The sequence below is a fragment of the Actinomadura napierensis genome, from assembly GCF_039529375.1.
GTDB classification, from domain to species: Bacteria; Actinomycetota; Actinomycetes; order Streptosporangiales; family Streptosporangiaceae; genus Spirillospora; species Spirillospora napierensis.
Genome location: NZ_BAAAMR010000018.1, coordinates 1 through 57,389, shown reverse-complemented (window position 1 = coordinate 57,389; position 57,389 = coordinate 1). Strand labels below are relative to the sequence as shown.

Sequence of the window (57,389 nt, the reverse complement as noted above, 5' to 3'; positions counted from 1 at the left end):
GATGTCGAGCTCGCGGTAGATCAGCACACCGTGCTCGGCGAGCAGCTCCTGGCAACGGTCCGCGGCTTCCCGGTCCACCAGCTGGTCGCCGGAGGCGCCAGTGATCTCCATGCCGAACGGGCTGAGCGGGGTGAACGCAGCGGTCATCGCACCTCCAAGGTTGTTGTACGACCGTATAAGAATGCATGCTGCCGTTCAAGAGAGCAAGACTCTCGTCAGACGCCGGCCGGGCCCGGGCCGCCATGGACGTAGAGGGTCTGGCCCGAACAGAAGCTGGAGGCGTCGGAGGCGAAGAACAGGACGCCGTAGCCGATCTCGTCGGGTTCGCCGAGGCGTCCGGAACCGTTGGTCATCGCGATGGCCTCGGGGTCGAGGCCGTGCCGCTCCGCCTCGTCCAGCAGCGTCGCCGCCCGGACGGCTCCCACGGCGATGGCGTTCACGCGGACGCCCTTGCGCGTCCAGGCCGCCGCCAGGGAGCCGGTGAGGTTGTTCATCCCCGCTTTCGCCGCGCCGTACGGCGCTGCTTGCGGCATGGCGAGCAGGCTTGCGCCTGACGAGATGTTCACGATCGCGCCCTTGCCCTGGGCGAGCATGGGCTCGGCGGCGGCACGGGACAGGAAGAACACGCTGCCGAGGTTGAGCGCCATGACGTGGCGCCATTCCTCGTCGGTCCATTTCATCGGCGACTTGGTCTGCGCGCCCCCGGCGTTGTTGACGAGGATGTCGAGGCGGCCCATCTCGTGGAGGGTGGTGTCGACGAGCCGCCGGCACTGGCCGGGGTCGCTGACGTCGGTCGGAACGGCGAGGGCGCGCCTCCCCAGCGCCCGGATCTCCTTCGCGGTGGATTTCAACGGTTCCGGACGGCGCGCCGCCAGCACGACGTCGGCACCGTGCTCGGCGAGCACCAGCGCCGTGCCACGGCCGATTCCGGTGCCGCCGCCGGTGATGACGGCCACCCGGCCGTCCAGGGAGAACCGGTCGCTCATGTCACTGCACCTCCGTTGACCCCGATGACCTGGCCGGTGACGTAACCGGCCTCGTCCGAGCACAGGAACGCGCACATCGCGGCGATGTCGTCGCCGGTGCCGAGCCGCCGCGCCGGGATCATCCGGGCCAGCACGTCGGAGCCCGGCAGCAGCTTGGACTCCTGAGCGGCGCGCAGCAGCGGCGTGTCGACCGTGAACGGCGGGATCGTGTTCGCGGTGATGCCCTTCGCGGCGTATTCGAGTGCGACCGTCTTCGTCAGGGCGATCACGCCGCCCTTGGACGCCGCGTAGTGCGCCTGGCGCAGCGAGCCGGTCTGGCCCGCGGCCGACGAGATCGTGACGATCCGGCCCCAGCCCCCGGCCGTCATGTCGGGGATCGCCGACTGCAGGCAGTTGAAGGTCCCGGTGAGGTTCACGGCGATCGTGCGGGCCCAGTCGCCGGCACCGACCTGCTCGAAGGGCAGGAACCCGGAGACGGCCGCGCTGGTGACCAGGATCCCGATCGGCCCCAGCCCGGCGCGCACCTCGTCGAAGGCCTTGTCGACCGCGGCCCGGTCCGCCACGTCGACCTGCACCGCGACCGCCCGGCGCTTCTTCGCGCGCAGTTCGCCGGCCAGGCGTTCGGCGGCGTCTCCGTCGAGGTCGAGGACGGCGACGTGCCGGTCCTGGCGGGCGAGGTGCTCGCAGATCGCCAGGCCCAGCCCGGAGGCGCCGCCGGTCACCACCGCTACACGACTCAAATCGTTCCTCCGTTTCGACGGCTGGCCCTTTCCGAGCCGAAACACCTGTGCTATACGGATGTATAGCAAGTGACTATACGACCGTACAACACCGGCCCGAGGAGAAACAGTGAGCGACGACGGCCTGTACTACGACCCCTATGACGTCGACATCGACCGCGACCCGTACCCCACCTACCGGCGGCTGCGGGACGAGGCGCCGCTGTACTACAACGAACGCTACGACTTCTGGGGGCTGAGCCGCTTCGCCGACGTCGACGCGGCCCTGAGGGACGTCAAGCGGCTCAGTTCGGCCAAGGGCGACATCCTCGAAGTCGTCAAGGCCGATCCGGTCATGCCGTCCGGGGTGTTCATCCACGAGGACCCGCCGCAGCACACCGTCCACCGCGCCCTGGTCTCGCGGGCTTTCACACCGCGGCGGATGAGAATGGTGGAAGAGAAGGTGCGCGCATTCTGCGTCGCGTGCCTGGAGCCGTTCACCGGCTCCGACGGATTCGACTTCGTGACCGATCTCGGGGACGAGCTGCCCATGCGGGCCATCGGCATGCTGGTCGGCATCCCCGACGTCGAGCAGCCGAAAGTCCGCGACCACGCCCAGCGCAACCTGCGCAACGAACCCGGCAGGCCGCTGCCGATCAACAAGGAGCAGTACTTCGACGGCGGCATGTACGCCGAGTACGTGGCGTGGCGGGAGAAGAACCCCTCCGACGACCTCATCACCGAGCTGCTCGGCGTCGAGTTCGAGGACGTCGACGGCACGGTCCGCCGGCTGACCAGGGACGAGATCGTGACCTTCCTGACGGTGATCGCCGGCGCCGGGGTGGAGACCACCGGACGGCTGTTCGGCTGGATGGGCAAGGTCCTGGCCGAACACCCCGACCAGCGCCGGGAACTCACCGCCGACAGGTCACTGATCTCGAACGCGATCGAGGAGCTGCTGCGCTACGAACCTCCCGGGCCGCACGTCGCGCGCTACGTCGCCGAGGACGTCGAGTACCACGGCACCAAGGTCCCGGCCGGTTCCGCGATGCTGCTCATGGTCGCCTCGGCCAACCACGACGAGCAGCGCTTCGACGACCCCGACCGCTACGACATCCACCGCAACATCGGCACTTACGTCACGTTCGGGCACGGCGCGCACTACTGCCTGGGGGCGGCGCTGGCCCGTATGGAAGGACGCGTCGCCCTCGACGAGGTGCTGAACCGCTTCCCCGACTGGGAGATCGACATGGCCGGCGCCCGCCGGTCGCCCACCACGACGGTGCGGGGCTGGGACTCGATGCCCGCGATCATCGACCAGAGGTGACCGCCGCGCTGCGGGCGCGCTCAGTCGCGCCCGCCCTCCGGCTCCACCGAGTCGAGGAACTCCTCGAACTCCTTCACCACCTCGGCGTGCGCGGACGCGATGCCGACGCCCTCCTCCAGCCGGATCAGCTTCGGGATGCCGGTCACCAGGAACAGCAGCGTCCCCTGTGACAGGGGCCCGAGGGTGACGGGCCGGTCGCGGATCGCCTCGTCGAGCGCGTCGACCTGGAGCCGCCGCACCCGCTCGGTCCACTCGGTGATCTCCGCGCGGATCGATTTGCGGTGGTTGCCCAGGGCGAGGAACTCGGTGGTGAGCGCCGCCGCGGACTCGTCGCGGCTGTAGTCCCACAGGACGTGCAGCGGCTGGTCGGCGCGGGTGCGCAGCGCCTCGGCCAGCTTCTCCAGGTTCTGCTGCGATCGCCGCCGGATGGCCGCGACGAACACCTCGTCCAGGGTCGGGAAGTAGTACTGGACCAGGCCGGGAGTGACCTCCGCCTTGGCCGCGATGGCGCGGTAGCTGACGCTGGCGTAGCCCGCCTCCAACATCAACCGTTCGACGCAGTTGAGTATGAGATCCCGCGTCTTGGATGTCTCGGTGCCCACGCGCCGGGGGGATGCCATGCACGACCTCGCTCTCACGCTGCACGGGCATTGTTGCAGACCGGCAGGTCACGTCCGGTGAGCGGGCGAGTAAGGCGACGGGCGCAGGTTCCTGAACGACCTGCGCCCGCGGCCGGGGAAACGCTCAGCGCGTGGGGGCCGCGCCCCACGTCGCGGGGGAGTGGAAGGCCTCCAGCTTCTTCTCCGGCGGGACGATGCGGTGGCTGCGGGACTGGATGGACACGTCGTGTCCCTCCGCGGCCTTGCGCAGTGCGCCGACGGTGGCCTGTTCGCGTGGGATGTGGGTGAAGGGGTCGAAGTTGTACCAGCGCATGGCGTTCTGGTGGGTCATTTTGTTGATCTCGTTGTCGGGGACCTGGCAGCGTTCCAGGACGGTGTGGAGTTCTTCGGGGGCGCCGGGCCACATGGAGTCGCTGTGGGGGTAGTCGGCTTCCCAGCAGATGTTGTCGATGCCGATGTCGTGGCGCAGCCGCACCCCGAGGGGGTCGCTGATGAAGCAGGTCAGGAAGTGCTCGCGGAACACCTCGCTGGGCAGTTTGCCGCCGAAGTCCTGCAGCGTCCAGGTGGCGTGCATCTCAAAGGTCCGGTCGACCCGCTCCATGAAGTAGGGGATCCAGCCGGTGCCGCCCTCCGACAGTGCGATCTTGATGTCGGGGTACTGCTTGATCACCCGTGACCACAGCAGGTCGGCGGCGGCCTGCACGATGTTCATCGGCTGCAGGGTGATCATGACGTCGGGTGGGGAGTCGACCGCCGGGATCGACAACCGGCCCGACGAGCCGATGTGGACGTTGAGGATGGTGCCGGTGTCGACCAGTGCCTGCCACAGCGGGTCCCAGTGGTCGCTGTGGAAGCTGGGGTAGCCCATCGCGGCCGGGTTCTCGCTGAAGGTCAGCGAGTGGCAGCCCTTTCCGGCGACCCGGCGGACCTCCTGGGCGCACAGCTGCGGGTCCCAGATCACCGGCAGCGCCATCGGGATGAACCGGCCCGGATGCGCCGCGCACCACTCATCGATGTGCCAGTCGTTGTAGGCCCGCACCAGCGCCAGGGAGAAGTCGGAGTCCTCGGTGGCGAACAACCGCGCCGCGAACCCCGGGAACGACGGGAAGTTCATCGACGCCAGGATCCCGCCGGCGTTCATGTCCTTGACCCGCTCGTTCACGTCATAACAACCCGGCCGGATCTCATCCAGACCCTGCGGCTCCAGGCCGTACTCCTCCTTCGGCCGCCCCGCCACCGCGTTCAACGCGACGTTCGGGATGACGGTCTCGCGGAACTTCCACATGTCGCTGCCATCGTCCTGGTGGACCAGCCGAGGGGCCTCGTCCTGGTACTTCTTCGGCAGGTGGTTCACGAACATGTCAGGCGGTTCGACGATGTGGTCGTCGACGCTGATGAGGATCATCTCGTCGCGGTCCATGGCGCCTCCCTTTCCTCGGCAGGTCACGGCGCGCCGGGCCGCCATGGCTCGCACGGCCGTCCCCTGATCGCGATCGGAGCCCTGGTCTCACTAGAGAGAATCAGCCTCTTATGCAAAAATCAAGGCCCAATATTATACGTATGTACAGGATTCCTCGGCGCGTTTATCCTTCCAACCTGAGAACGATCATCTCCCAAGCAGAGAGGACGATGCGCATGGGGAAGGTCGCGTTCACCACGGGTGCGGCCCGCGGGCGGGGACCCAGCCACGCGCTACGGCCGGCGCAGGGGGACACCGACATCACCGCGGCCGACCCGCGCAAGGACACCACGTCTGAACCGGACGGCGAGGAGAAGATCCACGTGAGCGCGAAGATCCCTAACGACGACGACCGCAGGAAGAACGGGTACCACTTCGACAGGCACGCGCCCGAGTACCGGCAGCGGTTCGAGGCGATCACCCAGGAGCTGCACAGCCGCTGCCCCATCGCCTGGTCGGACACCTACGGCGGGCACTGGGTGGCCGCCGGCAACCGCGAGGTGTTCGAACTGGCCGCACGGTCGGTCGAGTACCTGTCCAACGACCACGACGTCCGCAACGAACGGCGCGGCTACAAGGGGATCACCATCCCCACCTCCGAGTTCGCGTCTCAGGGCGGGTTCCTGGAGATGGACCCGCCCGAGCAGCGCCACTACCGGCAGGCCCTCAACCCCTACCTGTCCCCGGCGGCGGTCCAACGCTGGATTCCCCTGATCGACGAGGTCGTCCGCGCCTGCATCGACGAGAAGATCGAGGACGGCAGGATCGACTTCGTCGAGGACCTGGCCAACGTGGTCCCCGCCGTGTTCACGCTGGCCATGATGGGGATCCCGCTCAAGAAGTGGGCCCTGTACAACGAGCCCGCCCACGCGTCCATCTACACCCCGCCGGACTCACCCGCGATGCATCGGGTCCTGGAGATGCTCATCGAGATGCACCAGGATCTGCTCGCCACGCTCGCGGACATCCGCAGCAATCCACGCCCCGGACTGGTGGACGCACTCATCAACGCCGACATCAACGGCAAGAACCCGCCCGACGACGAACTCGTCGGCGTGCTCACCCTGCTCATCGGCGGCGGCTTCGACACGACCACCGCTTTGACGGCCCACGCACTGGAATGGCTCTCGGAGAACCCGGCCGAACGGCAGCGCCTGCACCGCGAACGGGACACGCTGCTGGACTCGGCGACCGAAGAGTTCCTCCGCTTCTACACCCCCGCCCCCGGGGACGGGCGCACGATCTCCGCCGACTGCGAGGTCGCCGGCACCCGCTTCAAAGAAGGAGAGCGCCTGTGGCTGTCCTGGGCCATGGCGAACCGTGACCCGGCGGCGTTCCCGGACCCCGACGCGATCCACCTGGCGCGCACGGGCAACAGGCACGCCAGCTTCGGCCTCGGCATCCACCGCTGCATCGGCTCCAACGTCGCCCGCACGGTCTTCAAGCGGATGCTCACGCAGGTGCTCGACCGGATGCCCGACTTCGTCTGCGAACCCGAGGGCGCGGTGCACTACGAGACGATCGGCATCATCAACGGCATGCGCAACCTCCCGGCGACCTTCACCCCCGGCCCCAGACTCGGCCCAGGGCTCGACGAAACCCTCGACACCCTGCAGCGCGCCTGCGACGAACAACGCCTGGCCGAACCCGTCACCAAACGCAAAGCAAAGGCACAACTGTGACCTAGACGGAGGTGAAGGGGCTCGCACACGAATGCCGCGACCCCGGCGATAGCACCCGCGGCGACGATCGAGGCCCGGGCTCCACAGAGCGAGACCAGGAACCCGCACCGCGACGCCGACAAGCAACCCGAGCCTTCCGCAGGCCAGGACGCAACCCGAACCCGCGGAGGCGTGAGTCCCAGCCAGCAGAAGGCAAGCGGCACCGAGGGAGCACGAGCGCCCCGCACCCGGCCACGGCCAGGCGAGGCCCACCGAGCACCGGCAGCACCGCCCGGACCGATGCCGTCATCAGAGGAGTGCACAGCGAGGCCAGCGACAACACGATAAGCAACACCGGCCGCGAGCGCGCCGGAGATGAAGGCCCCACCACACTGGCCGCCGAGACCGCACTGACCATCATGACCGCGAGGCCGCTCATACCCTCCTTGAACCGGACGACGATCGACGTGGTCAGCAGCCGGCGAGCGAGGGACGGCGGAGCAGTCGGCGATAAGCGGCTACGAGCCCGGCCGATCACTCACCGCGCGATGGCCGGGCCGGGCCGCCGACGCGGGTGATGCGTCCACTGCCGGTTCGGCGGGCGGTGACGGCCGTCCGCGACGACGGAAATGTCGGCATCCAGGTTGCTGAACTCCTCGGACCAGACGCCGGCGGCCGTCGCGAGGCGGGTGGGCATGACGTCGGTGCGGACGCGGGCTCGCGAAGCTCCCAGCGTTACGTACTCGTGGTGGACGCCGTCCAGCGTGTCACCGCTGGGACGGTGAGCCGGTTGGGTTGAATGGGCCGGTGTCTATGACTACTCGCAGTGACGACCGTCGCGGATATCTGGCCGACCTCGCCGAGGGAGTCGAGCGGTTCTTGGAGCCGCGTCGCGCCGACTGCCCGTGGTGCGGAGGGCGTGCGCTGGTCACACGGCTGGTCTCGCCCGACATCGTGCAGGTCAAACCGGGAAGCTTCACTTTGGAGGAATGTCGCACCTGCGGACATATCTTCCAGAACCCTCGGCTCACTGCTGAGGGGTTGGAGTTCTATTACCGGGACATGTATGACGGTCTCGGCGAGAAGGACACCGAACGGGTCTTCAGATTCACCAGCAAGATCTACCGGCGCCGTGCCCGCATGGTGCGCCGGCACGCCAGCCCACGGACCTGGCTGGATATCGGTACGGGTTACGGCCACTTCTGCCGCACCGCCCGCACGATCCTGCCCGACACCCGGTTCGACGGCCTGGACCTGGGCGCCGGTGTGCTGAAGGCGCAGCGGCGTGGCTGGATCACCCACGCCTATCAGGGATTGTTCCCCGAGTTGGCCGACCGGCTGCCCGACCCCTACGACGTGGTCAGCATGCACCACTACCTGGAACACACGGTGGATCCGCGCCGCGAGATCGCCACCGCGGCGGCGGTGCTGCGCCCGGGCGGCCTCCTGATAATCGAGGTCCCCGATCCCGGCAGCATCATGGGCAGGTTGCTGGGCCGGTACTGGGTGCCCTGGTTCCAACCCCAGCACCTGCACCTCATGCCGCTGGACAATCTCACCGCCGCCCTGACCGATGCCGGTTTCCAGGTCGTGGCGGTCGAACGGCAGAAGGCTGATATCGGCCATGACTTCGTGCTCGCGGCGCTGGTGGCGATCAACCTCCTGGGGCCTCGTCCTCGCCGCCCCTGGAAAGACGGACCGGTCACGCCGGTCGACCGTGCCCGCTTCACCGTGGCCATGGCGTTGATGCCCGCCGCACTGCTGACCGGTTTCGTCCTCGATCTGACCGTCCGCCCGCTGCTCCCGCGCCGTAGCAACGCCTACCGGGTGCTGGCGGCAGCACCGCGGCGCGGCCGGCCTTGATGGCCGGCGGTTCCTCTGCGGCATCCAGGCGGGGTCGTTTACGTTTTCGTTGAGCGAGAGAGGCCGGCGTTATCGCGATGACGGGCGGACAGACCCGCCAGCATCAGGCGAAGGCTCTGCTCGTGGTTGAGCTAGGCGGCTGTTTGGAGTGGCGTCGTCCGCGGCCTCGTCAAGCCGGTCTCGATCGTTGAGGATTTGATGGATCTGGTGCGTGGTGTCCATCCCGCCGGAGATCGTCCCGGATCTGCAAGCACACCTGGACGAGTTCGCCGAGGACGGTCCGGACGGCCGGGTGTTCGTCGGTCCCCGTGGCGGCCCGCTGCGGCGCTCGGGCTTCCGGCGCATCTGGAACAAGGTGCGGGCCGACGTTGGTCTTCCTGATCTGCACTTCCACGACCTTCGCCACGTCGGCAACACCCTGGCGGCCACCACGGGCGCGAGCCTCAAAGAGCTGATGTCCCGCCGAAGAGATCTTGAGAAACAGTAAGGCCCAGGTGGGGAAACAGGGTTCCTGCCTGGGCCTTCTCAGTGGGAGCGGGCGACGGGAATCGAACCCGCGTAGCCAGTTTGGAAGACTGGGGCTCTACCATTGAGCTACGCCCGCGAGATGGAGGGTGGCGGGGCCCTCGATCGCCAACCGTAGCGTACAGGGTGGCCACGGGCGAACGGGTTCGCGGGGCGGTCCGCGGGCGGAATGCCGGGTCGGGCGAGGCGGACGGGCCTGATCGGCACTAGACTTCACGGGTCGTCGGGAACGGCGGCGGTCGCGGGCTGTAGCGCAGTTTGGTAGCGCACTGGCTTTGGGTGCCAGGGGTCGTGGGTTCGAATCCCGCCAGCCCGACCGGAGGGCGTAGCGCGGTCATGCCGCGCGGGTGCCGGTGTTGGGTTCGTCCACCGTTCGTGTGCGGTCCGCCTGGGCGGCTTCGGCGGGGTGGCGCGTGGTCAGGAGGATCGCCGTGCCCGTGTCGGCGAGGGCGCGGAGGGTGGTCCAGATGCGGTGGACCGTTCCAGTGTCCAAGCCGGCCACCGGGTCGTCCAGGAGCAGCACGTCCGAGCGGTTCAGCAGGGCGAGTGTCAGGTCGAGGACGCGGCGTTCGCCCGCGTCCAGGCGTTCGAACGGGGTCGAGGAGCGGGCGGTGAGGCCGGTCCGGCGCAGGGCGTCGTCCCTGGTCAGCGGGTCGAAGGTCCAGCGGCACCAGGCGTCGACGATCTGGGCGACGGTGAGGCCGGGGAACAGGCCGCCTTCCCGCCAGACGCCGCCGAGGCGCAGGCCGTCGCGGTCGGTGTAGGGGTCGAGCCCCTTGACGCGGACGGTGCCGGACAGCGGGCGGCGCAGGCCGGCCGCCGCTTCGAGGAGCGCGGTGTTGCCGGAGCCGGCCCGGCCGAGCAGGGCGTGGATCTCCCCTGCGGCGACCGTGAAGGACTGGGCGGTGGACGGGCCGTCGGGGACGCGGAGCCCGGTGGCCTCGATCACTGCTCTCATGCTGCTCCTCCCAAGATCACTTGTCGTTGATTCAACGGGGAAGCCGCCCGTGTTTGCTTCCTGAGCTGGGGTTACGTTCGTGGTCTGTAAGAACTTCCAGCCGGAGGGGGAAGCATGAAAGCGGTGCAGTACCGCGAGGTGGGCGGGGCGCCGGAGGTGGTGACCGTGCCGGATCCCGAACCGGGGCCGGGGCAGGTGCTGCTGAAGGTCACCGCGGCGGGCGTGTGCCATTCCGACATCGCGGTCATGAGCTGGCCGGCGGACCAGCTGGCGTTCCCGCTGCCGCTGACGCTCGGGCACGAGGGCGCCGGGACGGTGGAGGCCGTCGGCGAGGGCGTCGAGGGGATGACGCTCGGCGAGCCGGTCGCGGTGTACGGGCCGTGGGGGTGCGGGGTGTGCGTGATGTGCGCGCAGGGCAAGGAGAACTACTGCCTGCGCGCGGACGAGCTGGGCATCCGGCCGCCGGGCCTGGGCGCGCCGGGGGCGATCGCCGAGTACCTGCTGGTCGACGATCCGCGGCACCTGGTGCCGCTAGGCGGTCTCGATCCGGTGCGCAACGTTCCGCTGACGGACGCGGGGCTGACGCCGTACCACGCGATCAAGGGGTCGCTGCCGAAGCTGGTGCCGGGCAGCGCCGCGGTGGTGATCGGGACGGGCGGCCTCGGGCACGTGGCGATCCAGGTGCTGCGGGCGCTGAGCCCGGCGCGGGTGATCGCGCTGGACGTGTCGGAGGACAAGCTGGAGCTGGCCAGGACGGTCGGCGCTCACGAGACGGTGCTGTCGGACGAGCGGGCGACCGCGCGGGTGCGGGAGCTGACCGGGGGCCTCGGGGCCCAGGCGGTGTTCGACTTCGTCGGGGTGGGGCCGACGGTGGCGACGGCGACCGGGGTCGCGGCGGTGGAGGCGGACGTGGTGATCGTCGGGATCGGCGGCGGCGTCGCGCAGGTGGGGTTCGGGATCTTCCCGTACGACGCGTCCGTCCGGGCGCCGTACTGGGGGAGCCGCGCCGAGCTGGTCGAGGTGCTGGAGCTGGCGCGGGCGGGGGTCGTGGACGTGCACGTCGAGACGTACTCGATCGACGAGGCGCCGGAGGCGTACGAGCGGCTGCACGCGGGCCGGGTCAACGGCCGCGCGGTGATCCTGCCGAACGGGTGAACCCCGGCGCACCGGCGGGGACGGACGCCGGTGCGCCGGTGATCCTCAGAGGGTCCGGGCGTGCGCCGCCGCGACCGCGATCGCCTCGGCCCGGCGCTCCGGGCGGCGGTGCCCCGCGTTCGCGACGGCGCCCTTGCCGCCCGCGCCGCCACCGACCTCGCGCGCCGCGTCGGTGAGCAGGTCGCGTGCCCGGACGCCGGTCCGGGGCCCCACCGCCGCGACGAGCTGCGCCTTCCCGCCGGAAGCGGTGCCGAGGACGGCCAGTCCGCGGCCGTCGCCGGAGGAGGCGATCGCCGACGCGAGGGCGCGCAGGTCCGCGGCGGGCATCGCGTTGACCTGCCGCGCGACGAGCCAGCCGGCGGGCACCGGCTCGGCCTGCGACGCCAGGGTCCGCGCCCGCGCGTCGAGGTCGGCGCGGCGCAGCGTGTCCAGCTCCCGCTGCGTGTCGGCGAGCAGGTCGAGGCGCTGCCGCAGCCGGTCGGGCGCCTGGTCGGGGCGGACGTTCAGCAGCGCGGCGAGCTCGGCCAGCAGTGCCCGTTCGTGGTCGAAGTGCCGCAGGGCGTCCGGGCCGGTGAGCGCCTCGATGCGCCGCAGTCCGGTGCCGATGGACGACTCGCCGACGATGTGCACCGGCCCCGCCTGGGACCCGTGCCCGACGTGGGTGCCGCCGCACAGCTCGCGGGACGCGTCGCCGATGTCCACGATGCGGACGTCCTCGCCGTACTTCTCGCCGAACAGCGCGAGCGCGCCCGCCGCCTCGGCGCCGGCGCGGGACGTCTCCCACACGCGGACCTCGGGGTCGTCCGCCAGGTACTCGTTGACGAGCGTCTGGACGGTCCCGATCTCCGGCACGGCGGAGAAGTGCGCGAAGTCGAACCGCAGGCGGCCGGGCTCGACGCGGGATCCGCGCTGGGCCGCGTGGTCGCCGAGGACGCGGCGGAGCATCGCGTGCAGGACGTGCGTGGCGCTGTGGGACCGCGCGGTCGCGGCGCGCCGGTCCGCGTCCACGACCGCCTCCGCCTCGTCACCGGGGCGGACCTCGCCGTCCACCATCCGGACGGTGTGCACGTGCAGGCCGTCGATGCCGGAGCGGGTGTCAAGGACCTGTAGGACGGCACCCGGCGTCCGGATCGTGCCGGTGTCGCCGACCTGGCCGCCGCCCTCCGCGTAGAACGGGCTGCGGTCGAGGATCACCTCCAGTTCGTCGCCTTCGCTCGCGACGGGGACGAGGCCGGTGCCGTCGAGGAGCGCGACCACCCGCGTGTCCGCGGTGGTGGAGGAGTAGCCGACGAACGCGGTCCGGCCGTGTTCGCCGACGACGCGCCGGTAGAGGTCCTGCCGCGCGACGGCATCGCCCTTCCGGTCCCGGCCCGCCTGCTGCGCCCGGCGCCGCTGGTCCTCTAGCAGTTCGGCGAACGCGTCCTCGTCGACGGTCAGCCCCGCAGACCGCGCCGCGTCGAGCGTCAGGTCGATGGGGAAGCCGTAGGTGTCGTGCAGTTCGAACGCGGTCTGCCCGGAAAGGGTGGAGTCCGCCCGGGAGATCGCCGATTCCAGCAGCCGGGTGCCCTGCCGCAGCGTCCGCTCGAACCCGTCCTCCTCCGCCGTGACGACCCGCTCGATCAGCTCGGACTGCCGCTCCAGCTCCGGCCACGCCGTGCCGAGGTTGCCGATGACGCTGCCGGTCAGGGACGCCAGGACGGGATCGTCGATGCTGAGCCGGCGCGCATGCCGGATCGCGCGGCGCATGAGGCGGCGCAGCACGTAGCCGTGCCCGTCGCGTGCGGGCAGGACGCCGTCCGCGATGAGGAACGCGATGGACCGCGCGTGCTCGGTGACGATGCGGAACGACATGGACTCCTCGCTGCCGTCGCGTCCGGGGTATGCGCGTCCCGCGAGTTCCTGGACGAGCCGGAGCGTCGGTGACAGCAGATCGGTCTCGCACACGGTGTCCACGTCCTGCAGGACCGCCGCGAGCCGGTCGAGACCGAGGCCGGTGTCGATGTTCTTCGCGGGCAGCTCGCCGACGATCGGGTAATCGCCCTTACCGGTCCCTTCGCCGCGCACATTCTGCATGAACACGAGATTCCAGAGTTCCTGGTAGCGCTCGCCGTCCACCGCGGGCCCGCCCTCGCGCCCGAACGCCGGGCCGCGGTCGTAGTGCAGTTCGGAGGACGGCCCGCAGGGGCCCGGAACGCCCATCGACCAGTAGTTGTCCGCCATTCCGAGCCGCTGAATGCGCTCGGACGGGACGCCGAGCCGGCGCCAGAGGTCCTCCGCCTCCGCGTCGTCGAGGTAGACGGTGACCCAGAGGCGTTCGGGGTCGAGGCCGTAATGGCGGGTGAACAGCTCCCATGCCCAGGCGACGGCCTCCGCCTTGAAGTAGTCGCCGAACGAGAAGTTGCCGAGCATCTCGAAGAACGTCGAATGCCGGGTCGTCCGGCCCACGTTCTCGATGTCGGACGTCCGCGCGCATTTCTGCACGGACATCGCGCGCGGGTGCTCGGGCGCCGTGTCGCCGAGGAAGTACGGCTTGAACTGGTTCATGCCCGCGTTCGTCAGCAGCAGCGTCGGATCCGAGGGGATCAGCGAACTGGACGGGACGGTGCGGTGGTCGCGTTCCCGGAAGAAGTCCAGGAAGGTGGAACGGATGTCAGGAGAGCGCATGGGACGGCCTCACGAGGTCGATGGGATGACGGCGCACACCGCCGAGCCGGGCCGGGCACGACTGCTCGTTCCCCAGCTCGGCGCGGCTAGCTCGCCGCCCCACCTCGTGAAAGACCATCGGACGATTTCCCGTTCGCGAATACCTGTGCTGCAACGCTACTCGACGCAACAGCGCCGCCGCACGCGAGATTCCACCGCGCCGCGGCGGGCTCTACTGCGCGAGAAACCTCATTCAGGGGACGGGTCGGTCGTGCGGGCGTCGTAGGCGGCGCGGGCGGTGTCGATCTCGGCGAGGTGGGACTCGGCCCAGCCGATGAGGCTGATCGCCGCTTCCAGGAGGGTCGCGCCCATGGGGGTGAGCGCGTAGTCGACGCGGGGCGGCACCACCGGGTACACGGTGCGGGTGACGATGCCGTCGCGCTCCAGGCCGCGCAGCGTGACGGTCAGCATGCGCTGGCTGATGCCCTCGATCTCGCGCTTGAGCTCGGTGAACCGGAGGGTCCGCTCGCCGAGCAGCGCGATCACCTGGAGCGACCACTTGTCGCCGATGCGGTCGAGGATCTCGCGGCCCCGGCAGCCGGCCACGGTGTGCTCGGGGAAGTTCATGGTTCTCTCCAGGTGACCGAGGCAGGAAACAGTGCCTTCTTGTGCCGTTGGCGCGGAAGTCCGCACCATGGAGACGGTTCCGAAAGAGAACCGCCTTACTGTGCATAACCAAGGAGACACGATGACCGCGGAACTTGTCGAGATCCCCGGCTACGTCGCCGGCACCTGGACGATCGACCCCCTCCACTCCGGCGTCGGGTTCACGGTCCGGCACCTGATGGTGAGCAAGGTGCGGGGCCGCTTCGGGGCGTTCGAGGGGACGGTCGTGACCGGCGACGACCCGCTGCGGTCGGAGGTCAACGCGACGATCGACGTGTCGTCCGTCGACACCGGCAACGCGCAGCGCGACGAGCACGTCCGGTCCGCCGACTTCCTCGACGTCGAGAAGTACCCGCGGATGACGTTCCGCTCCACCGGGGTGCGCGCCGCCGGCGACGGGTTCGTGCTGGACGGCGAGCTGTCCCTGCACGGCGTCACCAAGCCGGTCTCGCTGGACCTGGTGGTCGAGGGGTTCGGCCCGGACGTGTTCCGGCAGGACGACCCGTTCAAGGGCGCCCGCGCCGGGTTCACCGCGACCGGCGAGATCAGCCGGCTGGAGTTCGGCGTCGGGGACGACGCCACCGTGCCGGGCGGCAAGCTGGGCCTCGGCGACAAGATCGAGATCGTCCTGGAGATCGAAGCGGTGCTGCGGACGGAGTAACCCGCTGTTAACCGCCTGTTCCCGGCCGGTTCCGCCGCGGCGCGTGCCCGGCGTCCCATGATCGGAGGGGACAGGACGGAGGGGCGCGGATGCCGAACGGGACGTCCGAGGCCCGCACGCGGCGGGCCCCGGACGAGGCCGCCCCGGCTCCGGCGGACCGGCGGGCGGCGCCGTGGCTCGTCGGCGGGCTGACCGCGGTGATCACGGCGGTGACGACGTCGCTGGACGCGCTCGACCTGCCCGCCCCGGCGCAGATCGCCCTGACCGGCGGCGTCGCGCTGCTGGCCGGGGTCGCGGCGTGGGGCGCGCAGCAGGCGCAGGGGCCGGCGGGGCGCGACGCGCCGGAGCCGGTCGCGGGCGGGGTGGTGCCGGCGCAGCTGCCGCCGGTGATCGCGCACTTCACCGGGCGGGACGCGTCGCTGGCCGAGCTGCGCCGCGCCGTCGCCGCGGGGTCCGGGTCGCCGGCGTCGCCGCTGGTCGTGTCGGTGCACGGCCCGGCGGGCGTCGGGAAGTCGGCGCTCGCGGCGCGGTTCGCGCACGAGATCGCCGACGCGTATCCGGACGGCGCGCTGTACTTCGACCTGCGCGGCGCGGCCGGGGCGCGGGTCCGCCCGGAGGACGTGCTGCCGGCGTTCCTGCAGGCGCTGGGCGTGCGGCTGGCGACCGACCCCGGCGGGCTGCCCGAGCTGCAGAAGCTGTGGTGGACGTGGACGCGCGGGCGGCGGCTGCTGGTGCTGCTCGACAACGCCCGCGACGCCGGGCAGGTGCGGGCGCTGCTGCCGCCGGGCGGCGGCTGCGCGGTGCTGGTCACCTCGCGGCAGCCGCTCGGCCTGCTCAACGACGTGGACCGGCGGCTGCGCGAGTTCACCGCGGAGCACGCGGTGGAACTGCTCGGCCGCCTCGCCGGGCGGGACCGGATCCGCGCGGACCCGGACGCCGCGGCCGAGATCGCCGAGCTGTGCGGCCGGCTGCCGCTGGCGATCGGCATCTGCGGCGGCCGGCTCGCCGCCCGCGAGACCTGGACGCCGCGGGTGCTGGCCGACCGGCTGCGCGACGAGCGGCGCCGGCTGGGCGAGCTGGAGCACGGCATCGACCACGGCGTCCGGGCGAGCCTGGCGCTCAGCTACGACGACTGCAGCCCGACGCAGCGGCGGCTGCTGCGCACCCTCGGCGTCCAGGCGGCTCCGGACGTGCAGGCGTGGACGGCGGGCGCGCTGCTCGGGCTGTCGGACCTGGAGGGCGAGGACCTGCTGGAGGCCCTCGTGGACGCGCAGCTCGCCGAGTGCTCCGGGACGGACGCGACGGGCCGGATGCGCTACCGGCTGCACGACCTCGTCCGGCTGTACGCGCAGGAGCGGGCCGAGCGGGAGGACGCCGAGGAGGAGCGGGACGCGGCCGTCGAGCGCGTCCTGGACGGCTACCGGGAGCGCGCGGAACGGGTCGCGGCGAACCGGTGGCCGCAGGACTGGCACCGCGGGTCGGGGCAGGTGCCCGATCTGGAGTTCTCGGCGGTCGACTGGCTGACCAGCGAGCGTCCGGCGCTGCTCGCGCTGCTCGGGCAGGGCGCCGAGCGCGAGATGTGGACGCTGGTGTGGCGGCTGGGCCGGGCGGCCTGCTCGCTGTTCCACTCGCTGCGCGTGTTCTGGCCGGAGTGGAAGGCGGCGGCCGAACTCACCCACACGGCCGCCCGCCACCTGGACGACCGTTCGCTCGGCATCGCGCTGCTGGAGCGTTCGGCGGTGCGCGGGAACCAGGGCCGGGTGGACCTGGCCTACGAGGACGCCTCCGAAGCGCTCCGCATCTTCACCGGCAACCGGGAGATGTGGTGGCGGGCGCGCGCGCTGAGGTCCACCGGCATGTGCCTCAGGGACGCGGGCAACCTGGACGAGGGCCAGCGCTATCTCATCGAGGCCGTCGACGCGTTCGAGGCGGAGGGCGATGCGTGGTGGCAGGCCCGCACCCGCCGCAACCTCGCCGAACTGCGGCTCGCGCAGCGCCGCTACGAGGAGGCCCGCCACCTGCTGGAGACCGCGCTCGAGGTCTTCCAGCGCAACGGCAACCGCTACTCGGAGGCGCAGACGCTGCGCGCGCTCGGCGAGGTGCTGGCGTCCGAGGCCCGCGCGTTGCGCGCGTCCGGCGACGGCCAGGCCGCCGAGGTCAAGTACAGCCTGGCAGCGCCCGCGCTGGAGCGCGCCGCGGAGGCGTTCCGGCTGCGCGGCGAGCAGTGGGAGGAGGCGCGGTGCCTGCGCGCCGCCGGGGAGGTCGGCGATCCCCGCAACGGGCTGCGGGAGCTGACGTTCGTCCGGAACGCGGGCCGCATGCTGGCCGACCTCGGCGACGTCTGGGGCGTCGCGCGCACCCGCGTGTCGGAGGCGAACGCGCTCGCGCGGCTCGGCCGGCACCGGGAGGCCGCCGACATCGTCCGGCTGGCGGTCGCGGAGTTCGACGGGCTCGGCGACCGCTGGTGGCAGGCGCGCGGGCGCCGCACGCTCGCCGAGATCCTGCTGGACGCGGGCGACCGCGAGGCGGCGCGGCGGCCCGCCCGCGAGGCCCTCGACCTGTACCGCAGCCTCGGCAACGCGGCGGGGGAGAGCCGGGCCCGCGCCGTCCTCGCCCGCACCGAGCCGCCGGAGGACTAGCGCGGGAAGTCCGGGAGACTGGGGCCGTGGAGTTGCGGCAGCTCAGGTATTTCGTCGCGGTCGCGGAGGAGGCGAACCTCACCCGCGCCGCCGAGCGGCTCGGCCTGCGCCCGCCGTCGCTCAGCCAGCAGATCCGCGGGCTCGAACGGGAGCTGGGCGCCGCGCTGTTCGACCGCACCGCCGCCGGGATGGAGCTGACGCCCGCGGGCGCGGCGCTGCTGCCGGAGGCGCGGGCGGTGCTGGAGGCCGCCGGCCGTGGCGCGCGGGCCGTGGCGGCCGCGTCGTCGGCGACGGTCGCCCTGGCCGTCGGCGTGCCACCCGGCGTCCCGCCCGACCTGCCCGGACGCATCGGCGCGGCGGCGCGCGACGCCCGCGCCCGCCCCGTGTTCGAGGACGCCGCGACCGACCTCCAGCTCGCCGCGCTCCGCCGCCGCGCGCTGGACCTCGCCGTGGTGACGCTGCCCGCCGACCTCTCCGGACTGGCGTCGGAGACCGTCCACGACGAGCCGCTCGGCGTCCTGATGGCGGACGGGCACCGGCTCGCGCGCCGGGACGCGATCGCGTGGCCGGACCTGGACGGCGAGCGGCTGCTGTGGTTCGACCGCGCCCTCGCGTCCGGGTACCACGACGCGGTGCTGGACGCCTGCCGCGCCGGAGGCTGGGAACCGGAGACCCGCGTCTCGACGGCTCGGCGCGCGGTCGCCCGGGCCGAGCTGGCGTCCGGAGAGCCGGTCGTCGCGCTGCGCCCCGCGTGGGCGGCGGAGCCGGGGCTGGCGTGGCGGCCGATCGCGGGGACCGCGCCCCGCCTGAGGTTCGCGCTCGCCTGGCACCGTGATCCCGGTCACCCGGCCGCCGAGGCGGTCGCCCGCCGTCTGCGGCGTTAGGCGCGTCCTCACCCGTCATAGGCGGCGCCTCGTGGACGGGCCCGCGCGGCACGGCGTTCACTGCCTGCATGTTCTTGCTGCTGCTGCACTACGACGACGGCGTCCTCGGCGAGCTGGACGCGCTGATCCCCGAGCACTACGAGTACGTCGACCGGCACATGAAGGCCGGGACCTTCCTGCTGACCGCCCGCCGCGACCCGCGCGTCGGCGGGGTGATCCTCGCGGACGGGACCGACCGCGCCCGGATCGAGGGGATCACCGCCGAGGACCCGTTCCTGCGCACCGGCCGGGTCCACTACGAGATCATCGCGATCGAGCCCACCCGGTCGGCGCTCGCCGGCATCACGGTCTGAGCAGGCACGGTTCGAGCAGGCAGGTCTAGAGCAGGCTGGGCAGCTCGTCCAGCGTGGTGATGCGGGGGACGTCCAGGCCGTCCGGGGCGGGCCCGCCGGAGCGGTCCAGCCACACGCCGACCAGCCCGGCCGACGCCGCGCCCCGCGCGTCGACGTCCAGCCGGTCGCCGACGTAGACGACCTCGCCGGGCGCCAGCCCGAGCCCGGTGCAGGCGAGGCGGAAGATCTCCGGGTCCGGTTTGGCGGTGCCGGTCTCGCCGGAGGTCACCAGGTACGGCAGCCGGTCCGCCAGCCCGATCCGCTCGATCTTGGCGCGCTGCTGCTCCGCGTCCCCGTTGGTGATCACGCCGAGCCGCAGGCCGCGCTCCGCCAGCGCCGTCACCGGGCCGGGCGCGTCGGGGTACGGGCGCCACGCGGCCTCGTACCGGGCCAGGTAACCGGTGATCCACGCGTCGGCGCGCTCCTCGTCCCAGTCGCCGAGCCCGAGCTCCCGGGCGAGCGGGACGATCCGGGCGCGCCGCTGCTCGGCGAACGTCAGCTCGCCGGCCAGGTACCGGTCGACCGACGCGTCGATCAGCTCCAGCCAGCGCCGGACGAGCCGCTCCGGATCCTCGTCCGGGAACGAGGCGGAGATCGCCTCGGCCGCGGCGCCGGCGTGGTCGAGCAGCGTCCCGTCCAGGTCGAACAGGACCGCCTCAACGGCGCCGCGGGTCAAGAGAAGCGCCCCGCCTCGGCGAGGACACGGGCGGTCTGCACGACCGACTCCCGGCGGCGCGCCAGGGCCGCCGCCTCGTCGTCCTCGTCCAGGACGAGCCGGCACAGCTGCGGGACGGCGAAGTTCCACGCGACCAGGCCGAGGATGGTGAACATCCGGTCCTGCGCCGCCCGGACGGCCTCCTCTTCGGGCAGCCCCGCGCCGACCCCGGCGGCCCGGAACTCGCGGACCCTCTCCCGGTAGGACGCGCGGCGCTCGGGTTCGCCCTGCACCTCGCCGCGCGTCTCCAGCGCCTCCCACAGCAGCAGGCGGATCTGCTCGGGGTTCTGCCCGTACCAGTCGAACAGCAGGCCCACCCCCTCGGCGAAGTCGAAGGGAGAGATGTCGGCGCCCCGGCAGATCTCGTCGACCTTGCACCGCACGACCTCGCCGAACAGCTTCTCCTTGCCGCCGAAGTACAGGTAGATCGCCTGCTTGTTGGCGCGGGCCTGCCGGGCGATGCGGTCGATGCGGGCGCCGGCCAGCCCGTGCGCGGTGAACTCGGCGACGGCGGCGTCGAAGATCCGCCGCCGGGTGGCCTCCGCGTCGTACGTCATGCCCGAATTAAACCATCCGGTTGACATTGTCGCCTCCCGTGGGTCAAGGTAAACCAACCAGATGTTTTATTTGAGGAGAACGCGATGACCACCACCGAGGCGCCGATTCCGGTCCGCTCGCCGCTGCCGCAGGGACTCGCCGGGCAGACCGCCGTCATTCTCGGCGGCAGCTCCGGCATCGGCCTGGCCGCCGGCGCGATGCTGGCCTCGCTCGGCGCGCGGGTCGTGCTGAACGGGCGGGACGAGGCCCGGCTGGACGCCGCCGTCGAGCGCGCCCGCGCCGCGGGGCCGGACGGCGACGTCCGGGGCGTCGCGGGCGACGTCGCCGACGACGACGCGATCGAGGAGGTCTTCAAGCGCGCCGGCACCGTCGACCACGTCCTGGTGACCGCCGGCGGTCTCGGCGGCGCCGGGCCGATCACCGAGGTCACCCGGGACGCCGCGCGCGGGGCGTTCGAGGCGAGGCTGTGGTCGGTGCTGTCCACCGTGCGGACGGCGGTGCCCGCGATGGCCGCGGGCGGATCGTTCACCCTGACCTCCGGCGGCCTGGTGACCCGGCCGCGTCCCGGCCTGGCGGTGCCGGTCGGGGTGGTCGGCGGGATCGAGACGCTCACCAAGGCCCTGGCCGTCGAGCTGGCGCCGCGCCGGCTGCGCGTGAACACCGTCCGCTACGGGATGGTCGACACGCCGCTGGCCCGCGGGGGCATCGGGGCCGGCGCCGACGAGGCCGGCGACCGGGCCTTCGCGGAGGCGGGACTGCAGGCGCCGCTCGGCCGCTGGGGGACCGCCGACGAGGCCGCGTCCGCCGTGCTCTTCCTCATGGCCAACCCGTACATGACGGGGGAGATCCTCACCATGGACGGCGGCCAGACCCTCTGAGCAACCGGCTCCCGGCGAATTCGGATGCCGCCTCGAAGCGGTTTTGCGACCATCCGGGTGTGGACTTCTCCGGAGATTTCGAGACGCACCTGACCGCCCGCCCCGCGGCCGCCGAGCGGCTCGCGGGGTGGGCGGCGGCGCACGGACTGAAGTTCACCCACATCGTCCTGGCGCGCGGCCGGGTGGCCTCGCAGCCGATGCTGACGCTGCGCACCCGCGGCACGCTGGACGACGCCCTCGCCGACGCCGTCCGCACCACCGCCGACCTGCGCGCGGACGGGTTCGAGGTGGTGCGGGCGAAGGTCGAGGCGGCGCCGTGGAACGCGGGCGTCCCCGCCGGCGACGCCGGCGCGCTAGGCCCCGCGTACTACTTCGAGCACCACCTCAAGCTGCTGCTGGAGCCCAGGTTCGACGCAGGCGCGCTGGCCGAGGCCGCGCGCCCGCACGCCGCGCACGTGTCGCGCAACGCCCGCCGCGTCCGCGCCGACGGGCGGCAGGAGCGGTTCGTCACCCAGCGCTGCCGGTGCGTGGGCTCCCGGACCGCGGGCCGCCGCCTGGACGCGCTGGCCGGCGACCTGCGGCGGCGCGGCCACGAGATCGTCTCGGTGGAGCGGGAGTTCGTCGTGCACGACGGCGCCCCGTCCCTGGACGACGGCTGGATCGAGGAGGAGACGCGATGACGGCGCGACCGCCGCTCCTGGGCATGGAGCCGCACGAGCCGACGTTCGATGAGCTGGCGCACGAGGGCGCGCTCGACCACGTCCTCACGGCGATCGCCTGCTCCAGGTGGGGCGGGCACCTCGTGCTGCGCGGCAGCGCGCTGATGCGCGCCTGGTACGGCGACGACGCGCGACGCCCGCACGACCTCGACTTCGTCGTCGATTCGCAAGAGTGGAAGGACGACGAGAACCAGACCGACGACGTCTTCGAGGACCTCTTCCTCACCGTCGACGCCGTCCCCCGGACCGGCCTGATGGACGGCCTGCGGTTCGTCCCCAGCCGGAGCGAGCGGATCGCCGCCTACGGCCCGTGGGAGACGATGGTCCGCGACCGGGCGGACAGCCACTGGGGCTACCGGCTGACGCTGCCCTGGCACTGCGACGGCGCGAGCGGGGAGGTCCAGGTCGACTTCGCCTTCGACGAACGTCTGCACGTCCCGCCGCGCCGTACCGCCATCCCCCGCCCGTCGGGAGAGGCGCCGCTGTTCGTGAAGGCCGTCCTGCCGGAGCAGGCGCTGTGCTGGAAGCTCTACTGGCTGTGGATCGACTCGCACCCGCAGGGCAAGGACCTGTACGACGCGTGGCTGCTCCGGAACGCGAAACCGTCCCCGCGGCTGCTGGACAAGACGTCCGACATCGACGACATGGGTGCGCTGCTCTGCGCGTCGTGGATCTCGGCCGACAAGGTCGAGTGGGACGAGTTCCGTGCGGAGTACCCGATGGTCCGCGGTTCGGCGGAGGACTACGCGACGGCCGTCCTGGACGAGGTGCTCCGGCCGGCGTTCGGCCCGCCGGAGCCGCCCCGGCCGGCTGCGGGGTGAGCGCGTGGTGGGGCCCCTGACCGGCGTCCGGTTTCGGTCAGGGGCCCCATCGGGCTCGGCCGCGCTTCACGGGACGCTGGGAGGGTGCGCCCCGGGGAGCCGCGTCAGCCGAGGCCGTTCCTGATGGCGGCGATCAGCTCGCCGCCCGTGGTGTCGCCGCTCAGCTCCCAGAAGAAGGCGCCGCCGAGGCCCTGGCCCTTGGCGTAGGCCATCTTCCCGCCGATGGTGGACGGGGTGTCGTAGCTCCACCATTCGCTGCCGCACTTGGCGTAGGCGGTGCCCGCGACGGTCCCGGTCGCCGGGCACTTGCTCTTGAGGACCTTGTAGTCCTCGATGCCGGCCTCGTAGGTGCCCGGTGCGGCGCCGGTCGCGGTGCCGCCCGGTTCGGACTGGGTGACGCCCGTCCAGCCCCGTCCGTAGAAGCCGATGCCGATCAGCAGCTTGCCCGCCGGCACGCCCTTGGCCTTGAGCTTGGCGATGGTGTCGCTGGTGTTGAAGCCCGCGTGCGGGATGCCGGGGTAGGACGTCAGCGGCGAGTGCGGTGCCGTCGGGCCCTGGGCGTCCCAGGCGCCGAAGTAGTCGTAGGTCATCGGGTTGAACCAGTCGACGTACTGGGCGGCGCCCGCGTAGTCCGTCACGTCCATCTTGCCGCCGTCGCTGGCGTCGGCGGTGATCGCGGCGGTCACGAGGTTGCTCGACCCGAACTTCGCGCGCAGCGCCCCCATCAGCTTCTTGAACGCGTCGGGGCCGCTGGTGTCGCAGGAGAGCCCGCAGGCGTTCGGGTACTCCCAGTCGATGTCGATGCCGTCGAACACGTCCGCCCAGCGCGGGTCCTTGACCAGGTTGTAGCAGGAGTCGGCGAACGCGGCGGGGTTCGCGGCGGCCTGCCCGAAGCCGCCGGACCAGGTCCAGCCGCCGAACGACCAGAGGATCTTCAGGTTCGGGTACTTCTTCTTCAGCTTGCGCAGCTGGTTGAAGCTCCCGGCCACGGGCTGGTCCCAGGTGTCGGCGACGCCGTCGACGCTGTTCGCGGCGGTGTAGGTCTGCTGGTAGTCGGCGTAGGCGTCGCCGATGGCGCACTGGCCGTTGGTGACGTTGCCGAACGCGTAGTTGAGGTGGGTGAGCTTGGCGGCGGACCCGCTGGTGTCGACGTTCTTGACGTAGTAGGCCCGCTGGTAGACGCCCCAGTCGGTGAAGTAGCCGACGACCTTGTTCCCGCCGCCGCCCGGGTTGCCGCCGCCGCTCTCGTCGGTGGTGACCGACACCGCGCCGGACGCTGCGGAGGCGTTGCCTGCGGCGTCGTGCGCCTTGACGGTGAAGCTGTAGGCGGTCTTGGCGGACAGGCCGGAAACGGTCGCGCTCGTGCCGGTGACCGTGGCCGCCTTGGCGGTGCCGTTGTAGACGTCGTAGCCGGTGACGCCGACGTTGTCGGTTGACGCGTTCCACGCCAGCGAGACGCTGGTGGCGGTCTTGGACGTCGAGCGCAGGTTCGAGGGAGCCGTGGGAGCCTCGGTGTCCTTCTGCGGCGTGCCGGAGCCGTCGCAGGCGGCGCCGTTGACCGTGCAGCCGGTGAGCCAGCCGGAGCCGGTGCCGTCGAAGCCGAAACTCGTGGTCGCCCCGGCGGCGACCGTCCCGTTCCAGCTCGAGTTGGTGAAGGTGTAGTGGTTGCCGGAGACGGTCTTCGCCGCGTTCCACACCGAGGTGATGGACGTGCCGGACGGCAGGTCGGCCTCGACCTTCCAGGCGCTGATCGCGGCGCCCGTCCCGTTGCTGATCGTGCAGTTGCCCTCGAAGCCGGTGCCCCAGTCGGAGGTCTTGGCGCACGTGGCCGTGACCGTCCCGGCGGCCGGCGCCGGGGGCGCCGTGACCAGGGACGTCGCGAGTGCGAGGGTGGCCGCGGCGGCGAGCGCGACGGCCCGCCTTCCGCTCTGTCCGGTCATGATTCTCCGTTCGTCCGTGTCCCCCGAACCAACAGGAATCCCCGCTCTTCTCTTAGGAAAGTTTCCTAAGAAATTGGGGTGATGGTAACCGCGCGGACAGGGCCGTTCAAGCCCTCCCGGACGGTCCGGGCGGCCGGGCGGCGGTGGTCTAAGCGCCTGCCTGGGGACGTACGGGACGGCCCGGCGGAGAAAGACCGAAACGAGGGTTCAGGACGTCCCGAACCAGCCCGGCACGTCCAGGCGCCACAGGTCCTGCGGCGTCATCGCGCGGAGGGTTTCCTCCAGTCCCCGCACCCGCTCGGAGCCGAGCCGCCGGACCCAGTCGCCGCGGATCCGGTCGAAGATCCGCGCGGACCGGGCGAGCGCGTCGACGCCGTGCGCGGTCAGCCGGACGATCTTGCGCCGGGCGTCCGCCGGATCGGAGGTGCGCTCGACGTACCCGGCGCGCTCCAGCGACTCGACCATCTTGCCCGCCGCCTGCTTGGACACCCCGAGCCGGCGGCCCAGCTCCACGGCCGTGGTGCCGTCCGGGCCGATCGCCTGGAACACGAAGCCGTGCATGGGCCGCATGGCGGCGTGGCCCTCGCGGGCCAGCTCGGCGTGCAGCTCATCGATGATCACCTGGAAGGCGAGCAGCAGCCGCAGCGGCAGCTCGAAGCCGGGCGGGTCCGGGGGAGCGCTTGACATAAAAGACAACCTCGTTGACTATATGGACAACCACATTGACCAACTTACGGGATGGGGACCCCATGACGCTCCTGCGCAACGCCGACAACCGCCGCACCGAGACGCCGAACGGCGTGATGACCACCTTGGCGACGCCCGCCCAGGGCGGCACCGAGGGGATCGCCGTCTGGCGCGTCGACTGGGCGGCCGGCAGGACCGGCCCGCTGCACGCCTTCGACACCGAGCAGGTGTGGACGTTCCTCGACGGCGCCGTCACCATCGACCTGGACGGCCGCAAGATCGAGGCCGGCCCCGGCGACACCGTCGTCCTGCCCGCCGGCCTGCCCCGCCAGATGACCGGCGCGGACACCGGCTTCACCGCCGTCGTCGCCGGCCACGCCGGCTGCCTCGTCTTCGACCCGGACGCTCTGCCCGCCCCGACCAACCGACCCCGACCGACCTCCCGGGTCAGCGAGGACAAGTGCGAGCTGGCGCCGCAGGGCGACGAGCGGATCGTCCCGCCCTGGGCCCGGTGACCGGCGCTCAGGCGCCCAGATAGGCCAGGACCGCCAGAACGCGGCGGTTGTCGTCCTCCGACGGCGGCAGCCCGAGCTTGCCGAAGATGTTGTTCGTGTGCTTGCTGATCGCCTTCTCGGTCACGAACAGCTGCGCGGCGATCGCCGCGTTCGACCGGCCCTCGGCCATCAGTCCGAGCACCTCGCGCTCGCGGGGGGTCAGCTGCTGCAGCGGCTCCTCGCGGGCGTGCCGGGTGAGCAGCTGCGCGACCACGTCCGGGTCCAGCGCGGTGCCGCCGCCCGCGACCCGCCGCACCGCCTCCACGAACTGCTTGACGTCCGACACCCGGTCCTTCAGCAGGTAGCCGATGCCGCCCGAGCTGTCGGACAGCAGCTCCCGCGCGTACAGCTGCTCCACGTGCTGCGACAGCACCAGCACCGGCAGCCCCGGCACCTGCTTGCGCGCGTCCAGCGCCGCCCGCAGCCCCTCGTCGGTGAACGTCGGCGGCAGCCGGACGTCCACCACCGCGACGTCGGGGCGGTGCGTCGTCAGGGCCCGCAGCAGCGACGGCCCGTTGTCGACCGCCTCCACGACCTCGAATCCGAAGGCCCCGAGCAGCCTGATCAGCCCGTCCCTGAGGAGGGCGAGGTCTTCGGCGATGACAACGCGCACGGCAGCTCCATGGTCACGACGGTCGGCCCGCCGGGCGGGCTCGTCACCGCCATCGTCCCATCGAAAGCCGCGAGCCTGCGCTCGATCCCGCGCATCCCGCCGCCCGCCGCGGGGTCGGCGCCGCCCGTCCCGTCGTCTCCGACGATCATGAGCAGCCGGCCGCCGGAGTGCTCGACCTGCAGCCACGCCCGCTGCGCCCCGGAGTGCTTGACCACGTTCGCGAGCATCTCCGCCACCGCGAAGTACGCCGCCGACTCCACCGGCGCCTCGGGACGGCCCGCCAGGTCGGTGTGGACGTCGACGGGCAGCGGCAGGGTCAGCGCCAGCGCCCGCACCGCGCCGTCGAGGCCGCGCTCGGCCAGCACCGGCGGATGGATGCCGCGGACCAGGTCGCGCAGCTCCGTCAGCGCCGCCCCGCTGGACTCGCGCGCCTCCGCGAGGAGCCTCTGCGCCATCTCCGGGTCGTGCTTCATCATCTCCTCGGCCAGCCCGATGTTCATGCTCAGCGCGACCAGCCGGGCCTGCGCCCCGTCGTGCAGGTCGCGCTCGATGCGGCGCAGCTCGGCGGCGGAGGCGTCCACCGTCTCCGACCGCGTCTCGATGAGGCGCTCGACGCGCTCGGCCAGCGCGGCGCGCGTCGGCGCCAGCAGCGACCGGCCGAACAGCGCGTGCGCCTTCAGGGACAGCGGCCCGACCTGGCCGGACACCGCGACCAGCGCCGCGCCCAGCACGAGGGTCCCGACGAACCCGACCGCACCCCAGTCGTCCAGCGGCCAGAACGGGCCCCACCCGTAGTCGGTGAACAGCGACAGCCAGGGCGCCACGAGGACTCCTTCCAGCCCGTAGACCACCAGGCCGCCCGCGAGGATTCCGAGGACGAGCGCGACCGGCACGTTCAGGATCGTCCACAGCAGATCCCGCCACGACGCCGGATCGGCCAGCAGCCACCGCAGCCGCCGGAACGGCCCGAGCCCGCCCGCCGGCTCCGCCCGGTACGGGACGGGAATCCGCACGCCGGACCACTCGGCCGCCCACACGCGCTGCTGGTTGGCGACCGTCCGGATCGCCTGGAAGACCACCGGCACCAGGATGACCCCGGCGCCCAGCGGGATGGCCGCGATCGACAGCACGGCCAGGATGAACAGCGGCAGGTTCACCGCGAACGCCATGACGATCTGGACGACCCCGCGCAGCAGGCCGGAGAGGGCGCGCCGCCCGTATTCGCGCACTAGCTCGCTCACCGGTTCCTCCTAGGAATCGCCATGGCGCTGGATCTCCACCATTGTGGGCGGTCACGCTCTACGGCTCGGTGGTGCTAGGTCCCCTCTTCGCGGCCGAGCCGGTAGAGCTGGACCTACCGTCATTCGAGCGGTGAGAAGACAAGCGGCCCCGTTCCCTGGACAATGCACAGGCGACACCCAGGGGAGAAAGCGAATCCAAGCTGTGACAGCGACCATCAGCCAGACGTCCACCGGGCCGGAGGGCGCCGAGCCCTCCATCCGGCCCATCACCGAGCGCATCGCCGAGGAGATCGGCGTCCGCGAGGGCCAGGTGCGGGTCGCGGTGGACCTGCTCGACGGCGGGGCGACCGTCCCGTTCATCGCCCGCTACCGCAAGGAGGCGACCGGCACGCTCGACGACGCGCAGCTCCGCGCGCTGGAGGAGCGGCTGCGCTACCTGCGCGAACTGGACGAGCGCCGCGCCGCGATCCTGGAGTCGATCGAGTCGCAGGGCAGGCTCACCGGTGAGCTGCGGGCCCGGATCATGGCCGCCGACGCCAAGGCCCGGCTGGAGGACATCTACCTCCCGTACAAGCCCAAGCGGCGCACCAAGGCGCAGATCGCCCGCGAGGCCGGCCTCGAACCGCTCGCCGAGCTGCTGCTGGACGACCCGTCCCGCGACCCGCAGGCCGAGGCCGCCGGGTACGTGGACGCCGAGAAGGGCGTCGCCGACGCGGCAGCGGCGCTGGAGGGCGCGCGGTCCATCCTCGTCGAGCGGTTCGCCGAGGACGCCGACCTCATCGGCGCGCTGCGCGAGCGCATGTGGAACCGGGGCCGGATGGTCTCCCGCGTCCGCGACGGCAAGCAGGAGGCGGGCGCCAAGTTCGCCGACTACTTCGAGTTCGCCGAGCCGTTCGCCAAGCTGCCCTCGCACCGCGTCCTCGCGCTGTTCCGCGGCGAGAAGGAGGAGGTCCTCGACCTCGACCTGGAGCCGGAGGACGAACCCGAGGACCCGGCCGCCCGCAGCTCCTACGAGGCGGAGATCGCGCGCCGGTTCGGCATCACCGACCAGGGCCGCCCGGGCGACAAGTGGCTGGCCGACGCCGTCCGCTGGGCCTGGCGCACCCGCATCCTCGTGCACCTCGGCATCGACATGCGCACCCGGCTGCGGCAGGAGGCCGAGGACGAGGCCGTCCGGGTGTTCGCCGCCAACCTGCGCGACCTGCTGCTCGCCGCGCCCGCCGGCACCCGCTCCACCATGGGCCTCGACCCGGGCCTGCGCACCGGCGTGAAGGTCGCCGTCGTGGACGCCACCGGCAAGGTGACCGCGACCGACACGATCTACCCGCACGAGCCCCGGCGGAAGTGGGACGAGTCGATCGAGACGCTCGCGAAGCTGGCCCGCGAGCACCGGGTGGACCTCGTCTCCATCGGCAACGGCACCGCGTCCCGCGAGACCGACAAGCTCGCCGCCGACCTGATCGCCCGGCACCCCGACCTCAAGCTCACCAAGATCATGGTGTCGGAGGCGGGCGCGTCGGTGTACTCGGCGTCGGAGTACGCGGGCCGCGAGCTGCCCGGCATGGACGTCTCGCTGCGCGGCGCGGTGTCCATCGCCCGCCGCCTGCAGGACCCGCTGGCCGAGCTGGTCAAGATCGATCCCAAGTCGATCGGAGTCGGCCAGTACCAGCACGACGTGTCCGAGGTGAAGCTGTCGCGCTCCCTCGACGCGGTCGTCGAGGACTGCGTGAACGCGGTCGGCGTGGACGTCAACACCGCGTCCGCGCCGCTGCTCACCCGGGTGTCCGGCATCGGCGAGGGGCTCGCGGAGAACATCGTCGCCCACCGCGACGCCAACGGCCCGTTCCGCAGCCGCTCCGGCCTCAAGGGGGTCCCGCGGCTCGGCCCGAAGGCGTTCGAGCAGTGCGCGGGCTTCCTGCGCATCCCCGGCGGCGACGACCCGCTGGACGCGTCCAGCGTGCACCCCGAGTCGTACCCGGTCGTCCGCCGCATCCTGGACGCGGCGGGCAGCGACATCAAGGGCCTCGTCGGCAACACCGCGGTGCTGCGCTCGCTGAAGCCGACCGCGTTCGTCGACGACACCTTCGGGCTGCCGACCGTCACCGACATCCTCGCCGAACTGGAGAAGCCCGGCCGCGACCCGCGCCCGGCCTTCAGGACGGCGACGTTCAAGGAGGGCGTCGACAAGCTCTCCGACCTCGAGGCCGGGATGCTGCTGGAGGGCGTCGTCACCAACGTCGCCGCGTTCGGCGCGTTCGTGGACGTCGGCGTCCACCAGGACGGGCTCGTCCACATCTCCGCGATGTCGGACAAGTACGTCGAGGACCCGCGCGAGGTCGTCAAGCCCGGCGACATCGTCCGGGTGAAGGTCCTGGACGTCGACCTGCCGCGCAAGCGGATCTCGCTGACGCTGCGGCTGGACGACGAGCCGGGCCGCGACCAGCGGGGCGGCCGCGGCGGCGACGCCCGCGGCGGTGACGCCGGCGACCGCGACCAGCGGCGGCCGGGACGAGGCGGCCAAGGCGGGCGCGGCGGCCAGGGCGGCGGGCAAGGCGGAGGCCGCAGTCAGGGTGGCGGACGCGGACAAGGTGGACGCGGCCAGGGCGGACGCGGCCAAGGCGGCGGCGGACGCGGTCAGAGCCAGGGGCAAGGCCAGGCCCAGGGGCAAGGCCAGGGCCAGGCCCAAGGCCAGGGGCAGGGCGGCGGACGCGGCCGGCCCAGTCAGGGCGGCTCCTCCGGCGGCGGCGCCATGGCGGACGCGCTCCGCCGCGCCGGTCTCGACAAGGGCCTGCCCGGCGGCGACCGCAAGTCCCGCTGAGTTCTAGAAGCCCGACAACGCGCGCGTGCCGCCCCCCAAGGACATCTTCATGGGGGCGGCACGGCGTCGTCCGGCGGTGAGTGGCCCGTTCCGGTCAGCGGCCGAATCCGCGCCAGCGGCCGTCCGAGCCCGTCTCGGTGCGCGGCTCGGGCGCGGAAGAGGGGTGCGGGTCCTGCGAGGGATCGCCCTGCGGACCGGACGGCGGCATGCCCGGCCGGTTATAGGGGCCCGTGCCCAGCGGATCGTGGGCGTACGGGCTGCGCTGCGGCGGCACGGGCGGCTGCGGCGGAACGCCCTGCTGGGGCGGTCCGGGCTGCTGCGGTACCGGCGGGGGCGCCTGCTGCCCGAACTGGGGGCCGCCGAGCACCGGCCCGCCCAGGGCGGGACCGCCGAACGGGTCCTGCGCGGCCGAGTACTCCTCGCGCGGGCGCTCGTCCTCCTCGACCGGCCGGTGCCGGGGGAACTGCAGGACGGCGACCGCGCCGAGCAGCAGCGCGCCGAACCGCATGGCCGAGTGCCCCATGTCCTTGGGCCACGACTCCGCGTACATGAAGGTGCCCATGGTCAGCAGGTAGGACTTGGCGCTGACCGTCATCACCGTCGACACGATCGACACCCGGCAGCGCTGGAACGCCATCACCATGATCCCGAAGCCGATCGCCGCCGCGAAGACCGTCAGGTACGGCCAGGGCGTCGTGGTGATCTTCAGGCTGGTGGCGTGCGCGTCGTCGCTCCACCCCTTGATCGCCAGCTCGGCGGTGCCGACGGGGAACCCGGAGCTCAGCCCGTAGGCGATGCCGGTGACGGGGCGGGCGTGCCGGCCGTCCGGCCGGTAGTCGCCGAGGACCAGGATCAGCAACGGCACCAGCACCGCCGGCGCCACCACCACCGCGATCTTCCAGAGCGGCACGTCGACCGACCGGATCGGCTCGTGGCCGCTGATGGACGCGGTGAGCAGCAGGATCGCGGTGGCGATCAGCAGCAGGCTGAGCCACTCGCGGGCGGTGAGCCGCTCGCCGAAGAACACCATCGCGATCAGCAGCAGCGGCACGACCCCGGACATGAAGATCGGCACCGCGGTGGACAGCGGGAGCTTCCCGAGTGCCACGATCTGCAGGCTGAGGCCGCCGAGCACGATGGCGAGGGCGACGAGGAAGACCCAGTTGCTCACGATCGTCCAGATCATGTGCAGGATCCGGTTGCCCCGGACAGGGGGCATCCGGTCCGCCGCCAGTTTGAAGACGGCGAACCCCAGGTAGTACAGACCGGTCGCGCTGAAGGCTGCGGCTATCCCGTTCATCCCGGACGAGTATGGGGGGTGCGGGTGCCAGATGTCACTGCCTGTACGGGATTGTTGACACCGTTTCGCCGGTCCAAGCCCACCGCGATGTCCGCAGACGCCGCCGCTACCCCATAGACTTGGCGCGCGAGGGCGCGGAGCCGCATCTCGGCATGCCCGCGCCCGCGAAGACCGACCGGCTGAGAAGACGCAGACGGGCAGCGGCACGAGGGCCGTGTGCGTCGAGGCCGGGCGCTCGCAGGCAGAACAAGCACGCGTCGAACGCCGCGGCCGAGACAGCGCCCGATCAAGGAGACCTACCCCAGTGAAGACCGATGTCGAGGAGCTGACCCCCACCCGGGTCAAGCTCACCGTCGAGGTTCCGTTCGACGAGCTCAAGCCGAACCTCGACAAGGCGTACAAGGAGATCTCGCAGCAGGTGCGGATCAAGGGCTTCCGGCCCGGCAAGGTCCCCGCCCCGCTGATCGACAAGTACGTCGGCCGGGGTGCGGTCCTTCAGGAGGCGGTCAACGACGCGCTTCCCGAGCTGTACGGCCGCGCCGTCGAGGAGACCGAGATCTTCGTGCTCGGCCAGCCGGAGGTGGAGGTGACCGAGCTGGACGACGGCACCCAGTTCGCCTTCACCGCCGAGGTCGACATCCGGCCGAAGTTCGATGTGCCCGACTACGACGGCATCGAGGTCGTCGTGGACGACGCCGAGGTGACCGACGAGCAGGTCGAGGAGACCGTCGGCAACCTGCGCGAGCGGTTCGCGTCGCTGACCACCGCCGAGCGCGCGGTCGAGGAGGGCGACTTCGCCACCGTCGACCTGGTCGCCAAGATCGACGGCGAGGAGGTCGAGGACGCCTCCACCACCGGCTACTCCTACGAGGTCGGCAGCAAGTCGGCCATCGAGGGGCTGGACGAGGCGCTCGTCGGGCTGTCGGCCGGCGAGGACAAGACCTTCACCGGCACCCTGGTCGGCGGCGAGCACGCCGGCGAGGAGGCCGAGATCACCGTCACGGTGCAGAGCGTCAAGGTGAAGAACCTCCCGGAGCTGGACGACGAGTTCGCCCAGCTGGCCAGCGAGTTCGACACCATCGAGGAGCTGCGCGAGGACGTCCGCACCCGGCTCGGCCGGCAGGTCAAGCTGCAGCAGCTGTCCGAGGCGCGGGACAAGGCCCTCGAGGCGCTGCTGGAGAAGGTCGACATCCCGCTGCCCGAGAAGGTGGTGGAGGAGGAGATCGGCCGCCGCAACCAGCAGCTCGAGCAGCAGCTCCAGATGGCGGGCATGACCAAGGAGGACTACCTCTCCGACGAGGAGAAGTCCGAGGAGGAGTTCGACACCGAGGTCGCCGACGCCGCCCGGCTCGCCGTCAAGGGCGGCTTCGTCCTCGACCAGCTCGCCGTCCAGGAGGAGCTCGGCGTCGAGAACGAGGAGCTCAGCGAGTACGTCGTCACGCAGGCCATGCAGATGGGCGTGGCGCCGCAGCAGCTCGCCGAGTACCTGACGCAGAACAACCAGCTCCCGGCGATCGTGTCGGAGGTGCTGCGCAGCAAGGCGCTGAACCTCGTGGTCGAGCACGTCGTGATCAAGGACGAGTCCGGCAACGTGATCGACGTCGAGGCCGTCCAGCGCGAGCTGAACGGCGAGACCGCCGAGGGCGCCGAGGCCGAGGCCGAGACCACCGACGCCGACGCCGAGGCCGGTGACACCGAGGCCGCCGCCGAGGCCGATGAGGCCGCCGGCGACGAGGCCGCTGAGGAGACCCCCGCGCAGGCGGCTGAGGCCGCCGCTGAGGAGGCCCCGGCCGCCGGGGCGAAGGACGACGACGCCAAGTAGCCCCACCGCGTTCCAGGACGTTCTGGGCGTTCCCGACACGCCCCGCACCCGCGCCCCGGGTGCGGGGCGTGTCGCGTTCGCGGAGATCGTCCATACCTCGCGGAGGCGTGGGTACGCCCCTGGCGAAAAGGCGGCCCCCCGGGCTTAACCGGGGTCGTGAGCGCGTTACTGTCCAATCATCCGAACCGATTAAAAGGACCGGAGGAACACCCGGTGAGCATGCCTCCGACTTTCGACGAGTCGTCGCGGATCCAGGCGCGGGTGGCCGAGGCGCCCCTGCTGCCCCTGGGCGACCAGCTGTTCCAGCGGCTGCTGCGCGAACGGATCGTCTTCCTCGGCCAGCAGGTCGACGACGACATCGCCAACCGCATCTGCGCCGAGCTCCTGCTGCTGTCGGCCGAGGACGGCCGCCGCGACATCACGATCTACATCAACTCGCCCGGCGGCTCCGTCACCGCCGGCATGGCGATCTACGACATCATGCAGTACGTCCCGAACGACATCGTGACGGTCGGGATGGGGCTGGCCGCCTCGATGGGCCAGTTCCTGCTGTGCGCCGGCACCACCGGCAAGCGCTACGCCCTGCCGCACGCCCGGATCATGATGCACCAGCCGTCCGGCGGCATCGGCGGCACCGCCTCCGACATCAAGATCCAGGCCGAGCAGATGCTGTACGTCAAGAAGACGCTCGCCGAGAAGATCGCCGAACACACCGGCCAGTCCCTCGACCAGATCGAGCGCGACTCCGACCGGGACCGCTGGTTCACCGCCGACGAGGCCAAGGACTACGGGTTCGTCGACCACGTGGTGCTCAGCGCGACCCAGGTGCCCTCCGAGGGCACGGTCTCCTGACGACCCGAATCACCTATCGGAGGCACACAGTGAGCGACCTCATCCGACCCGGCTTCAGCGATCTGGTCCGGCCCGGCGTCCAGGCGGGCGGAGCCCCGGCGCCGGCCGAGAGCCGGTACATCATCCCGTCCTTCGTCGAGCGCACCACGTACGGGGTCAAGGAGATGAACCCGTACAACAAGCTCTTCGAGGAGCGGATCATCTTCCTCGGCGTGCAGATCGACGACGCGTCCGCCAACGACGTGATGGCCCAGCTGATCACGCTGGAGTCGATCGACCCCGACCGCGACATCAGCATCTACATCAACTCGCCCGGCGGCTCGTTCACCGCCATGACGGCGATCTACGACACGATGCAGTTCGTCAAGCCCGACGTCCAGACGGTCTGCATCGGCCAGGCGGCCTCGGCCGCCGCCGTGCTGCTCGCGGCGGGCACGAAGGGCAAGCGGGCGGCGCTGCCGAACTCGCGGATCCTGATCCACCAGCCCGCGACCGAGGGCACCTACGGCCAGTCCAGCGACATCGAGATCCAGGCGCGCGAGATCATGCGGATCCGCGAGCTGCTGGAGTCGATCCTGGCCGAGCACAGCGGCAAGAGCATGGAAGAAGTCCAGCACGACATCGAGCGCGACAAGATCCTCACCGCCGCCGAGGCCAAGGAGTACGGTCTCATCGACGATGTCTTCGCCAGCAGGAAGCGCAAGGCCGAGGTAGTGTCGTCCTGAGGACGGCAGGACGCGGGAGTCCCGAGCCCGGTCGCCACAGTTCCGGGCGAGGGGCTTACCAAGTCCGTTGGAGGCGGTAACGTCGAGTCCAACGTCGAGAGCCCTCGGGACGCCAGCCGGCCGCGCCGCACCCTCTCAGACGGGCGGCCCCACGAAAAGGAGACAGTTGGGTGGCACGCATCGGCGACGGTGGTGATCTGCTCAAGTGCTCGTTCTGCGGGAAGAGCCAGAAGCAGGTCAAGAAGCTCATCGCGGGTCCGGGCGTGTACATCTGCGACGAGTGCATCGATCTCTGCAACGAGATCATCGAGGAGGAGCTCTCCGAGACCTCCGACCTGAAGTGGGACAACCTGCCCAAGCCGCGGGAGATCTACGAGTTCCTGGACTCCTACGTCATCGGGCAGGACACGGCGAAGAAGGCCCTGTCGGTCGCCGTCTACAACCACTACAAGCGGATCCAGTCGAGCGACGTGGGCCGGGACGACCAGGTGGAACTGGGCAAGTCCAACATCCTGCTGCTCGGCCCGACCGGATCCGGCAAGACGCTGCTCGCGCAGACGCTCGCCAAACTCCTCAACGTCCCGTTCGCCATCGCGGACGCCACGGCGCTGACGGAGGCCGGATACGTGGGCGAGGATGTCGAGAACATCCTCCTCAAACTGATCCAGGCGGCCGACTACGACGTCAAGAAGGCCGAGACCGGGATCATCTACATCGACGAGGTCGACAAGGTCGCCCGCAAGAGCGAGAACCCGTCGATCACCAGGGACGTCTCCGGGGAGGGCGTCCAGCAGGCGCTGCTGAAGATCCTGGAGGGCACCACCGCGAGCGTCCCGCCGCAGGGCGGCCGCAAGCACCCGCACCAGGAGTTCATCCAGATCGACACCACGAACGTGCTGTTCATCTGCGGCGGCGCGTTCGCCGGCCTGGAGAAGATCGTCGAGTCGCGGGTGGGCAAGCAGGGGATGGGCTTCGGCGCCCAGATCCGCTCCAAGTCCGACTTCGAGGAGTCCTCGGCCGTGCTGGGCGACGTGATGCCCGAGGACCTGCTGAAGTTCGGCATGATCCCCGAGTTCGTCGGCCGGCTCCCGGTGATCACCTCGGTGCACAACCTGGACCGGGAAGCGCTGATCAACATCCTGACCGAGCCGAAGAACGCGCTGGTGCGCCAGTACCACCGCCTCTTCGAGCTGGACGGGGTCGACCTGGAGTTCACCGGTGACGCCCTCGAGGCGATCGCCGACCAGGCCATCCTGCGCGGCACCGGCGCCCGCGGCCTCCGCGCGATCATGGAGGAGGTCCTGCTGTCGGTGATGTACGAGGTGCCGAGCCGCCAGGACGTCGCGCGCGTCGTGATCACGCGCGAGGCCGTCCTGGAGCACGTCAACCCGACCCTCGTCCCGCGCGACCGCCCCAAGCGCGAACCGCGCGAGAAGAGCGCTTGAGCGCAGACCGCACGCGAACGCCCCGGACCGCCAGGTCTGGGGCGTTCGCGCGTTACCGCTCGTCTCATCGCGCCTGAGCCGCCGCGCGAGCGCGTTATCTGACCGGTGGGGGCGAAGCCGGAGGCGAGCCCCCACCGGGAAGCTCGCGAAGCGAGGTCGCGCTCGCCCAAGCACGGTCAAGGGCCGAGCCCCAGGCGAGGCCCTTGGGCCGGGATTGCATGAACTCAGCGCGATTCGCCGAGGCCGGCTTCGCGGGCCAGGACGATCGCCTGGGCGCGGTCGGCGACGTGCAGCTTCATGAAGATGTTCGACACGTGGTTGCGGACGGTCTTCTGGCTGAGGAACAGCGTGCCGGCGATCTCGCCGTTGTTGCGGCCCTGCGCGATCAGCTCGAGGACCTCCCGCTCCCGGTCGGTCAGTTCCGGGAAGGCGGCGCGCCGGGGGTCGGGCATGTCGGTGAAGTAGGTGAGGACGCGGCGGGCGATCTCCGGCCCGTAGATGGCCTCGCCGGCCGCGACGGCCCGCACCGCCCGCGCGATCTCCTCGGCGCCGGACTCCTTCAGCAGGTAGCCGCGGGCGCCGGCGCGCATCGCGTTGAACACCGAGTCGTCGTCGCGGAACATCGTCAGCACCAGCACGCCGATGCGCGGGCTGGTGCGGGTGATGGTGCGGGTGGCCTCGATGCCGTTGCCGCCCGGCATGTGCAGGTCCATCACGACGACGTCGGGCTGCAGTTCGGCCGCCATCCGGACGGCGTCGGGGCCGCACTCGGCCTCCCCGACGACCTCCACGCCCAGCGCCTGCAGCAGGCCCTTCAGCCCCTGCCGGAACACCGGGTGGTCGTCGGTGATGAGGACCCGGATCGCGTCCGTCATCGGCGGCCTCCGCTCACGCGCTCAGGAGCGCCCGTTTCGACCGGGCGGAGCCTGATGGTACCCGGCCACGCCGGGGGCGGGCAGCGGAAGCCGGGCCGACACCACGGTGCCGCCGCCGGGCCGCGAGGTGACCGTGCAGCCGCCGCCGATCTCCGCCGCCCACTCCTTCATCGCGCCGAGGCCGCGGCGCGGCCTCGGCCGGTCGCCGTTGCGCGCGGAGTCCGGCATCCCGGGGCCGGTGTCGGCCACCATGAGGTGCAGGTCGGCGTCGCGGCGCAGCAGCACCATCGCGGTGCTGCCGGGCGCGTGCAGCCGGACGTTCGTCAGCGCCTCCTGGGCGATCCGGTAGGCGGCGACCTCGACGGCGGCGGGCAGGTCGCCGGGCCCGCCGTCGAACCGCACGTCCACCCGTTCGGCGCAGCCCTCGGCGAACGACTCGATGGCCGCGACGAGGCCGAGGTCGTCCAGGGCGGGCGGGCGCAGGCCGTGCGCGAGGTCGCGGATCTCGCCGACGGCGCCGGCGAGCCGGTCCCGGACGTCGGCGAGCAGAGGGTCCATCCGCTCGGGCTCGCCGGCGAGGGTGATGCGCGCCGCGTCCAGCGACATGGCGAGGCTGGCGAGGGTGGGGCCGAGCCCGTCGTGCAGGTCGTGCCGGAGCCGGCGGCGCTCCTCCTCGCGGCTGGCGAGGATGCGCTCGCGGGAGCGCTGCAGGTCGCGGGTGAGGCGCAGGAGGTGCGGGATCGCGGTGGCGTGCGCGGCCACGGCCCCCGCCGCGAACGCGCCGGCCAGCACGGCGGTCCGCGCCAGTACCGCTCGCATCCCGTCCCACTCCCTTCGCGCCGTTGTCGCGGGCGTTCGGCATCACCCTTTCCGCGGGGGCGACCCGGTGTCAGGTGACCTGTGTCCCGTCCGCGGCGGGAAAACGCTCTCTGGGCCGCCGCCGCCCGTCGCGTCGGACCTCGTGGGACGGGCCGTGGTACCGCCGCGATCCCCGTAGAATCGTTGGCCGTGACACAGCCCAGCAGTGAGCGCGGCCAGGGGGCCGCCGCGGACGTCGACCTGCCCACCCAGTACCGCCCGGCCGATGTCGAGGGCCGGCTCTACGAGCGGTGGGTATCGGCGGGGCTGTTCACCGCCGATCCGGCGCGCGACCCGTCCCGTCCCGCGTACTCGATCGTGATCCCGCCGCCGAACGTGACCGGGTCCCTGCACATGGGGCACGCCCTGGACCACTCGATCCAGGACACCCTGATCCGGCGCCGCCGCATGCAGGGGTACGAGACGGCGTGGATCCCCGGCATGGACCACGCGGGCATCGCCACGCAGAACGTCGTGGAGCGGGAGCTGGCCAAGGAGGGCCTGTCCCGGCACGACCTCGGCCGCGAGGCGTTCGTCGAGCGGGTGTGGAAGTGGAAGGCCGAGTCCGGCGGCCGGATCCTCGGCCAGATGCGCCGGCTCGGCGACTCCGTCGACTGGACGCGCGAGGCGTTCACGATGGACGACCGGCGCGCCCGCGCCGTCCGCACGATCTTCAAGCGGCTGTTCGACGACGGCCTGATCTACCGCGCCGAGCGCATCATCAACTGGTGCCCGCGCTGCCTGACGGCCCTGTCGGACATCGAGGTCGAGCACGAGGACGTCGACGGCGAGCTGGTCTCGATCCGGTACGGGTCGGGAGACGACGAGATCGTCGTGGCGACGACGCGGGCGGAGACGATGCTCGGCGACACCGCCGTGGCCGTCCACCCCGACGACGAGCGGTACGCGCACATGATCGGCCGGGAGATCGAGCTGCCGCTGACCGGCCGCCGCATCCCCGTCGTGGCGGACGAGCACGTCGACCCGGCTTTCGGCACCGGCGCGGTCAAGGTGACCCCGGCGCACGACCCGAACGACTTCGAGATCGGCCGCCGGCACTCGCTGCCGTCGATGTCGGTCATGGACGAGCGCGGCGTGGTCACCGCGCCCGGCCCGTTCGAGGGCCTGGACCGGTTCGAGGCGCGCCCGGCGGTCGTCGCCGCGCTGCGCGAGCAGGGCCGGATCGTCAAGGAGGTCCGGCCGTACGAGCACTCGGTCGGGCACTGCCAGCGCTGCTCCACGGTGGTGGAGCCGCGGGTGTCGCTGCAGTGGTTCGTGAAGGTGGAGCCGCTGGCGAAGGCGGCGGGCGACGCGGTCCGCGACGGCCGGGTGGCGATCCACCCGCCGGAGATGGCGTCCCGCTACTTCGAGTGGGTCGACAACATGCACGACTGGTGCATCAGCCGGCAGCTGTGGTGGGGGCACCGCATCCCGGTCTGGTACGGCCCGGACGGCGAGACCGCCTGCCCCGGCCCGGACGAGGAGCCGCCCGCCGGGTGGGTGCAGGACGGCGACGTCCTCGACACCTGGTTCTCCTCGGCGCTGTGGCCGTTCTCGACGCTCGGCTGGCCCGACAAGACGCCCGAGCTGGAGCGGTTCTACCCCACGTCGGTGCTGGTCACCGGGTACGACATCCTGTTCTTCTGGGTCGCCCGGATGATGATGTTCGGGCTGTACGCGATGGACGGCGCCGAGCCGTTCAAGACGATCGCCCTGCACGGGATGGTCCGCGACCAGCACGGCAAGAAGATGTCGAAGTCGTTCGGCAACGTCGTCGACCCGCTCGACTGGATCGACCGGTACGGCGCCGACGCGACGCGGTTCACGCTGCTGCGCGGTGCGAACCCCGGCGGCGACGTCCCGGTGGCGGAGGAGTGGGCGCAGGGGTCGCGCAACTTCTGCAACAAGCTGTGGAACGCGACGCGGTTCGCGATGATCAACGGCGCGCACGTCCGCGGCGACGTCCCGTCCGAGCTGACGACGGTCGACGCGTGGATCCTGTCGCGGCTGCACTCGGTCATCGCCGAGGTGGACGCGCAGCTGGAGTCCTACGACTTCGCCAAGGCGTGCGAGACGCTGTACCACTTCGCGTGGGACGAGGTCTGCGACTGGTACGTGGAGCTGGCGAAGGTCCAGCTCGCCGACGACCGCGCCGACGCGACGCGCCGCGTCCTGGGCGAGGTGCTCGACAACCTGCTGCGGCTGCTGCACCCGGTGATCCCGTTCGTCACCGAGGAGCTGTGGACGTCCCTGACCGGGGCGGAGACGATCGTGACCGGGTCCTGGCCGTCCGCCGACGCCGGGCGCGCCGACCGGGGCGCCGAGGCGGTCGTGGAGTCGCTGCAGCGGCTCGTCACCGAGGTCCGCCGGTTCCGCGCCGACCAGGGGCTCAAGCCCGGCCAGAAGGTCGCCGCCGCGCTGGAGTGGGGCGGTTCGCCGCTCGCCGCGCACGAGGAGGGCGTCCGCGCTCTGCTGCGGCTGACCGCGCCGGATGACGGCTTCGCGGCCACCGCGTCGCTGCCGGTCGAGGGCGTCACGGTCCGGCTGGACACCGCCGGCGTCATCGACGTCGCGGCCGAGCGCAAGCGGCTCGACAAGGACCTCGCCTCGGCACGCAAGGAGGCCGACCAGGCGCGGCGCAAGCTCGGCAACGAGGCGTTCATGGCGAAGGCGCCCGAAGCGGTCGTCGCCAAGAACCGCGACCGGCTCGCGCAGGCGGAGGCCGCCATCGGGCGGCTGGAGACGCAGCTCGCCGCGCTGCCGCCGGCCTGAGCGCGGCGGGCCGGCGGCGTCCGCCGGGGCCGGGGGAGCCCGGCCTGAGGCGAACGGTCGGCAGCGGCCCGGTCGCCCGGTTACGATCCGGGTGATCCGCGGGCTTTCAGGCGGTATGGAATCCTCGGGAGTGCAATGGCCGAATCACCTCCCCGCCCCGACGTGCCCGGGGCGGTGCCGGACGACGAACCGGGCCGCCAGCAGGTCGTCGAGGACGGCGGGCCGCCCGGGGGGTTCACCGCCGCCCCGGCGCCGTGGGGCACTTCGCCGCCGTGGTGGTCGGCGGACTCCAGGGACGGGACGGGACCGCAGTTGCTCGCAAACGGCACCGGTCCGCAGCCGCTCGCGGGCGGGACGGGCGGTCACCGCCTCCCCGTCCCGGCGAACGGCACGGGCGGGCATCCGATCCCCGGCGGCACCGGCGGGCATGCCCTGCCCGGCGGCACGGGCGGGCACCCGCTGCCGAACGGCACCGGCCCGTTCGTCCTGCCCGGCGAGAACGGCCCGCAGGGCATGCGGACGCCGCTGGGCGCGGCCGTGCCGGGCGGGATGCCGCCGGAGCGGGAGCGCCGGCAGGTCTCCGGGCTGCTGCTCGGCGCCGGGATCGGCGCGGCGCTGGTCGCGGTGCTGATGGTCGGCGTCCTGGCGTTCAAGCCGGACGAGCCCGCCGCCCGGAAGGGCCCCGGGGCCGCCTCGGCCGCCGCGTCCACCCACAAGATCACCGCCCTGCCGCGCGCGGGCGGGATGGCCAGGGACGCCACCGCGCCCGCGGCCAGCGCGGCCTACCCGTTCGTCATGGCGGCGGTCGAGGCGGCCGGGGTCACGGCGCCCGGGAACGGCATGGCCGTCTACACCGAGAAACCCGTCGGGCGGGTGAGCGTGCTGTTCGTGGGCGGGACGCGCCCGGCCGGCGATCCGGCGGCGTTCCTGCGCAGGCTGCGGCCCAGCACGTTCCTCTCCGGCGAGGAGGGCAATCCCGGACAGAACGGCGGCAAGGCGGAGTGCGGGACGTTCGCGGTGCTCGCCGGGACGCACACCTACTGCGCCTGGGCGACCCGCGACTCCTACGGCGTCGTCGCCTCCGACGTCCCGACCAGGAACCCCGACTTCTCCCTGATGGACGACGTCATGCGCCGGATCCGGAAGGACGTCGAGAAGCCGGCACGGTAGCCGGCGGGCGGAACAGCCGCTCGGTGGAGGCGTCGATCCGGTCGAGGACCAGTCCGGTGAAGTAGACGGTGCCGAGGACGGCCACGCGGTGCCCGAGCGTGGCCAGCGCCTCCGGGGTGACGGCGCCGGAGCCGACGGCGTCCCAGGCCGCCGGCAGCGGACGGGTGAAGCGCAGGTGCGGCTGGGGCAGCCGGACGTAGGTGACGGGCAGGTCGCCGAGCGCCCGGACCGCGCCGTCGAGGTCCTTGTGGTCGGGCAGGCACACGACGGCGTGGTCGACCTCGCCCCAGCGGTCCCGGGCGGCGGCGAGCGCCGCGGCGACGCCCGTCCCGTCGATGGCGGAGTCGATGAGCAGCGTCGTGGCCGTCCCGGGCACCGTGTGCCAGGACATGCGGCCGGGCAGGACGACCGTGGACAGCACCTCGCGCAGCCGGTCCTCGGGGAGATCGCCGCCGACGAGGCGCCGGGCCGCGGCGACGCCGGTCGCGGCGGCGGTGCGCCCGAGCCCGGCGGGCAGCAGGTCGGCGGGGACGCCGCCGTCGCGGATGTACTCCACCGGCCCGAGCACTTCGGCCACCTCGGGGGTCTGGGGCGCCGACACGATCCGGGTGCCGGGGCCCGCCACGCCGCACTTCTCTTCGGCGATCTCCGCCGGAGTGTCGCCGAGGATCCCGGCGTGCTCCAGGAAGATCGGCGTGATCGCGGCCACGTCCGGCGGGAAGAGCGCGACCTCGTCGGACCGGCCGCCCATCCCGGCCTCCAGGACGAGCGCCTCGGCGCCCGCCCGCCGCGCATGGAGCACGCCCGCGAGCGTGAACAGCCCGGAGGGCGACAGGTAGTCGTCCGCCGGCGGGCCGAGCTCCGCCATCGCGCCGCCGAGCCGGGCACCGAGCGACGCCAGTTCCGCCTCGGTGACCGCCCGGCCGTCGATCCTGATCCGGTCCCGGTTGGTGCGCAGGCCGGGGCTGGTGACGGTGCACACGCGCAGCCCGGAGGCGACGAGGAACGCCGACGCGTACGTCGCCGCCGTCCCCTTGCCCTTGGACCCGACCACGGTCAGCACGGGCATGCCGGGGGACAGGACGTCCAGCGTCCCGGCCAGCTCGCGCGCGCGGGCCGGGCTGCGCGTCTCGCCCGGCCGCCGCCGTTCCCATTCCTGGAAGAAGACCTCGTCAGCCCGCATACCCCCATGCTTCCACCGTCCGCCGCCCGCCGACCCGGGTGCGGACGGGGGTGCCGGCCGCGCCGAGTAGGCTCTCAGCGTGAGCCAGGCAACCGAGCCGCTCGACTACCGCGGCGCCGTGAGCGCGATCATGAGCCGCGGCGTCGAGTGGGACATCGACCCCACCCTCGACCGGATCCGCGACCTCGTGGACGTCCTGGGCGAGCCGCAGCGCACGTACCCGGTGATCCACGTCGCGGGCACGAACGGCAAGTCCAGCACCGCGCGGCTGATCGAGTCGCTGCTGCGCGAGCGCGGTCTGCGGACCGGGCTGTACACCAGCCCCGAGATGACCACGCTGCGCGAGCGGATCGCGATCGACGGGGAGCCGGTCAGCGAGGAGCGGTTCGCCGAGGCCTTCCAGGACGTGCTGCCGTACGTGCAGCTGATCGACGGCAAGCACGAGACGCGGCTGTCGTTCTTCGAGGTGCTGACCGCGATGGCGTTCGCCGCGTTCGCGGACGCGCCGGTCGACGTGGCCGTGGTCGAGGTCGGCATGGGCGGGACGTGGGACGCGACGAACGTCGCCGACGGCACGGTCGCCGTCGTCACCCCGATCGGCCTGGACCACACCCGCTACCTCGGCGACACGCTGGAGGAGATCGCCGGCGAGAAGGCCGGGATCATCAAGCCGGGCGCCGTCGCGGTGCTGTCCCAGCAGCCCGTCGAGGCGGCGGAGGTGCTGCTGCGCCGGGTCGTCGAGACCGGCGCCGCGGTGGCGCGCGAGGGCATCGAGTACGGCGTGCTGGACCGCGACGTCGCCGTCGGCGGCCAGCAGATCGGGCTGCGCGGCCTGCACGGCGCCTACGAGGACGTCTTCCTGCCGCTGTTCGGCGAGCACCAGGCGAGCAACGCCGCGACCGCGCTGGCCGCCGTCGAGGCGTTCGCCAGCGGCGCGCCGACCAGGGGAGAGGTCAACCTGGAGGCCGCCACCCGGATCGCGCCCGGCGAGGCTTTCCTCGGCGGCGACGAGGGGCAGCTCGACCCGGCGCTGGTGCGCAGCGGGTTCGCCAAGTCGGCGTCGCCGGGCCGGCTGGAGGTCGTCCGGACGGGCCCGACCGTGCTGCTGGACGCCGCGCACAACCCGGCCGGGATGGCGGCGACCGTCGCCACGGTCACCGAGTCGTTCGGCTTCACCCGGCTGGCCGGCGTCCTCGCCGTCGCCGCCGACAAGGACGTCGCCGGCATCCTGGACCAGCTCGAACCGGTCCTGGAGGAGCTGGTGGTGACGCGCAACTCCTCGCCGCGCTCGCTGCCCCCCGAGGAGCTGGCGGAGATCGCCGAGGGGATCTTCGGGCCGGAGCGGGTGCACGTGGCGGCGCGGCTGGACGACGCCATCGACCGCGCCATCGGGCTGGCCGAGGAGACCGGCGAGTACCAGGGCGCCGGCGTGCTGATCACCGGTTCGGTGGTCACGGTCGGCGACGCCAGGACGCTGCTACGCGTAGGGGAGGGCAGGTGACCGCCATGACCGGGGACGCCGCGGAGGGCGCGCCGCAGCCGGCGGGGCGCAAGGCCCCGAATCCGGTGCGGCGGCTGTACGCCACCGTGCTGGCCTGCGAGGCGATCGTGATCGCGCTGGCGATCCCGGTGGCGATCTCGGTGATGGACGTGTCCGGGGCGACGGCCGGGCTGGTGTGCGGCGGGCTGGCGGTGCTGTGCCTGCTCATGGCCGGGCTGCTGCGGTTCTCATGGTCGTTCGCGGCGGGCACCGTGCTGCAGGTCGCGATCATCGCGACCGGGTTCATGGTGCCGGCCATGTTCTTCCTCGGCGTCCTGTTCGGGGCGCTGTGGGGGACGGCCTTTTGGATGGGACGCAAGGTGGAGCGGCTCCCGGCGCGCTAAATTCGCGGGACGGCACCATTTCCTCCGCCGATCCTTGCGTGCCCGCAGAACACCAATTCCGACATTCTTCTTTATTGGGAAATAGTGCGTTCGGCGGGGGGTGACCTCCGAAGGAGCACACCGTGTCCTCCTACGCCCAGCCCTCCCACGCGCACGACCCGGGCGCCCCGCTCACGGTGCCGGACGGCACCGCCATCGGCGCCGCGCCGGCCCGCCGCGCCGGCGCGCGGCGGTGGAACGCGACGCTGGGCGCGCTGCTGACGGCGGTCACCGTGCTCCCCGCGGTCGTCCTGGTCGTGCCGGACACCACTGCCGGCGTCATGCCCGCCGCCGCACGCGCGCTCGGCCTCGGCGACGCCGGGGTCCCCGCGCTGCTGCGCGCCACCGGCCTGGCGCTTCCCGCGCTGGCGCTCGCCGTCTCGCTCGCCGCCGTCGCCGCGCGCCGCCTCCCCGCGTGGACGGTACTGGCCACCGGCCTCGTCGTCCTGCTCGGCGGGCTCGCCGCCGTCCGGTTCGCCGGCTCGGTGCCCCAGATCGGCGCGATCCGCATCGCGCAGGGCGCCGGCGCCGGGACCGCGCTGCCCGCCTCCCTCGTCCTCGTGTGGGAGCGGCGGAACGCGGCGCTCGCCGCCCTCTGGGCGGGCGTGCTCGCCGGGTCGCTTCTGCTCGCCATGCCGCTGGCGATGCACGCCGTCCCGGCGCCCCGTCCGGGTGCCGCCGCGGGCGACTGGCACGCGGCGCTCGCCCCCATGCCCTGGCTCGCCGGGGTCGCCGCGGCCGCCGCCGTCCTCGGCGTCCTGCTGCGCGGGCGTGTGCCGTGGACGCTGCCGCCGCCGCGCCTCGCCGAAAGGGGACGGCTCGCGCTGCCGTTCGCACCGGTGGCGGCCTTCGCGTTCCTCGCCGTCGTGGCGGCGGACGGCTGGTCGCCGGGCGCCCGCCTGGTGGTCGCCGGGTCGGCGCTCGCCGCGCTCGCCGGCCTCGCGCTGGCCGGCGGCCTGGACGGCGGCCTGTTCGGCTGCGCGGTCGTCATGGTCGCCGCCGGCCTGCTCACCTACCCGCTCGCGGCGCCGCTGTCCGGTCTCGCCGCCGCTGCCGACGCGCCCGGAGCCCGGCTGCCGCCCTTCGCCGCCGCCGCAGTGGCAGCCGTTCTCGGCGCGCTCGTCGCGGCCCGCGCTCGTCCCCGCGCCGCCGTGGGAGCCGGATTCGCCCTGATGATCGTCGGCGTCGGCGTCGGCCTCGGCCTCGGGCTCGGACCCGGGCTCGCCACCGGCTCCACCGGACCCTGGACGCCGTTGCTCCCGCTCGTCCCGCTCGGCATGGGCGCCGGACTCGCCCTCGCCGCCTCGCTGCGGGACGCGCACGTCGGCGCGGCCCTGTTCGGCCTCGCGCTGTGCTTTCCCGCCGTCCTCGCCGGCCAGTTGTCCGTGCTCTCCCTGCAAGCGTCCCGGCTGCATTCGGCGCACTCCGAAGAGCAGCGGCTGGACGCGCTCGCAGGCGGCTACCGCGCCTGGCTCCTCATCGCCGGGACGGCGGCCGTGCTGCTGGCCGTCCTCACCCTGCGCCTCCTCGCCCGGCACGGCCGCGCCGCCGAATCGGCTCCGGTGCCCGAAGACCGGTAGGATTCGCGCGCTCACCCAATCTGAATTCCGCAAGGAGAAACACACGTGTCCGAGCGCACTCTCGTCCTGGTCAAGCCCGACGGCGTCCGCCGCGGGGTCGTCGGCGAGGTCATCTCCCGGATCGAGCGCAAGGGCCTGACGCTCGTCGCGCTGGAACTGCGCACCCTGACCCGGGAGACCGCCGAGGCGCACTACGCCGAGCACTCCAGCAAGCCGTTCTTCGGCGAGCTGGTCGAGTTCATCACCGGCGGCCCGCTGGTCGCGATGGTCGTCGAGGGCCCGCGCGCCATCGAGGCGTTCCGCGCCCTGGCCGGCGCCACCGACCCGGTCGCCGCCACGCCCGGCACCATCCGCGGCGACCTCGCCCTGGAGATCGGCGAGAACATCGTGCACGGCTCGGACGCGCCCGACTCCGCCGAGCGGGAGATCAAGCTCTTCTTCCCCGAAGTCTGAGTCTCCCAGGGGGGAGACCCCCTGGAACCCCGTCAGCGGCCGGCAGGCCGTTTCCCGCTCCGCTGGCGCTCCGCGCGAAACAGCCTGCCGGCCGACACGCGGGCCGGATCACTCCGGCCCGCGTTGCTTTAGCTAAAAGCGGCCTGGTCAGCACTCGTTTTTTGGGCGACGCGCGGCGCGGGTGCCACTGCCCGCGAGCGGGCCCGCACGTTACGATGGACACGCCGCTCTACACGCCCGACAATCATGAAGGGCTCCCTTTCTTCATGGGTAACAAGCTGTCGTTTCTCGGCCGTGACATGGCGGTCGACCTTGGCACCGCGAACACGCTCGTGTACGTCCGGGGACGCGGCATCGTCCTCAATGAGCCCTCCGTGGTGGCGATCAACACCAACACCGGCAAGATCGTCGCGGTGGGCATCGAGGCGAAGCGGATGATCGGCCGCACGCCCGGCAACATCGTGGCCGTCCGCCCGCTCAAGGACGGTGTCATCGCCGACTTCGACGTCACCGAGCGGATGCTCCGCTACTTCATCCAGAAGGTCCACAAACGCCGGCACTTCGCCAAGCCGCGCATCGTGGTGGCGGTGCCGAGCGGCATCACCGGGGTGGAGCAGCGCGCCGTCAAGGACGCCGGGTACCAGGCCGGCGCCCGCCGCGTGTACATCATCGAGGAGCCGATGGCCGCCGCGATCGGCGCCGGGCTGCCCGTCTACGAGCCGACCGGCAACATGGTGGTCGACATCGGCGGCGGCACCACCGAGGTCGCGATCATCTCGCTCGGCGGCATCGTGACGAGCCAGTCGGTGCGGGTCGGCGGCGACGAGCTGGACCAGGCGGTCATCTCCTTCTCCAAGAAGGAGTACTCGCTGATGCTCGGGGAAAGGACCGCCGAGGAGATCAAGATGGCGATCGGGTCGGCCTATCCCGGCCCCGACGAGGAGCCGCACGCCGAGATCCGCGGCCGCGACCTGGTCAGCGGCCTGCCGAAGACCGTCGTGATCTCCGCCGAGGAGGTCAGGCGGGCGATCGAGGAGCCGGTCAACGCGGTCGTGGACGCCGTGAAGACCACGCTCGACAAGTGCCCGCCGGAGCTCTCCGGCGACATCATGGACCGCGGGATCGCCCTGACGGGCGGCGGTGCGCTGCTGAAGAACCTGGACGAGCGGCTCCGCGAGGAGACCGGGATGCCGATCCACCTGGTCGACAACCCGCTCGACTCGGTGGTGCTCGGCACCGGCAAGTGCGTCGAGGACTTCGAGTCGCTCCGGCAGGTCCTCGTGCCGGAGTCGCGGCACTGAACAACCGGCGGCGACCACAGAATCCGGAGGTCGGTGGGTGAAGGACACCCGGCGCACCCGCATGGTCCTCGGCGTGCTGCTCGTCGCGGCCCTCGCGATGATCACCGTGGACTACCGCGGCGGGGACCACTCGCCGCTCGGCGGCCTGAGAAGCGTCGGCGCGGCCGTGTTCGGGCCGGTCGAGCGGGCGTCGGCGTCGGTGGTGCGGCCGGTCGGCAACACCTTCGACGCGATCACCGACGCGCCCGGCGAGAAGCGCCGGGCCGACCGGCTCGCCCGCGACAACCAGCGGCTGCGCGAGCAGCTGCGCTCCACCCGGCTGGACCAGGACCGCGCCGCGCAGCTGCAGCGGCTGCTCGGCTCCGCCGGGATGGGCGGCTACAAGATCCTCGCCGCGCAGGTGATCTCCGCCGGCCAGGGCTTCGAGGACACCGTCACCATCGACGCGGGCAGCGGCAGCGGCGTCAAGCCCGACATGACCGTGATGAGCGCGGACGGGCTGGTCGGCCGGGTCACCCGGGTCGGCCCCGCCACCGCGACCGTGCTGCTGGCCACCGACCAGACCTCCTCCGTCGGGTCCCGCCTGGAGGACTCCAAGGAGATCGGCATCGTGCAGGGCACCGGCCGGCGCGGCCTCGGCGGCGGCGCCACCCCGCTGCGGTTCCAGCTGCTGGACGCGAGCGCGCCGGTGCGGGTCGGGCAGCGGCTCGTCACGCTCGGGTCGCAGGGCGAGCGGCCGTACGTGCCGGGCGTCCCGATCGGCACCGTGGAGCGCATCGACGCCGCCACCGGCGGGCTGACCCGCACCGCCTACGTCAAGCCCTTCGTGCACTTCACCAGCCTGGACGTGGTCGCCGTCGTGGTGGCCCCGCCGAAGACCGACCCGCGCGACGCGGTGCTGCCGGCCAAGCCCGCGCCGCCGCCGTCGCCGAGCCCGACGCCGTCCCCCAGCGGTTCGCCCGGCGACAAGAGCAAGAAGAAGAAGGGCAAGAAGGGGCCCAAGACCGAAGCGGACGGCACCGCCACCCCGTCCGCGAACCCGAGCTCGGGGGGATGACGTGCTGAACCCACCGGAGGCGTCACAGACCGGCCGCGCCCTCACCACCGTGGTGGTGATCGTGGTGGCGCTGATCCTGCAGGTGTCGGTCGCCAACCGGCTGCCGCTGCCCGGCGGCGTCCAGCCCGACCTGGTGCTGCTGGCGGTGGTGGCGCTGGCGCTGGTGTCCGGCTCGATGACCGGGATGGTCACCGGGTTCCTGGCGGGCCTCGCCGCCGACATCGTCCCGCCCGCCGACCACACCATCGGCCGGTACGCGCTCGTCTACTGCCTGATCGGGTACCTGTGCGGCATCGCGTCCGCCGAGATGGACCGGCAGACGCTCGTGCCGTTCTTCGCGGTCGCCGCCGGCGCCCTCGCGGGCACCGTGCTGTACGCGGTGACCGGCATGATCCTCGGCGACCCGCGCGCCCAGTGGGACACCGTGTCGAGCATGGTGCCGCTCCAGGTCGGCTACGACGTGGTCGCCAGCCCGTTCGTCGTGTGGGCGGTGCTGCGCGTGACCCGCAGGTACGAGCGCGGCGAGCGCTCCCGCGGGGACCGCCTGTCGGTGCCCGCCGCCCGCTACCGCGCGATGTCGGGGCGGGGCGGCGGCCTGTGAACCCCAGGACCCACTTCCGGCTCGTCGTCCTGTACGTCCTCGTCGGCCTGCTGCTGCTGGTGCTGATGGGCCGGCTGTGGAGCATGCAGATCCTCGATGGCTCGCACTACCAGCAGCTCGCCGACCAGAACCGGACCCGCGACATCGTCGTCCCCGCCGTCCGCGGCATGATCCTGGACGACCGGGGCGTCCCGCTGGTCCGCAACCGCAGCGCGCTCGTGGTGTCGGTCGACCGGACGACGCTCTCGCGGCAGAAGGACGGCGGCAAGGCCGTGCTGCAGCGCCTCGCCGGCGTCCTCGGCACCACCTACCCCGACGTGGCGAACCGGATCCGGCTGTGCGGCCCGAACGTCAAGCGCCCGTGCTGGCCCGGCTCGCCGTACCAGCCGATCCCCGTCGAGGACCACGTCGACCCCAAGCGCGCCCTGCAGATCATGGAGCGGCAGGAAGACTTCCCCGGGGTGACCGCGCAGGTCCAGGCCGTCCGCGAGTACCCGCGGCCGGACGGGGCGACCGCCGCGCAGGTGCTCGGCTACCTGCAGCCGATCACCCAGGAGGAGCTCGACAAGCGCAAGGGCCTGAAGGTCACCGGCTACAGCGGCGTCGACCTGATCGGCCGGGCCGGGCTGGAGGCCCAGTACGACGCGGCGCTGCGCGGCGAGCCCGGATTCCGCCGGGTGCTGGTCGACAGCCAGGGCCGCGTCACCGGCACCGCCGAGGAGAAGGCGCCCGACCCGGGCGGCAACCTCGTCACCAGCATCGACGCGGGCGTGCAGGGCGCGGCGGAGAAGGCGCTCAAGCACGCGATCGAGAACGGCCGCAAGGGCGGGCACCCGTCCGACGCGGGCGCCGCCGTGGTGATGGACGTGCAGACCGGCCGGATGGTCGCGATGGCGAGCTACCCGACCTACGACCCGAGCATCTGGACCGGCGGCATCTCCCAGGACCAGTACGACGCGCTGCTCGGCAAGAAGAAGGGCGAGCCGCTGATCTCGCGGGTCACCCAGGGCCAGTTCGCCCCCGGCTCCACCTTCAAGATCTCGTCGGTGGCGGCGGCGGTGAACGACGGCTACCCGCTGAACGGCACCTACCAGTGCCCGGGGTCGTTCGACGTCGGCAGCCGCGCGTTCCACAACTTCGAGGGCGAGGCCCTCGGCTCGATGAACCTGCACACCGCACTCGTGAAGTCGTGCGACACGGTGTTCTACAAGTTCGCGTACGAGGAGTGGCTCCGCGACGGCGGCATGCACCCGAAGAAGAGCCCGTCGGACCCGATGGTGAAGATGGCCCGCGACTACGGGTTCGGCAAGGCCACCGGGATCGACCTGCCGAGCGAGTCCGGCGGCCGCATCCCGGACCGCGGCTGGAAGAAGGACTACTGGGACGCCACCAAGAAGGCCGACTGCAAGGCGGCCAAGAGCGGCTACCCCGACGTGCAGAAGACCGACCCGGCGCGCGCCTCCTACCTGAAGGCGGTCGCGGCGGAGAACTGCGTCGACGGCTACGTGTGGCGCGCCGGTGACGCGGCGAACTTCTCGGTCGGGCAGGGCGACGTGCTGGTCACGCCGCTGCAGCTCGTCCGGGCCTACGCGGCGGTGGCCAACGGCGGCAAGCTGGTCACGCCGCGCCTGGGCGTGGCGGTGCTGCGCCCGGACGGCACCGTCGAGCGACGGGTCACCGCGCCGCCGCCCGCGAAGCTGCCGGTCGACCCGAAAGTGCTGGCCTACATCCGGAGCGGCCTGGCCGGGGTCACCAAGAGCGGCACCGCCGCCGGGGCGTTCAACGGCTTCGACTTCAAGAAGGTCGACGTGGCCGGCAAGACCGGTACCGCGGAGGTCTACGGCAAGGACGACAACTCGTGGTTCGCCTCGTTCGGCCCGGTGAAGCACCCGCGCTACGCGGTGATCGTCATGGTCGCCCAGGGCGGGCAGGGCGCCGTGACGGCGGCCCCGGCCGTCCGGGAGATCTGGGAGGCCATGTACGGGACGAAGAAGCAGAAGCCGCTGCTCAAGGACGGCAGGCTCCCGTCGGAGCTGCCGACGGCCCCCGTCGAGGGAGCGGCGCCGTGAGCGCCGCGAGCACGCGGGGCCCTGAGCGGCCGGACGGAGCGGGACGATGCTGAACAGCACCGGAGTCGGATCGGTCGGCGGGTACGGGGACCGGAGCCTGTGGCAGGGCCGGCTCGCGGGGCTGCGCAAGCTGGACTGGCCGCTGACGATCACCGTGCTGGTGCTGTCGGTGGTCGGCGCGCTGCTGGTGCGCTCGGCGACGTTCCAGCTGGCGGTCGAGCGCGGCGACGACCCCGAGGGCTTCCTGAAGCGGCACGTCCTCAACCTGATCATCGGGTTCGCGCTGGGCGGCGTCGTCACCGTGCTGGACTACCGGCTGCTGCGCGCCTACGTCCCGATCCTGTACGCGCTGGCCTGCGTCGGCCTGCTGGCCGTGCTGACCCCGCTCGGCTCCACGATCAACGGCTCGCACTCGTGGATCGTCCTCGGCGGCGGGTTCCAGATCCAGCCGTCGGAGTTCGCGAAGGTCGGCCTGGTGGTGCTGCTGGCGATGATCCTGGGCGAGCCGCGGGACGGGGAGATCGGCCCCGGTCGCCGGGACGTGCTGCTCGCGCTGGCGCTCGCCGGGGTGCCCGGCCTGCTGATCATGCTGCAGCCCGACCTCGGCACCACTCTGGTGTTCATCGCCGTCGTGCTGGGCATGCTGGCGATCTCCGGGGCGCAGAAGCGCTGGCTGGCCGGGCTCGTCGGTGGCGGCGCGGCCGCCGGGGCGGCGGTGTTCTTCTTCGGGCTGCTGAAGAAGTACCAGATCGACCGGTTCACCGCGTTCCTGGACCCGTCCGCGGACCCGCGCGGCGCCGGCTACAACGCCCAGCAGGCCCGGATCGCGATCGGGTCGGGCGGGCCGTTCGGCAAGGGCCTGTTCAACGGCCAGCAGACCGGCGGGCACTTCGTGCCGGAGCAGCAGACCGACTTCATCTTCACGGTCGCGGGCGAGGAGCTGGGGTTCGTCGGCGCCGCCCTGATCGTCGTGCTGCTCGGCGTCGTGCTGTGGCGCGGGCTGCGCATCGCCGGGCAGGCCGCCGACCAGTTCGGCACGCTGGTGGCGACCGGGGTGGTGTGCTGGCTGGCGTTCCAGTCCTTCGAGAACATCGGCATGACGCTCGGCATCATGCCGATCACCGGGCTGCCGCTGCCGTTCGTGTCCTACGGCGGTTCCGCGACGTTCGCCAACATGATCGCCTTCGGTCTGCTCCAGGCCGTGCACATCCGCCGCCGCCCGTTCGATTAGGGTGCCCGATCGACTGACGGCGCGGCTGTAGGCTGGACGTTCATCCCATGTCTGCAGCACGGAGGACATCGCCATGCCTGTCGAGTCGCTCTTCCCGCGCCTGGAGCCGCTGCTCCCGAGCGTGCAGAAGCCGATTCAGTACGTCGGCGGCGAACTGAACTCGCAGCTCAAGGACTGGGACGGCACGGACGTCCGGTGGGCGCTGATGTACCCGGACGCCTACGAGGTGGGGCTGCCGAACCAGGGCGTCCAGATCCTCTACGAGATCCTGAACGAGCGCGAGGGCGTGCTGGCGGAGCGGACCTACTCGGTCTGGTCCGACATGGAGGCCGTCATGCGCGAGCACGGCATCCCGCAGTTCACCGTGGACGCGCACCGTCCGGTCGCCGCGTTCGACGTGTTCGGCGTGTCGTTCTCCACCGAGCTCGGCTACACCAACCTGCTGACGGCGCTGGACCTCGCGGGCATCCCGCTGGAGGCGGCCGACCGCGGCGACGAGCACCCGATCGTGGTCGCGGGCGGCCACGCGGCGTTCAACCCCGAGCCGATCGCCGACTTCGTCGACGCCGCGGTGCTCGGCGACGGCGAGGAGATCGCGCTGGCGATCACCGAGGTCGTCCGGGAGTGGAAGGGCGAGGGGGCGCCCGGCGGCCGCGACGAGCTGCTCCTGCGGCTCGCGGCGTCCGGCGGCGTGTACGTGCCGCGCTTCTACGACGTGACGTACCTGCCCGACGGCCGGATCCAGCGGGTCGCGCCGAACCGCCCGGGCGTCCCGTGGCGGATCGAGAAGCACACCGTCATGGACCTCGACCAGTGGCCGTACCCGAAGAAGCCGCTGGTGCCGCTGGCCGAGACGGTCCACGAGCGGTTCAGCGTGGAGATCTTCCGCGGCTGCACCCGCGGCTGCCGGTTCTGCCAGGCCGGGATGATCACCCGTCCGGTGCGGGAGCGGTCGATCACCACGATCGGCGCGATGGTCGACCAGGGGCTGAAGGAGTCGGGGTTCCAGGAGGTCGGGCTGCTCAGCCTGTCCAGCGCCGACCACAGCGAGATCGGCGAGGTCGCCAAGGGCCTGGCCGACCGCTACGAGGGCACCAACACCTCGCTGTCGCTGCCGTCCACCCGCGTGGACGCCTTCAACATCACGCTCGCCAACGAGTTCTCCCGCGGCGGCCGGCGCTCCGGCCTGACGTTCGCGCCGGAGGGCGGCTCCGAGCGGATGCGCAAGGTGATCAACAAGATGGTCACCGAGGACGACCTGATCCGCACCGTCACGACCGCCTACGAGAACGGGTGGCGGCAGGTCAAGCTCTACTTCATGTGCGGGCTGCCCACCGAGGAGGACGAGGACGTCCTGGCCATCGCCGGGATGGCCAAGCGGGTCATCCAGGCGGGCCGCGAGGCGACCGGCCGCAGGGACATCCGCTGCACCGTGTCGATCGGCGGTTTCGTGCCGAAGCCGCACACCCCGTTCCAGTGGGCCGCGCAGTGCGACCACGAGACCGTCGACCGCCGCCTCAAGGCCCTCAAGGACGAGCTGCGCGGCGACAAGGAGTACGGCCGCGCGATCGGGCTGCGCTACCACGACGGCCAGCCGTCCATCGTCGAGGGCCTGCTGTCGCGCGGAGACCGCCGCGTCGGCAAGGTCATCCGGGCCGTCTGGGAGGACGGCGGCCGGTTCGACGGCTGGAGCGAGCACTTCTCCTACGAGCGCTGGACGGCCTGCGCCGAGAAGGCCCTGGCCGGCGAGCCCGTCGACCTCGACTGGTACACCGTCCGGGAGCGCGACGAGGTCGAGGTTCTGCCCTGGGACCACCTGGACGCGGGCCTGGACCGCGAGTGGCTCTGGCAGGACTGGCAGGACGCCGTCGACGAGACCGAGGTCGAGGACTGCCGCTGGACCCCCTGCTACGACTGCGGCGTCTGCCCCACCATGGGGACGGAGATCCAGATCGGTCCTACGGGAAAGAAACTGTTGCCGCTTTCGGTCGTCTGACGGCGCCCGGCGAGCCGCGAACCCCCGGTGAAACCGGGCTTTTCGGGCCGGTGGCCTGCGTGGGCCCGGCCGGTCCGGGGACGGGCCCCGGCGCAACGATGCCCGCCGACCCGTACTCTATAGAGAGACGTTGATTTTCGACTCGGCACGAGTAGGAAGGACCAGAACCCTGGCACCCATGCCGGAGGGTCCGGCGCCGGCCCCCGTGATCCAGCGCCTGCGCGTGCGCTATGCCAAGCGCGGCAGGCTGCGGTTCACGAGCCATCGCGACATTTCCCGGGCCGTGGAACGCGCCGTCAGGCGCGCCGGGATCCCGGTCGCGTTCAGCGCCGGATTCACCCCGCACCCGAAGATCTCGTACGCGGGTGCGGCGGCGACAGGGGTGGCCAGCGAGGCGGAGTACCTCGAGATCGGGCTCACCGAGACCCGCGACCCTGCGCGGGTGCGGGCCGATCTCGACGCGGCCCTGCCCCCCGGCCTCGACATCCTGGATGTCGTGCCGGCCGGGACGGGACGCGCCGGGGAGGCGGCGGCGAAGCCCGCCGCGTTCGCCGATCGGCTCGAGGCGTCCGAGTGGCGGATCCGGCTGGACGGGGTGTCGCACGACACCGCCGCCGCTGCCGTGGCCGCCTTCACGGCCGCCGGCGAGATCGAGGTCGAACGCCTCACCAAGAAGGGGCGGCGCCGGTTCGACGTGCGCGCTGCCGTGTCCTCCTGCGAGCTGGACCGGCGCGCCGCGGAGGCGGCGGATGCCCCTTGTGCGATACTTCGAATGGTTGTTCGGCATTCCACACCCGCCGTACGACCCGACGACATCCTCACCGGACTGCGCCAGGTCGCCGACCTCGCGCCGCCGTCACCGCCACTGGTGACCAGGCTGGCGCAGGGGCCCCTGGACGCGGCCACCGGTGGACTCGCGGATCCCCTGGATCCCGACCGGGAGACCGGTCCGCCGTCCGGCGACGGAGCCGGGGCGGACGGCGGCGCACGGCCGCAGCCCGGGGACGCCGCGAGCGCGGATGCCGTCAGCGCCTGATCGTGAGACCGAAGCCGTGGCGACACGGAACCGGTCCCGCAGGGGACGGCGGGCGCACCCCCGACGACTTCGTCGTCACGACCGGACCACCGTCCGGCGGTGACGACGCCGATGACTGACGGAGCGCTCCCGCGCGGCGCACGGCACGGACCGCCCCCTGGCGGAACGAGCGGTCGCGCCCGGGAGCCTGACGGGAGATTGCCCGGATGCTTGATAACGAAGCCGATGCGGCCACCGCCGAAGGCACCGACGAACAGACCGATGGCGCCGCGACTGGGAGCGCGGCCACCGAGAGCGGCCCGGAGAGCGGCCCGCAGAACGAGGCCGCCTCGGGCGTGACGTCGCGCCCGCGGCGCCGCGCGAGCCGCCCGGCCGGCCCGCCGCCCGACGTCGAGGACGCGCCCGCGGCCGAGCCCTCCGCGGCCGCCGCGTCCGAGC

Annotated in this window: 50 protein-coding genes and 2 tRNA genes (1 of these 52 running past the window's edge); 33 read left to right on the top strand and 19 right to left on the bottom strand. The window is 72.2% G+C overall.

Annotated features, from left to right (window positions below; genetic code table 11):
• The 3 genes from ABD296_RS12890 to ABD296_RS12880 all read right to left on the bottom strand — a co-directional run.
• Nucleotides 1–147 carry the start of a TauD/TfdA dioxygenase family protein gene (locus tag ABD296_RS12890; RefSeq protein WP_344265489.1) on the bottom strand. The gene continues 687 nt to the left of window position 1, outside the view, so only the first 147 of its 834 coding nucleotides appear in the window; the start codon lies at nt 145–147; the stop codon falls past the left edge of the window.
• A gap of 68 nt (nt 148–215) precedes the next feature.
• Nucleotides 216–986, bottom strand: a complete 771-nt coding sequence (locus ABD296_RS12885; RefSeq protein WP_344265486.1) for an SDR family NAD(P)-dependent oxidoreductase — start codon at nt 984–986, stop codon at nt 216–218.
• A complete protein-coding gene (locus ABD296_RS12880) occupies nt 983–1,726 on the bottom strand; it encodes an SDR family NAD(P)-dependent oxidoreductase (RefSeq protein ID WP_344265483.1) in 744 nt (247 codons plus the stop codon). The genes ABD296_RS12885 and ABD296_RS12880 overlap by 4 nt, the downstream gene beginning before the upstream one ends.
• A gap of 109 nt (nt 1,727–1,835) precedes the next feature.
• On the opposite strand from ABD296_RS12880, the gene ABD296_RS12875 reads away from it, so the two are divergent.
• On the top strand, nt 1,836–3,032 hold the full coding sequence (locus tag ABD296_RS12875; protein ID WP_344265481.1) for a cytochrome P450: 1,197 nt from the start codon (nt 1,836–1,838) through the stop codon (nt 3,030–3,032).
• Nucleotides 3,033–3,052: 20 nt separating this feature from the next.
• Here the strand turns inward: ABD296_RS12875 and ABD296_RS12870 are convergent, their stop codons facing one another.
• Together ABD296_RS12870 and ABD296_RS12865 are read right to left on the bottom strand one after the other, a co-directional pair.
• A complete protein-coding gene (locus tag ABD296_RS12870; RefSeq protein WP_344265479.1) occupies nt 3,053–3,634 on the bottom strand; it encodes a TetR/AcrR family transcriptional regulator in 582 nt (193 codons plus the stop codon).
• A 142-nt stretch (nt 3,635–3,776) separates the two neighbouring features.
• The gene (locus tag ABD296_RS12865; RefSeq protein ID WP_344265476.1) at nt 3,777–5,072 is read right to left on the bottom strand and encodes an amidohydrolase family protein; all 1,296 of its coding nucleotides are present in this window, start codon (nt 5,070–5,072) and stop codon (nt 3,777–3,779) included.
• Nucleotides 5,073–5,287: 215 nt separating this feature from the next.
• On the opposite strand from ABD296_RS12865, the gene ABD296_RS12860 reads away from it, so the two are divergent.
• From ABD296_RS12860 to ABD296_RS12850, 3 genes are all read left to right on the top strand, one after another.
• Complete coding sequence (locus ABD296_RS12860; protein WP_344265473.1) at nt 5,288–6,793, top strand: cytochrome P450; 1,506 nt, start codon at nt 5,288–5,290, stop codon at nt 6,791–6,793.
• A 792-nt stretch (nt 6,794–7,585) separates the two neighbouring features.
• Complete coding sequence (locus ABD296_RS12855) at nt 7,586–8,635, top strand: class I SAM-dependent methyltransferase (RefSeq protein ID WP_344265470.1); 1,050 nt, start codon at nt 7,586–7,588, stop codon at nt 8,633–8,635.
• 214 nt (nt 8,636–8,849) lie between these two features.
• Nucleotides 8,850–9,122 (top strand): hypothetical protein, encoded by a 273-nt coding sequence (locus ABD296_RS12850; RefSeq protein ID WP_344265467.1) that lies wholly within the window; start codon nt 8,850–8,852, stop codon nt 9,120–9,122.
• A 46-nt stretch (nt 9,123–9,168) separates the two neighbouring features.
• Here ABD296_RS12850 and ABD296_RS12845 read toward each other — a convergent pair.
• Nucleotides 9,169–9,239: transfer RNA gene (locus ABD296_RS12845), tRNA-Gly, on the bottom strand.
• Between the two features lie 163 nt (nt 9,240–9,402).
• Between ABD296_RS12845 and ABD296_RS12840 the strand changes: the two genes are divergently transcribed.
• Nucleotides 9,403–9,476 (top strand) — tRNA-Pro (locus ABD296_RS12840).
• 18 nt (nt 9,477–9,494) lie between these two features.
• Here ABD296_RS12840 and ABD296_RS12835 read toward each other — a convergent pair.
• Entirely contained in the window at nt 9,495–10,118 is a 624-nt protein-coding gene (locus tag ABD296_RS12835) for an ATP-binding cassette domain-containing protein (RefSeq protein ID WP_344265464.1), read from the bottom strand.
• 114 nt (nt 10,119–10,232) lie between these two features.
• On the opposite strand from ABD296_RS12835, the gene ABD296_RS12830 reads away from it, so the two are divergent.
• Nucleotides 10,233–11,273 carry an NAD(P)-dependent alcohol dehydrogenase gene (locus ABD296_RS12830; RefSeq protein WP_344265461.1) on the top strand — a complete coding sequence of 347 codons (1,041 nt, stop codon included), beginning with the start codon at nt 10,233–10,235 and terminating at the stop codon, nt 11,271–11,273.
• Nucleotides 11,274–11,318: 45 nt separating this feature from the next.
• On the opposite strand, the gene alaS is transcribed toward ABD296_RS12830, so the two are convergent.
• Both alaS and ABD296_RS12820 read right to left on the bottom strand, forming a co-directional pair.
• Entirely contained in the window at nt 11,319–13,937 is a 2,619-nt protein-coding gene (alaS, locus tag ABD296_RS12825) for an alanine--tRNA ligase (RefSeq protein WP_344265458.1), read from the bottom strand.
• A gap of 228 nt (nt 13,938–14,165) precedes the next feature.
• Nucleotides 14,166–14,543 (bottom strand): winged helix-turn-helix transcriptional regulator, encoded by a 378-nt coding sequence (locus tag ABD296_RS12820; RefSeq protein WP_344265455.1) that lies wholly within the window; start codon nt 14,541–14,543, stop codon nt 14,166–14,168.
• Nucleotides 14,544–14,664: 121 nt separating this feature from the next.
• On the opposite strand from ABD296_RS12820, the gene ABD296_RS12815 reads away from it, so the two are divergent.
• The 4 genes from ABD296_RS12815 to ABD296_RS12800 all read left to right on the top strand — a co-directional run bounded on the left by ABD296_RS12815 (nt 14,665) and on the right by ABD296_RS12800 (nt 19,119).
• Entirely contained in the window at nt 14,665–15,243 is a 579-nt protein-coding gene (locus ABD296_RS12815) for a YceI family protein (protein ID WP_344265452.1), read from the top strand.
• Between the two features lie 89 nt (nt 15,244–15,332).
• Nucleotides 15,333–17,882 carry an ATP-binding protein gene (locus tag ABD296_RS12810; RefSeq protein ID WP_344265449.1) on the top strand — a complete coding sequence of 850 codons (2,550 nt, stop codon included), beginning with the start codon at nt 15,333–15,335 and terminating at the stop codon, nt 17,880–17,882.
• 26 nt (nt 17,883–17,908) lie between these two features.
• The gene (locus ABD296_RS12805; RefSeq protein WP_344265446.1) at nt 17,909–18,766 is read left to right on the top strand and encodes a LysR family transcriptional regulator; all 858 of its coding nucleotides are present in this window, start codon (nt 17,909–17,911) and stop codon (nt 18,764–18,766) included.
• 68 nt (nt 18,767–18,834) lie between these two features.
• Nucleotides 18,835–19,119, top strand: a complete 285-nt coding sequence (locus ABD296_RS12800) for a YciI family protein (protein ID WP_344265443.1) — start codon at nt 18,835–18,837, stop codon at nt 19,117–19,119.
• A gap of 25 nt (nt 19,120–19,144) precedes the next feature.
• Here the strand turns inward: ABD296_RS12800 and ABD296_RS12795 are convergent, their stop codons facing one another.
• Nucleotides 19,145–19,834 (bottom strand): HAD family hydrolase, encoded by a 690-nt coding sequence (locus ABD296_RS12795; RefSeq protein ID WP_344265440.1) that lies wholly within the window; start codon nt 19,832–19,834, stop codon nt 19,145–19,147.
• Nucleotides 19,831–20,430, bottom strand: coding sequence for a TetR/AcrR family transcriptional regulator (locus tag ABD296_RS12790; protein ID WP_344265437.1), 600 nt, complete (start codon nt 20,428–20,430; stop codon nt 19,831–19,833). The genes ABD296_RS12795 and ABD296_RS12790 overlap by 4 nt, the downstream gene beginning before the upstream one ends.
• A gap of 84 nt (nt 20,431–20,514) precedes the next feature.
• Here ABD296_RS12790 and ABD296_RS12785 point away from each other — a divergent pair, with 84 nt between their 5' ends.
• Genes ABD296_RS12785 through ABD296_RS12775 form a run of 3 tightly spaced genes read left to right on the top strand, consistent with a single transcriptional unit; the run spans nt 20,515 to nt 22,849 of the window.
• Nucleotides 20,515–21,309, top strand: a complete 795-nt coding sequence (locus ABD296_RS12785; protein ID WP_344265433.1) for an SDR family NAD(P)-dependent oxidoreductase — start codon at nt 20,515–20,517, stop codon at nt 21,307–21,309.
• A 59-nt stretch (nt 21,310–21,368) separates the two neighbouring features.
• Nucleotides 21,369–21,989: a hypothetical protein gene (locus tag ABD296_RS12780; RefSeq protein ID WP_344265430.1), complete on the top strand. Its 621-nt coding sequence runs from the start codon at nt 21,369–21,371 to the stop codon at nt 21,987–21,989.
• On the top strand, nt 21,986–22,849 hold the full coding sequence (locus ABD296_RS12775; RefSeq protein ID WP_344265428.1) for a nucleotidyl transferase AbiEii/AbiGii toxin family protein: 864 nt from the start codon (nt 21,986–21,988) through the stop codon (nt 22,847–22,849). The genes ABD296_RS12780 and ABD296_RS12775 overlap by 4 nt, the downstream gene beginning before the upstream one ends.
• 104 nt (nt 22,850–22,953) lie before the next feature.
• Here ABD296_RS12775 and ABD296_RS12770 read toward each other — a convergent pair whose 3' ends face one another.
• Complete coding sequence (locus ABD296_RS12770) at nt 22,954–24,789, bottom strand: glycosyl hydrolase family 18 protein (protein WP_344265425.1); 1,836 nt, start codon at nt 24,787–24,789, stop codon at nt 22,954–22,956.
• Nucleotides 24,790–24,996: 207 nt separating this feature from the next.
• A complete protein-coding gene (locus ABD296_RS12765; protein WP_344265422.1) occupies nt 24,997–25,476 on the bottom strand; it encodes a MarR family winged helix-turn-helix transcriptional regulator in 480 nt (159 codons plus the stop codon).
• 62 nt (nt 25,477–25,538) lie between these two features.
• Here ABD296_RS12765 and ABD296_RS12760 point away from each other — a divergent pair, with 62 nt between their 5' ends.
• Nucleotides 25,539–25,991: a cupin domain-containing protein gene (locus ABD296_RS12760; protein WP_344265419.1), complete on the top strand. Its 453-nt coding sequence runs from the start codon at nt 25,539–25,541 to the stop codon at nt 25,989–25,991.
• 7 nt (nt 25,992–25,998) lie between these two features.
• Here ABD296_RS12760 and ABD296_RS12755 read toward each other — a convergent pair whose 3' ends face one another.
• Nucleotides 25,999–26,643 carry a LuxR C-terminal-related transcriptional regulator gene (locus ABD296_RS12755; protein ID WP_285917273.1) on the bottom strand — a complete coding sequence of 215 codons (645 nt, stop codon included), beginning with the start codon at nt 26,641–26,643 and terminating at the stop codon, nt 25,999–26,001.
• Entirely contained in the window at nt 26,595–27,884 is a 1,290-nt protein-coding gene (locus ABD296_RS12750) for a sensor histidine kinase (RefSeq protein WP_344265411.1), read from the bottom strand. The genes ABD296_RS12755 and ABD296_RS12750 overlap by 49 nt, the downstream gene beginning before the upstream one ends.
• Before the next feature lie 256 nt (nt 27,885–28,140).
• Between ABD296_RS12750 and ABD296_RS12745 the strand changes: the two genes are divergently transcribed.
• Nucleotides 28,141–30,702, top strand: coding sequence for a Tex family protein (locus tag ABD296_RS12745; protein WP_344265648.1), 2,562 nt, complete (start codon nt 28,141–28,143; stop codon nt 30,700–30,702).
• Between the two features lie 94 nt (nt 30,703–30,796).
• Here ABD296_RS12745 and ABD296_RS12740 read toward each other — a convergent pair whose 3' ends face one another.
• Nucleotides 30,797–32,002, bottom strand: a complete 1,206-nt coding sequence (locus ABD296_RS12740; RefSeq protein ID WP_344265408.1) for a hypothetical protein — start codon at nt 32,000–32,002, stop codon at nt 30,797–30,799.
• A 304-nt stretch (nt 32,003–32,306) separates the two neighbouring features.
• Between ABD296_RS12740 and tig the strand changes: the two genes are divergently transcribed.
• The 4 genes from tig (at nt 32,307) to clpX (ending at nt 36,846) form a co-directional block, all read left to right on the top strand.
• Nucleotides 32,307–33,824, top strand: coding sequence for a trigger factor (gene tig / locus ABD296_RS12735; protein ID WP_344265405.1), 1,518 nt, complete (start codon nt 32,307–32,309; stop codon nt 33,822–33,824).
• Nucleotides 33,825–34,043: 219 nt separating this feature from the next.
• Nucleotides 34,044–34,676, top strand: coding sequence for a ClpP family protease (locus ABD296_RS12730; RefSeq protein WP_285917545.1), 633 nt, complete (start codon nt 34,044–34,046; stop codon nt 34,674–34,676).
• Nucleotides 34,677–34,738: 62 nt separating this feature from the next.
• Nucleotides 34,739–35,401, top strand: a complete 663-nt coding sequence (locus tag ABD296_RS12725) for an ATP-dependent Clp protease proteolytic subunit (protein WP_344265641.1) — start codon at nt 34,739–34,741, stop codon at nt 35,399–35,401.
• A 170-nt stretch (nt 35,402–35,571) separates the two neighbouring features.
• Entirely contained in the window at nt 35,572–36,846 is a 1,275-nt protein-coding gene (clpX, locus tag ABD296_RS12720) for an ATP-dependent Clp protease ATP-binding subunit ClpX (RefSeq protein WP_344265403.1), read from the top strand.
• Nucleotides 36,847–37,070: 224 nt separating this feature from the next.
• On the opposite strand, the gene ABD296_RS12715 is transcribed toward clpX, so the two are convergent.
• Both ABD296_RS12715 and ABD296_RS12710 read right to left on the bottom strand, forming a co-directional pair.
• Nucleotides 37,071–37,721: a response regulator transcription factor gene (locus ABD296_RS12715; RefSeq protein ID WP_344265401.1), complete on the bottom strand. Its 651-nt coding sequence runs from the start codon at nt 37,719–37,721 to the stop codon at nt 37,071–37,073.
• 21 nt (nt 37,722–37,742) lie between these two features.
• Nucleotides 37,743–38,540 carry a sensor histidine kinase gene (locus ABD296_RS12710; protein WP_344265399.1) on the bottom strand — a complete coding sequence of 266 codons (798 nt, stop codon included), beginning with the start codon at nt 38,538–38,540 and terminating at the stop codon, nt 37,743–37,745.
• A gap of 189 nt (nt 38,541–38,729) precedes the next feature.
• Between ABD296_RS12710 and ABD296_RS12705 the strand changes: the two genes are divergently transcribed.
• Nucleotides 38,730–41,351 (top strand): valine--tRNA ligase, encoded by a 2,622-nt coding sequence (locus ABD296_RS12705; RefSeq protein ID WP_344265396.1) that lies wholly within the window; start codon nt 38,730–38,732, stop codon nt 41,349–41,351.
• Nucleotides 41,352–41,486: 135 nt separating this feature from the next.
• Entirely contained in the window at nt 41,487–42,521 is a 1,035-nt protein-coding gene (locus ABD296_RS12700; RefSeq protein WP_344265393.1) for a hypothetical protein, read from the top strand.
• Here ABD296_RS12700 and ABD296_RS12695 read toward each other — a convergent pair.
• Nucleotides 42,478–43,704 carry a folylpolyglutamate synthase/dihydrofolate synthase family protein gene (locus ABD296_RS12695; protein WP_344265390.1) on the bottom strand — a complete coding sequence of 409 codons (1,227 nt, stop codon included), beginning with the start codon at nt 43,702–43,704 and terminating at the stop codon, nt 42,478–42,480. The two genes, ABD296_RS12700 and ABD296_RS12695, sit on opposite strands and share 44 nt — an antisense overlap.
• Before the next feature lie 130 nt (nt 43,705–43,834).
• On the opposite strand from ABD296_RS12695, the gene ABD296_RS12690 reads away from it, so the two are divergent.
• From ABD296_RS12690 to ABD296_RS12635, 12 genes are all read left to right on the top strand, one after another.
• Nucleotides 43,835–45,205, top strand: a complete 1,371-nt coding sequence (locus ABD296_RS12690) for a bifunctional folylpolyglutamate synthase/dihydrofolate synthase (protein WP_344265638.1) — start codon at nt 43,835–43,837, stop codon at nt 45,203–45,205.
• Nucleotides 45,206–45,210: 5 nt separating this feature from the next.
• A complete protein-coding gene (locus ABD296_RS12685; RefSeq protein WP_344265635.1) occupies nt 45,211–45,588 on the top strand; it encodes a DUF4233 domain-containing protein in 378 nt (125 codons plus the stop codon).
• A gap of 122 nt (nt 45,589–45,710) precedes the next feature.
• Nucleotides 45,711–47,207 (top strand): hypothetical protein, encoded by a 1,497-nt coding sequence (locus tag ABD296_RS12680; protein WP_344265387.1) that lies wholly within the window; start codon nt 45,711–45,713, stop codon nt 47,205–47,207.
• A 45-nt stretch (nt 47,208–47,252) separates the two neighbouring features.
• Entirely contained in the window at nt 47,253–47,660 is a 408-nt protein-coding gene (gene ndk / locus ABD296_RS12675) for a nucleoside-diphosphate kinase (protein WP_344265384.1), read from the top strand.
• A gap of 266 nt (nt 47,661–47,926) precedes the next feature.
• Complete coding sequence (locus ABD296_RS12670; RefSeq protein ID WP_407061470.1) at nt 47,927–48,961, top strand: rod shape-determining protein; 1,035 nt, start codon at nt 47,927–47,929, stop codon at nt 48,959–48,961.
• Between the two features lie 37 nt (nt 48,962–48,998).
• On the top strand, nt 48,999–50,018 hold the full coding sequence (gene mreC, locus ABD296_RS12665) for a rod shape-determining protein MreC (RefSeq protein WP_344265381.1): 1,020 nt from the start codon (nt 48,999–49,001) through the stop codon (nt 50,016–50,018).
• Nucleotide 50,019: 1 nt separating this feature from the next.
• Nucleotides 50,020–50,619, top strand: coding sequence for a rod shape-determining protein MreD (mreD, locus tag ABD296_RS12660; protein WP_344265378.1), 600 nt, complete (start codon nt 50,020–50,022; stop codon nt 50,617–50,619).
• Nucleotides 50,616–52,688, top strand: coding sequence for a penicillin-binding protein 2 (gene mrdA / locus ABD296_RS12655; RefSeq protein ID WP_344265375.1), 2,073 nt, complete (start codon nt 50,616–50,618; stop codon nt 52,686–52,688). Before mreD ends, mrdA begins: the two co-directional genes overlap by 4 nt.
• A gap of 46 nt (nt 52,689–52,734) precedes the next feature.
• A complete protein-coding gene (gene rodA, locus ABD296_RS12650; protein ID WP_344265372.1) occupies nt 52,735–53,919 on the top strand; it encodes a rod shape-determining protein RodA in 1,185 nt (394 codons plus the stop codon).
• 73 nt (nt 53,920–53,992) lie between these two features.
• Nucleotides 53,993–55,915 carry a TIGR03960 family B12-binding radical SAM protein gene (locus ABD296_RS12645; RefSeq protein ID WP_344265369.1) on the top strand — a complete coding sequence of 641 codons (1,923 nt, stop codon included), beginning with the start codon at nt 53,993–53,995 and terminating at the stop codon, nt 55,913–55,915.
• Nucleotides 55,916–56,093: 178 nt separating this feature from the next.
• Nucleotides 56,094–56,951 (top strand): TIGR03936 family radical SAM-associated protein, encoded by an 858-nt coding sequence (locus ABD296_RS12640; protein WP_344265366.1) that lies wholly within the window; start codon nt 56,094–56,096, stop codon nt 56,949–56,951.
• Nucleotides 56,952–57,157: 206 nt separating this feature from the next.
• On the top strand, nt 57,158–57,389 hold a 232-nt coding region (locus ABD296_RS12635), incomplete at its 3' end, for a hypothetical protein (protein WP_344265363.1).

What these genes read in the sequence shown, in the direction of transcription:
- ABD296_RS12885 (WP_344265486.1), bottom strand. Translation starts at nt 986, where the DNA reads ATGAGCGACCGGTTCTCCCTGGACGGCCGGGTGGCCGTCATCACCGGC.
- ABD296_RS12865 (WP_344265476.1), bottom strand. Translation starts at nt 5,072, where the DNA reads ATGGACCGCGACGAGATGATCCTCATCAGCGTCGACGACCACATCGTC.
- ABD296_RS12860 (WP_344265473.1), top strand. Translation starts at nt 5,288, where the DNA reads ATGGGGAAGGTCGCGTTCACCACGGGTGCGGCCCGCGGGCGGGGACCC.
- ABD296_RS12855 (WP_344265470.1), top strand. Translation starts at nt 7,586, where the DNA reads ATGACTACTCGCAGTGACGACCGTCGCGGATATCTGGCCGACCTCGCC.
- ABD296_RS12835 (WP_344265464.1), bottom strand. Translation starts at nt 10,118, where the DNA reads ATGAGAGCAGTGATCGAGGCCACCGGGCTCCGCGTCCCCGACGGCCCG.
- ABD296_RS12830 (WP_344265461.1), top strand. Translation starts at nt 10,233, where the DNA reads ATGAAAGCGGTGCAGTACCGCGAGGTGGGCGGGGCGCCGGAGGTGGTG.
- alaS (WP_344265458.1), bottom strand. Translation starts at nt 13,937, where the DNA reads ATGCGCTCTCCTGACATCCGTTCCACCTTCCTGGACTTCTTCCGGGAA.
- ABD296_RS12820 (WP_344265455.1), bottom strand. Translation starts at nt 14,543, where the DNA reads ATGAACTTCCCCGAGCACACCGTGGCCGGCTGCCGGGGCCGCGAGATC.
- ABD296_RS12815 (WP_344265452.1), top strand. Translation starts at nt 14,665, where the DNA reads ATGACCGCGGAACTTGTCGAGATCCCCGGCTACGTCGCCGGCACCTGG.
- ABD296_RS12810 (WP_344265449.1), top strand. Translation starts at nt 15,333, where the DNA reads ATGCCGAACGGGACGTCCGAGGCCCGCACGCGGCGGGCCCCGGACGAG.
- ABD296_RS12800 (WP_344265443.1), top strand. Translation starts at nt 18,835, where the DNA reads ATGTTCTTGCTGCTGCTGCACTACGACGACGGCGTCCTCGGCGAGCTG.
- ABD296_RS12790 (WP_344265437.1), bottom strand. Translation starts at nt 20,430, where the DNA reads ATGACGTACGACGCGGAGGCCACCCGGCGGCGGATCTTCGACGCCGCC.
- ABD296_RS12785 (WP_344265433.1), top strand. Translation starts at nt 20,515, where the DNA reads ATGACCACCACCGAGGCGCCGATTCCGGTCCGCTCGCCGCTGCCGCAG.
- ABD296_RS12775 (WP_344265428.1), top strand. Translation starts at nt 21,986, where the DNA reads ATGACGGCGCGACCGCCGCTCCTGGGCATGGAGCCGCACGAGCCGACG.
- ABD296_RS12770 (WP_344265425.1), bottom strand. Translation starts at nt 24,789, where the DNA reads ATGACCGGACAGAGCGGAAGGCGGGCCGTCGCGCTCGCCGCCGCGGCC.
- ABD296_RS12765 (WP_344265422.1), bottom strand. Translation starts at nt 25,476, where the DNA reads ATGTCAAGCGCTCCCCCGGACCCGCCCGGCTTCGAGCTGCCGCTGCGG.
- ABD296_RS12760 (WP_344265419.1), top strand. Translation starts at nt 25,539, where the DNA reads ATGACGCTCCTGCGCAACGCCGACAACCGCCGCACCGAGACGCCGAAC.
- ABD296_RS12740 (WP_344265408.1), bottom strand. Translation starts at nt 32,002, where the DNA reads ATGAACGGGATAGCCGCAGCCTTCAGCGCGACCGGTCTGTACTACCTG.
- ABD296_RS12730 (WP_285917545.1), top strand. Translation starts at nt 34,044, where the DNA reads ATGCCTCCGACTTTCGACGAGTCGTCGCGGATCCAGGCGCGGGTGGCC.
- ABD296_RS12715 (WP_344265401.1), bottom strand. Translation starts at nt 37,721, where the DNA reads ATGACGGACGCGATCCGGGTCCTCATCACCGACGACCACCCGGTGTTC.
- ABD296_RS12710 (WP_344265399.1), bottom strand. Translation starts at nt 38,540, where the DNA reads ATGCGAGCGGTACTGGCGCGGACCGCCGTGCTGGCCGGCGCGTTCGCG.
- ABD296_RS12700 (WP_344265393.1), top strand. Translation starts at nt 41,487, where the DNA reads ATGGCCGAATCACCTCCCCGCCCCGACGTGCCCGGGGCGGTGCCGGAC.
- ABD296_RS12695 (WP_344265390.1), bottom strand. Translation starts at nt 43,704, where the DNA reads ATGCGGGCTGACGAGGTCTTCTTCCAGGAATGGGAACGGCGGCGGCCG.
- ABD296_RS12690 (WP_344265638.1), top strand. Translation starts at nt 43,835, where the DNA reads ATGAGCCGCGGCGTCGAGTGGGACATCGACCCCACCCTCGACCGGATC.
- ABD296_RS12685 (WP_344265635.1), top strand. Translation starts at nt 45,211, where the DNA reads ATGACCGGGGACGCCGCGGAGGGCGCGCCGCAGCCGGCGGGGCGCAAG.
- ABD296_RS12670 (WP_407061470.1), top strand. Translation starts at nt 47,927, where the DNA reads ATGGGTAACAAGCTGTCGTTTCTCGGCCGTGACATGGCGGTCGACCTT.
- rodA (WP_344265372.1), top strand. Translation starts at nt 52,735, where the DNA reads ATGCTGAACAGCACCGGAGTCGGATCGGTCGGCGGGTACGGGGACCGG.
- ABD296_RS12645 (WP_344265369.1), top strand. Translation starts at nt 53,993, where the DNA reads ATGCCTGTCGAGTCGCTCTTCCCGCGCCTGGAGCCGCTGCTCCCGAGC.
- ABD296_RS12640 (WP_344265366.1), top strand. Translation starts at nt 56,094, where the DNA reads ATGCCGGAGGGTCCGGCGCCGGCCCCCGTGATCCAGCGCCTGCGCGTG.